40 protein-coding genes (1 of these 40 only partly in view) are annotated in these 46,975 nt (G+C 64.7%); 11 read left to right on the top strand and 29 right to left on the bottom strand.

All coding sequences use genetic code 11. The features are described 5' to 3' along the window. Positions 1-175 precede the first annotated feature (175 nt). The 6 genes from AC1DSF_RS12280 to AC1DSF_RS12255 form a co-directional block, all read right to left on the bottom strand. Positions 176-2,095: an ABC transporter permease gene (locus tag AC1DSF_RS12280; protein WP_478182904.1), complete on the bottom strand. Its 1,920-nt coding sequence runs from the start codon at positions 2,093-2,095 to the stop codon at positions 176-178. 198 nt (positions 2,096-2,293) lie between these two features. Continuing rightward, positions 2,294-3,502, bottom strand: a complete 1,209-nt coding sequence (locus AC1DSF_RS12275; RefSeq protein ID WP_478128422.1) for an ABC transporter substrate-binding protein — start codon at positions 3,500-3,502, stop codon at positions 2,294-2,296. A 69-nt stretch (positions 3,503-3,571) separates the two neighbouring features. After that, positions 3,572-4,156 (bottom strand): amino acid synthesis family protein, encoded by a 585-nt coding sequence (locus tag AC1DSF_RS12270; protein ID WP_478182903.1) that lies wholly within the window; start codon positions 4,154-4,156, stop codon positions 3,572-3,574. A 127-nt stretch (positions 4,157-4,283) separates the two neighbouring features. After that, positions 4,284-4,925, bottom strand: a complete 642-nt coding sequence (locus tag AC1DSF_RS12265; protein WP_478128424.1) for an amino acid synthesis family protein — start codon at positions 4,923-4,925, stop codon at positions 4,284-4,286. A gap of 21 nt (positions 4,926-4,946) precedes the next feature. Continuing rightward, complete coding sequence (locus tag AC1DSF_RS12260; protein ID WP_478182902.1) at positions 4,947-5,870, bottom strand: UPF0280 family protein; 924 nt, start codon at positions 5,868-5,870, stop codon at positions 4,947-4,949. 117 nt (positions 5,871-5,987) lie between these two features. Beyond that, a complete protein-coding gene (locus tag AC1DSF_RS12255) occupies positions 5,988-7,616 on the bottom strand; it encodes a 6-hydroxynicotinate reductase (RefSeq protein ID WP_478182901.1) in 1,629 nt (542 codons plus the stop codon). Between the two features lie 229 nt (positions 7,617-7,845). Here AC1DSF_RS12255 and AC1DSF_RS12250 point away from each other — a divergent pair, with 229 nt between their 5' ends. From AC1DSF_RS12250 to AC1DSF_RS12240, 3 genes are read left to right on the top strand one after another with little or no spacing between them, the layout of a single operon-like run. Next, positions 7,846-8,619 carry a ferredoxin--NADP reductase gene (locus tag AC1DSF_RS12250; RefSeq protein ID WP_478128427.1) on the top strand — a complete coding sequence of 258 codons (774 nt, stop codon included), beginning with the start codon at positions 7,846-7,848 and terminating at the stop codon, positions 8,617-8,619. Between the two features lie 34 nt (positions 8,620-8,653). Continuing rightward, positions 8,654-9,412, top strand: coding sequence for a TetR/AcrR family transcriptional regulator (locus tag AC1DSF_RS12245; RefSeq protein WP_478144859.1), 759 nt, complete (start codon positions 8,654-8,656; stop codon positions 9,410-9,412). Beyond that, positions 9,358-10,545 carry an amidohydrolase family protein gene (locus AC1DSF_RS12240; RefSeq protein ID WP_478182900.1) on the top strand — a complete coding sequence of 396 codons (1,188 nt, stop codon included), beginning with the start codon at positions 9,358-9,360 and terminating at the stop codon, positions 10,543-10,545. The genes AC1DSF_RS12245 and AC1DSF_RS12240 overlap by 55 nt, the downstream gene beginning before the upstream one ends. A 216-nt stretch (positions 10,546-10,761) precedes the next feature. On the opposite strand, the gene AC1DSF_RS12235 is transcribed toward AC1DSF_RS12240, so the two are convergent. The 5 genes from AC1DSF_RS12235 to AC1DSF_RS12215 all read right to left on the bottom strand — a co-directional run bounded on the left by AC1DSF_RS12235 (position 10,762) and on the right by AC1DSF_RS12215 (position 17,356). Continuing rightward, complete coding sequence (locus AC1DSF_RS12235) at positions 10,762-11,145, bottom strand: GtrA family protein (RefSeq protein ID WP_478182899.1); 384 nt, start codon at positions 11,143-11,145, stop codon at positions 10,762-10,764. Continuing rightward, positions 11,142-12,104 (bottom strand): glycosyltransferase family 2 protein, encoded by a 963-nt coding sequence (locus AC1DSF_RS12230; RefSeq protein WP_478128431.1) that lies wholly within the window; start codon positions 12,102-12,104, stop codon positions 11,142-11,144. The genes AC1DSF_RS12235 and AC1DSF_RS12230 overlap by 4 nt, the downstream gene beginning before the upstream one ends. Beyond that, the gene (locus AC1DSF_RS12225) at positions 12,088-13,860 is read right to left on the bottom strand and encodes an ArnT family glycosyltransferase (protein ID WP_478182898.1); all 1,773 of its coding nucleotides are present in this window, start codon (positions 13,858-13,860) and stop codon (positions 12,088-12,090) included. Before AC1DSF_RS12225 ends, AC1DSF_RS12230 begins: the two co-directional genes overlap by 17 nt. A gap of 52 nt (positions 13,861-13,912) precedes the next feature. Then, complete coding sequence (metH, locus tag AC1DSF_RS12220) at positions 13,913-16,663, bottom strand: methionine synthase (protein ID WP_478182897.1); 2,751 nt, start codon at positions 16,661-16,663, stop codon at positions 13,913-13,915. A gap of 255 nt (positions 16,664-16,918) precedes the next feature. Next, positions 16,919-17,356 (bottom strand): PACE efflux transporter, encoded by a 438-nt coding sequence (locus AC1DSF_RS12215; RefSeq protein WP_478182896.1) that lies wholly within the window; start codon positions 17,354-17,356, stop codon positions 16,919-16,921. 122 nt (positions 17,357-17,478) lie between these two features. Here AC1DSF_RS12215 and AC1DSF_RS12210 point away from each other — a divergent pair, with 122 nt between their 5' ends. Beyond that, the gene (locus tag AC1DSF_RS12210; RefSeq protein WP_478182895.1) at positions 17,479-18,357 is read left to right on the top strand and encodes a LysR family transcriptional regulator; all 879 of its coding nucleotides are present in this window, start codon (positions 17,479-17,481) and stop codon (positions 18,355-18,357) included. Between the two features lie 33 nt (positions 18,358-18,390). On the opposite strand, the gene AC1DSF_RS12205 is transcribed toward AC1DSF_RS12210, so the two are convergent. The 13 genes from AC1DSF_RS12205 to AC1DSF_RS12145 form a co-directional block, all read right to left on the bottom strand. Beyond that, positions 18,391-19,146, bottom strand: coding sequence for an SH3 domain-containing protein (locus AC1DSF_RS12205; protein WP_478128436.1), 756 nt, complete (start codon positions 19,144-19,146; stop codon positions 18,391-18,393). Positions 19,147-19,320: 174 nt separating this feature from the next. Next, entirely contained in the window at positions 19,321-20,364 is a 1,044-nt protein-coding gene (locus tag AC1DSF_RS12200; RefSeq protein WP_478182908.1) for a homocysteine S-methyltransferase family protein, read from the bottom strand. Positions 20,365-20,422: 58 nt separating this feature from the next. Continuing rightward, on the bottom strand, positions 20,423-21,550 hold the full coding sequence (locus AC1DSF_RS12195; protein ID WP_478128437.1) for a histidinol-phosphate transaminase: 1,128 nt from the start codon (positions 21,548-21,550) through the stop codon (positions 20,423-20,425). Positions 21,551-21,560: 10 nt separating this feature from the next. Then, positions 21,561-22,379, bottom strand: a complete 819-nt coding sequence (hutG, locus tag AC1DSF_RS12190; protein WP_478128438.1) for an N-formylglutamate deformylase — start codon at positions 22,377-22,379, stop codon at positions 21,561-21,563. Positions 22,380-22,384: 5 nt separating this feature from the next. Further along, complete coding sequence (locus AC1DSF_RS12185) at positions 22,385-23,767, bottom strand: formimidoylglutamate deiminase (protein ID WP_478182894.1); 1,383 nt, start codon at positions 23,765-23,767, stop codon at positions 22,385-22,387. Between the two features lie 10 nt (positions 23,768-23,777). Beyond that, positions 23,778-25,022 (bottom strand): imidazolonepropionase, encoded by a 1,245-nt coding sequence (hutI, locus tag AC1DSF_RS12180; protein WP_478182893.1) that lies wholly within the window; start codon positions 25,020-25,022, stop codon positions 23,778-23,780. Next, positions 25,019-25,615, bottom strand: a complete 597-nt coding sequence (locus AC1DSF_RS12175; protein ID WP_478182892.1) for a HutD/Ves family protein — start codon at positions 25,613-25,615, stop codon at positions 25,019-25,021. The genes hutI and AC1DSF_RS12175 overlap by 4 nt, the downstream gene beginning before the upstream one ends. A gap of 20 nt (positions 25,616-25,635) precedes the next feature. After that, on the bottom strand, positions 25,636-27,354 hold the full coding sequence (gene hutU, locus AC1DSF_RS12170) for a urocanate hydratase (RefSeq protein ID WP_478182891.1): 1,719 nt from the start codon (positions 27,352-27,354) through the stop codon (positions 25,636-25,638). Between the two features lie 146 nt (positions 27,355-27,500). After that, positions 27,501-29,051 (bottom strand): histidine ammonia-lyase, encoded by a 1,551-nt coding sequence (gene hutH / locus AC1DSF_RS12165; protein WP_478182890.1) that lies wholly within the window; start codon positions 29,049-29,051, stop codon positions 27,501-27,503. Between the two features lie 58 nt (positions 29,052-29,109). Then, positions 29,110-29,880, bottom strand: coding sequence for a histidine utilization repressor (hutC, locus tag AC1DSF_RS12160; protein ID WP_478128444.1), 771 nt, complete (start codon positions 29,878-29,880; stop codon positions 29,110-29,112). Positions 29,881-29,986: 106 nt separating this feature from the next. Next, positions 29,987-30,766 (bottom strand): ABC transporter ATP-binding protein, encoded by a 780-nt coding sequence (locus tag AC1DSF_RS12155; protein WP_478128445.1) that lies wholly within the window; start codon positions 30,764-30,766, stop codon positions 29,987-29,989. Then, positions 30,766-31,608, bottom strand: a complete 843-nt coding sequence (locus AC1DSF_RS12150; RefSeq protein WP_478128499.1) for an ABC transporter permease — start codon at positions 31,606-31,608, stop codon at positions 30,766-30,768. The genes AC1DSF_RS12155 and AC1DSF_RS12150 overlap by 1 nt, the downstream gene beginning before the upstream one ends. Positions 31,609-31,636: 28 nt before the next feature. Further along, positions 31,637-32,602 carry an ABC transporter substrate-binding protein gene (locus AC1DSF_RS12145; protein ID WP_478182889.1) on the bottom strand — a complete coding sequence of 322 codons (966 nt, stop codon included), beginning with the start codon at positions 32,600-32,602 and terminating at the stop codon, positions 31,637-31,639. A gap of 333 nt (positions 32,603-32,935) precedes the next feature. Between AC1DSF_RS12145 and recQ the strand changes: the two genes are divergently transcribed. Beyond that, complete coding sequence (gene recQ, locus AC1DSF_RS12140; RefSeq protein ID WP_478182888.1) at positions 32,936-34,822, top strand: DNA helicase RecQ; 1,887 nt, start codon at positions 32,936-32,938, stop codon at positions 34,820-34,822. Here recQ and AC1DSF_RS12135 read toward each other — a convergent pair. Next, positions 34,819-36,390, bottom strand: a complete 1,572-nt coding sequence (locus AC1DSF_RS12135; protein WP_478182887.1) for a S41 family peptidase — start codon at positions 36,388-36,390, stop codon at positions 34,819-34,821. The genes recQ and AC1DSF_RS12135 overlap by 4 nt on opposite strands. 48 nt (positions 36,391-36,438) lie before the next feature. Continuing rightward, positions 36,439-38,760: an ATP-binding protein gene (locus AC1DSF_RS12130; RefSeq protein WP_478182886.1), complete on the bottom strand. Its 2,322-nt coding sequence runs from the start codon at positions 38,758-38,760 to the stop codon at positions 36,439-36,441. Between the two features lie 120 nt (positions 38,761-38,880). Here AC1DSF_RS12130 and AC1DSF_RS12125 point away from each other — a divergent pair, with 120 nt between their 5' ends. The 3 genes from AC1DSF_RS12125 to AC1DSF_RS12115 all read left to right on the top strand — a co-directional run bounded on the left by AC1DSF_RS12125 (position 38,881) and on the right by AC1DSF_RS12115 (position 42,334). After that, positions 38,881-40,080: a threonine ammonia-lyase gene (locus AC1DSF_RS12125; RefSeq protein ID WP_478182885.1), complete on the top strand. Its 1,200-nt coding sequence runs from the start codon at positions 38,881-38,883 to the stop codon at positions 40,078-40,080. An 80-nt stretch (positions 40,081-40,160) separates the two neighbouring features. Then, positions 40,161-40,316: a hypothetical protein gene (locus AC1DSF_RS12120; RefSeq protein WP_478128451.1), complete on the top strand. Its 156-nt coding sequence runs from the start codon at positions 40,161-40,163 to the stop codon at positions 40,314-40,316. 170 nt (positions 40,317-40,486) lie between these two features. Then, on the top strand, positions 40,487-42,334 hold the full coding sequence (locus tag AC1DSF_RS12115) for a phosphoenolpyruvate carboxykinase (GTP) (RefSeq protein WP_478182884.1): 1,848 nt from the start codon (positions 40,487-40,489) through the stop codon (positions 42,332-42,334). 68 nt (positions 42,335-42,402) lie between these two features. Here AC1DSF_RS12115 and AC1DSF_RS12110 read toward each other — a convergent pair whose 3' ends face one another. Next, entirely contained in the window at positions 42,403-42,909 is a 507-nt protein-coding gene (locus AC1DSF_RS12110) for a hypothetical protein (protein WP_478182883.1), read from the bottom strand. A gap of 105 nt (positions 42,910-43,014) precedes the next feature. Here AC1DSF_RS12110 and AC1DSF_RS12105 point away from each other — a divergent pair, with 105 nt between their 5' ends. Beyond that, a complete protein-coding gene (locus tag AC1DSF_RS12105; RefSeq protein ID WP_478128454.1) occupies positions 43,015-43,995 on the top strand; it encodes a LysR family transcriptional regulator in 981 nt (326 codons plus the stop codon). Positions 43,996-44,003: 8 nt separating this feature from the next. Here AC1DSF_RS12105 and AC1DSF_RS12100 read toward each other — a convergent pair whose 3' ends face one another. After that, positions 44,004-44,174 (bottom strand): hypothetical protein, encoded by a 171-nt coding sequence (locus AC1DSF_RS12100; protein ID WP_478128455.1) that lies wholly within the window; start codon positions 44,172-44,174, stop codon positions 44,004-44,006. A gap of 125 nt (positions 44,175-44,299) precedes the next feature. Here AC1DSF_RS12100 and AC1DSF_RS12095 point away from each other — a divergent pair, with 125 nt between their 5' ends. Next, positions 44,300-45,124 carry a metallophosphoesterase gene (locus AC1DSF_RS12095; RefSeq protein WP_478128456.1) on the top strand — a complete coding sequence of 275 codons (825 nt, stop codon included), beginning with the start codon at positions 44,300-44,302 and terminating at the stop codon, positions 45,122-45,124. Between the two features lie 7 nt (positions 45,125-45,131). Here the strand turns inward: AC1DSF_RS12095 and AC1DSF_RS12090 are convergent, their stop codons facing one another. Next, positions 45,132-46,667 carry an alkaline phosphatase D family protein gene (locus AC1DSF_RS12090; protein WP_478128457.1) on the bottom strand — a complete coding sequence of 512 codons (1,536 nt, stop codon included), beginning with the start codon at positions 46,665-46,667 and terminating at the stop codon, positions 45,132-45,134. A gap of 55 nt (positions 46,668-46,722) precedes the next feature. Here AC1DSF_RS12090 and AC1DSF_RS12085 point away from each other — a divergent pair, with 55 nt between their 5' ends. Beyond that, positions 46,723-46,975 carry the 5' end (the start) of a nucleoside recognition domain-containing protein gene (locus tag AC1DSF_RS12085; protein WP_478128500.1) on the top strand. It continues 977 nt past the right edge of the window, so only the first 253 of its 1,230 coding nucleotides appear in the window; its start codon is at positions 46,723-46,725; the stop codon falls past the right edge of the window.

Here is a 46,975-nt window from a genome sequence, read left to right as displayed (position 1 = left end):
CGCGCGGACCCCGCCTGAAGCGAGCACCGCAGGTTGCCCGAAGCGAAGCGCAGGGACGCGCACAGTGGGGTCGCCTTTCTTTTGCTTACTTTTCTTTGGCGACCCAAAGAAAAGTAAGTCGCCCGCCGGGGCGAGTCCCGGCCAACAGCCCCCAAAAAAGAACACCCAATCACGATCACGCCTCAGCCTCCCGCTCCAACCCCTTCCCCCCAAAAGGCCTCCGCTTCCGCTCAAACACCTGCTTGGCAAACCCAGCAATCCCCTGAGGAAACAACAACACCAACAGCAAAATAATCCCGCCAAGCATGGCCCGCCAGTAATCCGTATTCCGCGCCACCGTGTCATGCAGCCAAGTAAAAGTAACAGCCCCCACCACAGGCCCAGCCAACGTCTGAATCCCCCCCAACAGCACCATCACCAACCCATCCACAGACTTCCCGACACTCAGCGACTCCGGAGAAATACTCCCTTTGGAAAACGCATAAAGCGCCCCAGCCAACCCCGCCGCCCCTCCAGCAATCACAAACGCCGCCCACTGCATCCGCTTCACATCGATCCCGATCGCGTCAGCCCGCAAAGCCGAATCGCGCCCCGCCCGCAGCGCATACCCAAAAGGAGAAAACAACACGCGCCGCAGCCACAGCACGCCCAGCCCCACCAGCAGCAGCGTCACCCAGTAATAGGCGTTCTTGTTGGCCAACCAGGCCGAAGGCCAAACGCCAGTGAGCCCATTGCTCCCGCCGGTAAAGCTGTCCCACTGATAAGTGATCGCCCAAGTGATCTGCGCAAATGCCAGCGTGAGCATCGCCAGATAGACGCCTGACAAGCGCACCGCAAACCACCCATAGACGAACGCCCCCACTGCAGCAACGAGCGGCGCGAGGATCAATGCCAGTTCCATTGGCATTCCGCTGCTGCGAACCAGCAAGGCCGCGCCGTAGGCACCCAGCCCGAAATACGCCGCATGGCCGAACGAATGCATGCCCGCCGGCCCCATGATGAAGTGCAGGCTGGTGGCGAACAGCGCCGCGATCAACAGATCGATCATCAGCACCGTCGTGTAAGGCGAATCAGCCGTGAAGAACGGAACCGCCGCCAGCACGAGGCCGAACACGGCAGCCGCCGTGAGATAGGCCTTCCCAGGCCGCCGCAAAGGCTCCTCCTGCATGCCGACATAACGGCTCGGCGCTTGAGGCTTGCCGAACAAGCCCCATGGCCGCCACACCAGCACGACAGCCATCACCAGAAAGTCGACGACCAGCGTGAGCTTGGAGAACGAGATGCTGAGCCCGAAAACATCGACGACGCCAAGCCAGATGCAGATCGCCTTGATCTCCGCAATCAGCAGCGCAGCCGCATAGGCCCCGGGAATCGAGCCCATGCCACCGACCACCACCACCACGAACGCCGCACCGATGGTGTTCAGGTCCATCTCCAGGGTCGCGGGTTCACGCGGCAACTGCAGCGCGCCGCCGAGGCCCGCCAGCAGCGCCCCAAGCGCAAACACCGCCGTAAAGAGCCACGCCTGGTTCACGCCGAGCGCGCTGACCATCTCGCGATCCTGGGTCGCGGCGCGCACCAGCGTGCCGAAGCGCGTGCGCGTGAGCAGCATCCAGACAAGCCCGAGCACGACCGGGCCGACGACGATCAGGAAAAGGTCATAAGTGGGAAATTGCCGCCCAAGAATCTCGATCGACCCCGAGAGCCCCGGCGCGCGGGGTCCCAGCAACTCGTCGGGCCCCCACAGGTACAGCACCGCGTCCTTGATCACCAGCACCAGCGCAAAGGTCGCCAGCAGCTGAAAGAGTTCAGGCGCCTTGTAGATGCGCCGCAGCAGCACCACTTCGATCAACGCGCCCAGCACCCCCACCGCCAACGCCGCAAGAACCAGCGCCGGCCAGAACCCCACGCCCGTGCCCAGCCGGTCGACGAGCGTGTAGGCGATATAGATGCCCACCATGAAAAACGAGCCATGCGCGAAATTCACGATCCGCGTGACGCCAAAAATCAGCGACAGCCCCGCCGCCACCAGAAACAGCGACGACGCGCTAGCCAGCCCATTCAGCAACTGAACAATGAATCCCGAAAAGCTCATTCAACATCCCGTTAAACGCTCAACTACAGATGCCCAAGTACTCCGCCAGCGACCCCCAAAAGCGCCCACGGACTCTTCGCCAGAGGGCCGCCGCGCCCGGCCGCCCGAAGCGGCCGGCTCGCCCCCGGCAGGGGGTAGGCGAAGCGACACGAAGTGCGCGCAGCCTGGGGGCGAGCAACAGTGAATCTGGGCGAGCAACTAATCAGTTCTTGACTTCTTGATCTCAGCAGCCGAAGGCTGGTACTTCGGATCACCGCCGTCCAGATACACGTAATCCACCATCACGCCCTTGCCGCCTTCGTTCTTGGTGCGGCCCACGAAGGCGCCCATCGTCGACTGGTTGTCTTCCGCGCGGTAGGTGATCTTTCCGAACGGCGTATCGACCGGCAGGCCCTTGAAGGCCGCGACCAGCTTCTCGGTGTCGGTGCTCTTGGCCTTGGCGATGCCCGCGGCCGCCGACTTGATCATGCTGTAGCCGACCACCGAGCCGAGGCGCGGATAGTCCTTGTACTTGGCCTGGTAAGCCTGTTCGAAGGCCTTGTGTGCCGGCGTGGTGATGCCGTACCAGGGGTAACCGGTGACGATCCAGCCGTTGGGCGCCTCGTCCTTCAGCGCATCCATGTACTCGGGCTCGCCGGTCAGCACGCTCACCACTTCGCGGCCCTTGAACAGGCCGCGCGTATTGCCTTCGCGCACGAACTTCGACAGGTCGGCCGCAAACAGCACGTTGAAGATCGCGTCCGGCTTGGCGTCGGCGAGCGCCTGCACAACGCTGCCGGCGTCGACCTTGCCCAGTGGCGTGGCCTGCTCGGCGACGAACTCCACGTCAGGCTGTGCAGCCTTCAGCAACTGCTTGAAGGCGGCCACCGCGGACTGGCCGTACTCGTAGTTGGGGTACACCACCGCCCAGCGCTTCTTCTTGAGCTTGGCGGCTTCGGGCACCAGCATCGCGGCCTGCATGTAGGTGCCGGGGCGCAGTCGCACGGTGTATTGATTGCCGCCTTGCCAGGTGAGCTTGTCGGTGAGCGGTTCGCCAGCCAGGAAGAAGACCTTTTTCTGCTTGGCGAAGTCGGCCACTGCCAGGCCGGTGTTCGACAGGAAGGTGCCGGCGATCAGGTCGACCTTGTCGCGCGACACCAGTTCTTCGGCAACACGCACGGCATCGCCGGGATTGGCGTTGTCATCGCGGCTGATGAGCTCGATCTTCTTGCCGTTGACGCCGCCCGCCGCGTTGATCTCGTCGACCGCCAGCTCCATTCCCTTCTTGTAGGGCTCGAGGAAGGCGGGCTGTGCCTTGTAGCTGTTGATCTCGCCGATCTTGATCACGTCCTGCGCATGCGCGGGAACGAGCGTGGTGATCAGCGAGGCCAGCGCCGCTGCAGTGAAGGCAAAGCGCAGTTGATTCATCGAGAGCTCCTTGAGAACGAAAAGAAAAGGGACGAAGTGGCGAGAGAGATACGAGAGTGACGAAGCGATTCAACGGAGACCGTCTTCACCCTTGATTTCAGAAACCTGCAATCCGCCAATGCGCGGCAGCGGTCGCCCGCTGTCGGTCACCGCGACGGCGACGACGATCTCGTTGGCGCGCGGTGCATCCGACACACGCGCTTCGATGGCATCGAAGTGGCTTCGGACGAAGGCGGCATCCTTGTGCCCGAGCGGCACATCGATGGCAGTGCCCAGCGTGCCGCGCTTCTTGGCCGAAGGCACGAGCGCAGCGCCCTTCTCCACCGCCACGCGCAGCGGCGCTCCGAGCTTCGGATGGAGGATGGCCGCGGCGTGCTCCAGTTCGCCGGCTTCGCCGACGATCGCTGCCTTGCCGTAGCTCTGTGCCTGACCAGGCTCGATGCCCAGCGCCGCAACCGCCTTCCGGCCCAGCAGCGCACCGAGTTCTTCTCCGATCGCGATCAGTTCATCGAGCGACTCGCTGTACCGACCGGCATACGGGTTGTCGATAACAGCAATGGCCACGGCACGACGAGTCGGCGGCTCGACAGCCTTGCCCATTTCCTTGCGCGTCTCGTCAACCTGAATAACGAGTTTGCGAATACTTGCGGTCATATCCTGTCCTTCGTAATTTCTGTCTTCATTCAAGAAACACCGCGGAACCGGCTCCGCCGGGCCGCTGGTGTTGCCCCCCTTTCAGGGGGGTTGGCGCAGCGACACGAAGTGCGCGAAGACTGGGGGGTCATCTCAACCCATCCCACTTGCTGATGTCTTCGGCCCGGAGGCCGCCTACGCGTTCATGAACGCGATAACCCGTGCTCATCGCGAGGATGAACACGATCTCGTCGGCAGCCGGCGCACCAGGCACGCGCACTTCGATGGCATCGAACTGACCGCGCACGTAGCTGGCGTTGATGTTGGTGAGCGGCACGTCCAGCGCCGCGCCTGGCGGCCCGACTTTCTTGGTCGACGGCACGATCGAAAGCGCATTGCCGGGCTGGCCTGATTTCTCCTCGGCCTTGCCTTGGCGATATGCATCGCGGTCGCCCTTCCATCCGAGCAGCTCTCGCATGGCGTAGCCGCCCGGCACGTGCCAGAGCGCGCCGTGCTCCAGTTCGCCGGCAGCGCCAACGATGGCGCCTTTGCCATAGGTGGCGATGCGCTCCACCGGCACGTCCATTGCCGCGCGCAGTCGATGCGCCATCTCGAGACCTACTGGGTCGAGCAGCTTCATCATCGGAAGGATGTCCGGCTCGTAGCGGCCGGCAAAAGGATTGGTCAGCACCGCGGCTATCGCGCCACGCACCAGCGGGGTCGCGGCGCGCGGCCCGAACTCGTGATGGATGTGCTCGACCTGGGTGAAGACACGACGTATATCGATCATGAACAGAAGTCCTGCTTTTCGTTAAGCAAATACTGAACCAACTGCATCGGCCGCGACGCTTGCATCGATTTGCGATGCAGTGAGCGGAGCCTGCGAGCTTAAAGGTTGAATCACCCGCCACTGCCCCTGGCAAACGAGCACGACCGAACTCACCAGGCCTGCCCGCTGCAGCGCCTCGGCGCGCGCCTCGCCGGCGGCGAGTGCGCGGCGCACCTGCGCGGGCGGCAAGGTCTCGACTTCGGTCGTGACCGGGATGTCGCCGAGGTCGCTGTCGTCCTTGCACGCGCTCGCCGGGTTGCGATGAATGCCTGGGTCTTCGACGTTGACGGCGTTTGCGATCACCGTCGCCGCCGCGTCGGCCTGGGCGGCTGTGGCAGCGAGCACTGTCACGCTGTCGGCAATCCCGAGCGAGAAGCTTCGTCCGCGCCAACCGCTGGTGGCGACACCGCGCACCGGCATGTCGGCGGTGACTTCGAACTGGCCATCGGTTGCGAGCGGGCCCGCATCGCGCAGATCGAAGCGGGCGAGATCTGCGAAGAGCCCCACGCGCACGGAATGGCCATCTGCGAGATGCAACGCGATGTCGCCGCCGTTGTTGATCCAGGCGCGCTCGATGCCCGACCGTTGATAGCAGCCGATGAGTTCCTGCGCCACCGAACCCGCCACCGCAGCCATCGGCGTAATGAAGGCTTCGCGGAACGGCGCACACGCCTGCCACATGCGCCGCGCAATCACGCCACGCAGATCGCAATCCGCGCCTACGGGTTGACGCAGCAAGGGCAGCTCGCCCACCAACTCGTCGAGCACACCGCCAAAGCGCCGCCACGCGAGCTCATGCGCCACGGCAACCTCGACCGGATCGCCATGCGCCTCCGCCACGATGTCGATCGGCCCGTGATGGAGGTGCCAGCGCCCCCCATCGAGCAATGCGCGTTCGGCAGTCATGCCCAAACCTTTCCTGCGGCAAAAAGGCCGCCGCCGCCGGGCCGCCCCAAGGCGAGCCGCGCCTCCCCCTCGGGGGGTGGCGAAGCACACGCAGTGGCAAGCCGGGGGGCCAACATGCTACCCGAGCATGGGTGGCTGGCCGAGGGGCCAGGGGTTGGCGGCATCCATGGGCAGCCAGCGGCGCGACAGAGGCGCACCGTCGTCCTGCCAGGCCCCACGGGCGAGCGCCTGCTGCAGCGTGAACACATGCTCCATGTGACCGCCCAGCGCGGCGTAGTCCTCGCGTCGCATGCTGAATTCGATGGGCGCAACGATGGCCGGCGTGGGAACAGTTCCGAAGCTGTTGTCGGGCATGCGAAGCACATCGGCCATCACCGTGATGCCACCGCCGGGCCACACGTAGGCCGGCGCGCCACCGCACGTCACGTTGACCAGCGCGCGCTTGATGGCGCGGGTCAGCAGGACCGGGTTCTCAGTCACGCCCGCGCGCAAACTGCCGCCCGCGCCGCCGAGGAAGAGCACGCTGCACAGCGAAGGCTCGCAGTTCTCGCCGATGCGCTCGACGATGCGCCGCACCTCGGCAGGCATCTGCTGCTCGACAGGCCGCAGATCGTCGTCCAGCACATACCACTGCGCATGCTCACCCGTGGTCGATGTCATCAGCAGACGCAACCCGGGACGCGCCACGCCCTCTTCCCAACCTTCGATGATCGACAGCGGATCGTCGATGTCGGTGCCGCCCCACCCATTGCCGGGATTGGCAACCTGGAAATAGCGCCCCGGCGTTGATTTGCGTCCGCGCATCTGGATGCCCGAAGCCGGCATGTCCAGGCAGCGGCCGGCCTGGTGTTCGGTCAGCACGCCGGTGATGTGATCGTCGACGACCACCACTTCATCCGCGTGCCCGAAAAGCTGACGCGCAAAGATGCCGATGGCCGCCGAGCCACAGCCGACGCGCATCCGCTGTTCTTCGACGCCGTTGACGATGGGCGCCTTGCCCGCCTGAATCACCATGCTGGCGCCGCCGTCGATCACGCATTCGACCGCCTTCTTGTTGCCGAGCAACTGCATCAGCTCCATCGTCATGCGGCCTTCCTTCTTGCTGCCACCCGTGAGGTGGTGCACGCCTCCGAGCGACAGCATCTGCGAGCCGTATTCCGCGGTGGTGACGTGGCCGATGACTTCGCCGCGATACCGCACATTGGCCTGCTCCGCGCCGAGAAAGCGATCGGTGTCGATCTTCACCTTGAAGCTGCAGTAGCTGAAGATGCCTTCGGTCACCACCGTGACCATGTCCACGCCCTGCGCCTTCGACGCGACGATGAAGGGCGCGGGCTTGTAGTCAGGGTAGGTGGTCGACGAGCCGACGCCAGTCACGAAAACCTCGTCGGCAAGGAGGAGATCGCCGCTCCAGTCGGGGTCGTTCTTTTCAACGGCTTCGGGCGCGTCCGCCGCGGCGGCGTCCCGGGCGAACGGCACGAGCGCAGGCGATTCGCTGGCAAGCTCGCGCCTGAGCAGCACCACCGGATCGACCCGCACCAGAATGCCGTCCTTGTTGGCATAGCGGTCGCACGCGCCCGTGCGGCCATCGGAGATCTGGCAGAGCACGGGGCACGCGTTGCACTCCACCTTGCTGGTGCTCATGCGCTCGTTGCGCAGCGGCGATCGGCCCAGGGGCTCTGGCGCCATGGGCAATACAGGCACGTCCATGCCGGGCAATCCGTCTGTCTTGGTGTGTTCAGTCATCGCAGGCAATCGGTTCGTAGGTCTCGCAAGGTGTGCAACATCTGTGCCGGGAGCCCGCTTGTGCCGGACGTCCCGTTTGTGTAGCATTCCCTACACTTTCATGTGGCAATCACTACATTGGCGAGAATCAATGTAGCAAACAGGTCCGAAGCTTGCAATGGTGTTTTCGTGGGCGCCCGTGATCGACAATAGGGCATCCCTTTTTCGTTCATAACCATTCCTGACCCTTATGAGTGCATTCAGCGAAGAACGTGTGTTGAGCGTCCACCACTGGACCGACCGCCTGTTCACCTTCACCACCACGCGCGATCCGGCCCTGCGTTTTTCCAATGGCCATTTCACGATGATCGGGCTGAAGGTCAACAACAAGCCTCTGCTGCGCGCCTACAGCATCGTGAGCCCGAACTACGAGGAACATCTGGAGTTCCTCAGCATCAAGGTGGAGGAAGGCCCTCTCACCTCGAAGCTCCAGCACATCCAGGTGGGCGACACCATCATCGTCGGCCGCAAGCCCACCGGCACATTGCTGATCGACTACACCCTGCCCGGCAAGCGGCTGTATCTGTTCGGCACCGGCACCGGCCTGGCACCCTTCATGAGCATCATCCGGGACCCGGACACCTACGAGAAGTTCGAGCAGGTCATCCTGGTGCACGGCGTGCGGCAAATTGACGAACTCGCCTATCACGACCTCGTGACCGATCACCTTCCCAAGCATGAAATCCTGGGCGAGATGATCGAGAAGCAGTTGCTCTACTACCCGACCGTGACGCGCGAGGAATTCCGCAACATGGGTCGCATCACGGACCTGATCGAGACCAACAAGCTGACCGACGATCTCGGCCTGCCGCCGCTCAATGCAGCGGAAGACCGCGTCATGCTGTGCGGCAGCCCCGGGCTGCTCGTCGACTTGAAGCACATCCTCGAAGGCCGCGGGTTCAAGGAAGGCAATACATCCACGCCCGGTGACTTCGTGGTCGAGCGCGCCTTCGCTGAAAAGTGATGCCGGACCGCCTGGAAAACGCCGCAAGACGCCGATGACCGAACGCAAGCCGGCCGCAGGAAAGCCTCAGCGCCGCACCGGCGTGCGCGAGGCGGCGGCGCAGGCCACGCGCGAGAGCATCCTGCGCGCCGCCACCAAGGTGTTCGCCAAATACGGCTACGAAGGCGGCAGTGTCGAGAAGATCTCGAAAGCGGCCAAGTCGTACGACCGGATGATCTACTACTACTTCGGCAGCAAGGAAGGCCTGTTCATCGCGGTGCTCGAAGGCATCTATCGGCGCATGGACGATGCCGAGGCAGCGCTCGATCTCGACGCGACGCGGCCGGTGGAATCGCTCACGGCGGTGATCCGCTTCGTGCTCGGCTACTACCGCCGCAATCCTGATTTCGTGACGCTGCTCAACACCGAGAACCTGCACAAGGGGCGGCACATCGCGAAGTCGCTGCGAGCGCGCGAGTATTCGTCGCGCGCCATTTCGATCATTCAGGAGATCGTCGAAAGCGGTGTCGAACAGGGCTTGTTCCGCGACGATGTGGCCGCACGCGATCTGTACCTTCTGATTGCATCGACGGGTTATTTCTACACGTCGAACCGGCACACGCTGACCGCGTTCCTCGGCGAGCCGCTGGAGAGCGCGGAAGCGGTCACGCACTGGGAGAACTTCGTCATCGAAACGGTGCTGCGCGCCGTCGACGTCGGCGCTCCAGATGAAGAATCCACATCTCACGAGGTAAAGACATGGCAGAAGTCGCAACCGCCGCAAAGTCGGGCAAGGTCGTCATCCGGAACATAGGTCTGCTGCTTTCGGGCGACATCGACCAGCCCATCCTCGACGCCGACACCATCATCGTGAACGATGGCCTGATCGTCGCGTTCGGCAAGGAAAAGGACTGCGATCTCGAAGGCGCGCACATCACGATCGACGCGAAGAAAACCTGCGTCGCGCCGGGCCTCATCGACAGCCACGTGCATCCGGTCTTCGGCGACTGGACCCCGCGCCAGGGCCAGATCGGCTGGATCGACTCGACCATGAACGGCGGCGTGACCACCATGATTTCCGCCGGCGAAGTGCATCTCCCCGGCCGCCCCAAGGACATCGTCGGCGTGAAGGCGCTGGCCATCACCGCTCAGCGTGCTTTCGACAACTTTCGCCCCGGCGGCGTGAAGGTGCTCGCGGGTGCGCCGGTGATCGAAAAAGGAATGGTCGAGAGCGACTTCAAGGAGATGGCCGAAGCCGGCGTCGGGCTGCTCGGCGAAGTCGGCCTGGGTTCGGTCAAGGCCGGCTACGAGGCGAAGGAGATGGTCGCCTGGGCACGCAAGTACGGCATCCAGAGCACGATCCACACGGGCGGCCCGTCCATCCCGGGCTCGGGCCTGATCGACAAGGACGTGGTGCTCGAAGCCGATGCCGACGTCATCGGGCACATCAACGGCGGGCACACGGCGCTGCCCGAGGCGCACGTCTGCGAGCTGTGCGAGAAGTCGTCGCGCGCGATCGAGATCGTGCACAACGGCAACGAGCGCATCGCCATCGCCGCGGCAAAGGCGGCGCTCGATCTCAAGTGTCCGCACCGCATCATCCTCGGCACTGACGGGCCGGCCGGGTCAGGGGTCCAGCCGCTGGGCATCCTGCGCATGATCTCGCTGTTGTCATCGCTCGCGAACATCCCGGCCGAACTGGTGTTCTGCTTTGCGACGGGGAACACGGCGCGCATTCGCAAGCTCAACTGCGGTTTGATCGAAGTCGGCCGCGCCGCAGATTTCGTCTTCATGGACCGCGCGCAGCACACCGCCGGCAAGACGCTGCTCGAAAGCGTTCAGCTCGGCGACATACCGGGCGTGGGCATGGTGATGATCGACGGCATCGTGCGCTGCGGGCGCAGCCGTAACACGCCACCAGCCACCGAGGTTCCGGTGGTCATTTAGCTCGCCCCCAGGCTCGCGCACTTCGTGTCGCTTCGCCTACCCCCTGCCGGGGGCAACACCGGCGGCCCGGCAAAGCCGGTTCCGCGGTGTTCCTGTTGCTCGCCCCCAGGCTCGCGCACTTCGTGTCGCTTCGCCTACCCCCTGCCGGGGGCAACACCGGCGGCCCGGCAAAGCCGGTTCCGCGGTGTTTCTGGAAGGGGTCCGGCTTGGCCGGGTTTACTTGAAGACCAGATGACGGGCGGACAGGAAATTCACTGCGAGGCCCGCGCAGCTTCCCATCGCGACGCCGAGCGCGGGTGCGAGCGGCCCGCCGATCCAATGGAGCGTCAACGCGTAAGCCGCGTAGTTGACCAACGCACCGCCGACCATGGTCAGCAGGTAGTGCGTGTATTCGCGAAGGACCGATGCGCCTGAGCGCCGTTCCTTGAAGGTGAAATGCCGGTTGAGCAGCCAGGTCACCGTGGCCGCGGCGATGAAGGAGACCACCCGCGCGCCATACCAGCCGGCGTACGGCGCCAGCAGGTACAGCACTCCGACGTCGACGCCGAAGCCAATCACGCCGACCAGTGCGAACGACAGGAATTCCTTGCCGGCCTTCATGGGGCCGAGCGATGCCGCACGCCCGGAATCGCGAGGTAGCGCAGCCGCTTGGCCTCCTGCCGGCCGATGGTCACGGTGTGCAGCACGACGCCGCACACAAAGGACAACATGGCGACCAGCATGGTGCCGGTCACCAGGACGGCTGTCGGCAAACGAGGAACCAGCCCCGTCTCGAAATACGTGACGACCAGCGGCTCCGCCAGCACGATCGACAACAGGGCCAGCACAGCCGCGAACGCGCTGAAGAACAGCAGCGGCCGTTCGCTCACGAAGAGCTTGCAGATCGTTTTCAGGATTCGCCAGCCGTCACGGTAGGTCGAGAGCTTGCTCTCCGATCCCTCCGGCCGCGAGCGATAGAGAACGGGCACTTCCGCAAAGGGCATGCGCAGCTCCAGCGCGTGGACGGTGAGTTCGGTCTCGATCTCGAAGCCCTTCGACACCGCCGGAAACGACTTGGCATAGCGTCGGGAAAACACGCGATAACCCGACAGCATGTCGGTCAGGTGCCCGCCGAAGAGGGCCGCAACAGCACCGGTCAGCAAGCGATTGCCAAAGCGGTGGCCGCGCCGGTAGGTCTGCACGTCCGCGCCGTCATCGACGCGCGAACCGACCACCATGTCCAGATTGCCATCCACCAGCATGCCGATGAGCCGCCGTACCTCGCCGACGTCATAGGTGGCGTCGCCATCGGCCATCACGTAGACATCCGCCTCGACGTCCGCGAACATGCGCCGCGCCACGTTGCCTTTGCCCCGAAGCGCGACATGCGTCACCCACGCACCATGGGCGGCGGCCACCTCGGCCGTGTCGTCGGTGGAGTTGTTGTCGAAGACGTGGATCTCGGCTTCCGGCAATGCCGCACGGAATTCCTCGATGACTTGCGCGATCGCCAATGCCTCGTTGAAGCAGGGGATCACGGCGGCGATGCGCAGGGCGCGTGGTTCAGGGTTTGCGGTCATTCTTGTCGTCGAGGATCCGGTAGGCCTTGGCATTGTCCTTTTCGTACATCACCGCGAAATGATCATGGAAACCCGGCTGCGCTTCCAGGACCGGCACGGTCGCGGCAGACACGGCCATGGCCTCGAATCCCAGGTCGGCAAGTTTGCGGGCGTACTCCGCCGGAGGAAGCGCGATGAAGTCGGCATAGCGCCAAGGCCCGAGCGCGTCGCCCCATACCGGACTCGGTCCGTAGTATGTCGCCTCGCTGAGGGCGACCTGGTAGACGCGGCCGGTCGCGTGTTCCCGCAGATATTTCATGACTTCATAGCCGGGCACGCGAGAGCGCAGGAAGGCTTCGCGTTGCAGGGGTGTGGCCGCCACCGTCGCGGCCTTGATGCGCGTCAGGTGAAGGATCACGCCGACACCCGCCGCCAGCAGGATCACCGCAAACCACCGGCCCGCGCGATCGAGTCCGCCACTGCGGTCGAGAGCGGGCATGGCTCGGCGCAGGCGCGCGGAGATAGCACTGAAGATGGCTTGCCACCCCACGGCAGCCGTCAGCGCGAGCAACGGAAAGGACGCCGTCAGGTAGCGCGGGTAACGTGAAGTCAGGCTCCAGACAAAGAGCGAATACGCGCAGAAAACCAGCGCCGCACGCAAGGCCGGAGAGCGCTTCCAGTAGGCACTGAACGGAACCGCCAGAACGGCCCAGATGAAGCCATTCGGCAATGACGAATGGTCGCGCACATCCTGCAGTTGAAGCTTGTAGTCCTGGGCATTCCAGTTGGTAAAGCCGAAGATGCGCGCGCCGATGGGATTGAACGGGTCGCCCGTCTGGATGGCATTGCGCGCATACCAGTACACGCACGGGGCCAGAAAGCACAGCAGCGCCAGCGCGATGACGCGCGGGCGGCGCTCATGCCAGAGCACGAAAATCCCGAGCAGCGGCATCACCGTCAGCGCCTGGTACTTGGAGCCGACGGCGACGCCTAGGAAGAATGCCGACAGCGCGAGCCAGCGCGCAGGCCGCGGCGCCGGCGTCTCGCGCCACCACCACAGGCATGCGCAGGCGGCGAGCACGAAAAGCGCCACGCTCATGTCGATGAGCGCGCTGGTGTAATCGCCGATCCCCAGCCAGATCGCCGCGCCGACGCAGGCAACCACGCGGTTGATGTGCATCACGCCGAGGCGATAGACGATCAGCACCGAAACCCAGCCCGCGAGCGCACTCAGGAAGTGCGGGAACACGTCGCCCCGGACGAGCAGCGCGCCCGCAAACAGCAAGTTGAAGTTGTACGGAAACCAGGGATAGCGCAGCCACTCGTAGATGCCCAGCGACCCGCTCTCAGCGACTTCTCGCGCATAGGGGAGGTGGTACATCAGCTCGTCGAAGACCGCGGGCGGCGCAAGGGGCGCCACCAGCGTCGGCACGGCGACCACTGCCACGACGATCAAGCCGAGCTTTTCCAGCCAGGAAAGCTGCGGCGAGACCTCGCGTGCTTTCACCTGGCGCAGCCAGCCGGGCACCTGAGGGATCGCAGTGACCACACCGACAACCACCGCCGCGACCACCACGCCCGCCGTGAGCTGGTGCGCAATGGCAAATGCCTGAAAGATGCAAATGAAGATGCCGATCCCGGCCGCGACGGCGATCGCCGCCTCGAGCCAGACATCCCGCCGCGGCGGCGCACCCAGGCGCACCAGGAGCGCTCTTCCGAATCCCCAGCAGGCAGCGACAAAGACCGCCAGAGCCGCATAGTGCGCGGCCGCAAACATCAGCTTTTGAATAGGTCCTCCCAGTGCCGGTCTTTCATGCCGGCTGGCCGTGTCAAAGGTTCGGCGCCAACAGCCGCTCGAGATGTGCTTCGCTTTCCTTGCGTCGCGCTGCCTGGTCCTGCAGTTGGTCGTGCCCGATCTTGCCGACATTGAAGTAAGTCGAATCGGGATGGCTCAGGTAGAAGCCGCTGACGCTGGCGGCCGGCATCATGGCAAGGCTGTCCGTGAGCGTCATGCCGACTTCCGCGCAATTCAGGAGATCGAACATCGGCCGCTTGACGCTGTGGTCGGGGCAAGCCGGATAGCCAGGCGCGGGCCGGATGCCGCGGTATTTCTCCGCGATCATGTCTTCGTTGGACAGTCCCTCATCGGGCGCGTAGCCCCAGAGGTCGGTGCGCACGCGATGGTGCAGCGCCTCGGCGAAAGCTTCGGCCAGCCGGTCGGCCAGTGCCTTGAGCATGATGGCCGAGTAGTCGTCGAGATCGTCGATGAAATACTTTTCCTTCTTCTCCACGCCAAGGCCGGCCGTCACCGCGAACATGCCCACGTAGTCGGCAAGCCCGCTCTCGCGCGGTGCGACGAAGTCCGCAAGGCACCGGCTGGGACGAGTCACTCCGTCGATCACGTGCTTTTCCGTCTGCTGGCGCATCCCGTACCAGGTGAGCGCCGCCTCGGTGCGGGACTCGTCGGTGTAGAGCACGATGTCATCGTCGTTCACCGTATTGGCCGGCCAGAAGCCGATCACGCCGCTCGCCGTGAGCCAGCGGCCTTCGATGAGTCGCTTGAGCATGCGCTGGCCATCGGCATACACGCGCACGGCTTCGGTGCCGACGATTTCGTCCTTCAGGATCGCGGGGAAAGGACCCGCCAGGTCCCAGGTCTGGAAGAACGGTCCCCAGTCGATGTACTTGGCAAGCTCCGTGAGATCGAAGTTGCGGAACACGCGCCGGCCGATGAACTTCGGCACCGGCGGCACATAGCCCGACCAGTCGATCGGCGTCTTGTTGGCGCGTGCCTTCGCAAGCGGCCATAGCGGCACCTGCTTCTTGTTGGCGTGCAGTTGCCGCACCTTGTCGTAGTCGGCATTGATCTCGTCGATGTAGTTCGCCGCCTGCTCGGACAGCAGCGACTGGGCCACGCTCACGCTGCGCGACGCGTCAGGCACATAGACGACCGGGCCTTCATAGTGCGGTGCGATCTTGACCGCCGTGTGCACGCGGCTGGTGGTCGCACCGCCGATCAGCAGCGGGATCTTGCGGATGCGGAAATGCTCGTCCTTCTGCATCTCGCCGGCAACGTACTGCATCTCTTCAAGGCTCGGCGTGATGAGGCCCGACAGCCCGACGATGTCGGCGCCTTCGACCTTTGCGCGCGCGAGGATCTCGTGGCACGGGACCATCACGCCCATGTTCACCACCTCGAAGTTGTTGCACTGGAGCACGACCGTGACGATGTTCTTGCCGATGTCGTGCACGTCGCCCTTCACCGTGGCGATAACGATCTTGCCCTTCGTCCGCACATCGCGGCCGGCCGCCTCGTCCTGGCGCTTTTCTTCCTCGATGTAGGGGATGAGGTGGGCGACGGCCGACTTCATCACGCGCGCGGACTTCACCACCTGCGGCAGGAACATCTTGCCCTGTCCGAACAGGTCGCCGACGATGTTCATGCCGTCCATCAGCGGGCCTTCGATCACGTGCAGTGGGCGGCCGCCCTTGGCAAGGATCTGCTGGTAGGCCTCTTCGGTATCTTCGACGATGAAGTCGGTGATGCCGTGCACCATGGCGTGCGACAGCCTCTGGTTGACATGCACGGGGTGCTCCGGCGTGCCGCGCCATTCGAGCTTCTTGCTCTCGTCCTTGGCGCCGCTCTTTGCGGTCTCCGCGACTTCGACGAGGCGCTCGCCGGCATCGGACCGGCGGTTGAGCACGACGTCCTCGACACGGTCGCGGAGTTCGGGCTCCAGGTCGTCGTAGACGCCCACCATGCCGGCATTGACGATGCCCATGTCCATGCCCGCCTTGATCGCGTGGTACAGGAACACGGTGTGGATGGCTTCGCGCACCGGGTCGTTGCCGCGGAAGCTGAAGCTCACGTTGGAGACGCCGCCCGACACCTTCGCGCCGGGCAGGTTTTCCTTGATCCAGCGCGTGGCGTTGATGAAATCGACAGCGTAGTTGTTGTGCTCCTCGATGCCCGTGGCGATCGCGAAGATGTTCGGGTCGAAGATGATGTCCTCGGCCGGGAAGTCGATCTCGTCGACCAGGATGCGATATGCACGTTCGCAGATTTCGATCTTGCGCTGGTAGGTGTCGGCCTGGCCCTTCTCGTCGAAGGCCATGACGACCGCGGCCGCGCCGTATCGCCGCAGCAGGCGCGCATGGTGGCGGAACTGATCCTCACCCTCTTTCATGCTGATCGAGTTCACGATGCCCTTGCCCTGGATGCAGCGCAGGCCGGCCTCGATGACTTCCCACTTCGAACTGTCGACCATGATCGGCACGCGCGCGATGTCCGGCTCGCTGGCGATCAGGTTCAGGAAGCGCACCATGGCGGCCTTGCTGTCGAGCATGGCCTCGTCCATATTGATGTCGATGACCTGGGCGCCGTTCTCGACCTGCTGGCGCGCGACCGCCAGGGCGTCTTCGAACTGGCCGTTCAGGATCATTCGCGCGAATGCCTTGGAGCCGGTGACGTTGGTGCGCTCGCCGATGTTGACGAACAAGGCACCCTCGCCGATCTGCACCGGCTCGAGGCCGGACAGTTTCATCGGAGGGACGAGGACTGGAGAAGAATCGGAGGACATGGGCTCACCTGCTTAACTTCGGATCAGGCGAGCGTCGTTGTGACATTGCTCACCCCCAGGCTTCGCGCACTTCGTGTCGCTTCGCCTACCCTCTTCCGGGGGCGATGCCGGCAGCCTGGCAAAGCCAGTTCTGCGGCATCTCTGGTCGGCGCGGCGCACGGAGCAAGAGGAGAGATAGCCCAAGCCTGGCGCGGCCGTCTGTAAAGACTCTATGGAAGGCGGCTGCGCTGCAACGCTCCTTGGGAGCGGCGGATTTTACGCCGGCTGAGCGGAAGTGGCCGCCGATGCGGGCAGGCCGAAGATGGCGTCGAACGCCCAGTTGAAGACGAAGGTGTAGATGAGGAAGAAGACGACGAGGCCCAAGTCCATCACCAGCGCATCCCACAGGCTGACGTCCAGCCACCACGCGAACACCGGCACAAGAAAGGCGATCAATCCGCCCTCGAATCCCAGCGCGTGGGCGATTCGCCGCTTCACGCTGCGGCCCCGGACGATCTGTGCCGATTCCCATCGCTCGAAGAGCGCGTTGAAGCTCAGGTTCCACAGCACGGCGATTGCCGAGGCGATGACGGCGAGCACCCCCGAGTGACCAAGCCCCTGCCCCGACATCACGGCCAGCCCGGCGCTTGCCGCGACGATGGCGATGCCCTCGTAGAGCGTGATGTAGACGACGCGACGCTTGAACCCTTGCATGAAATCGATCCCGTTGGTTGCTGTGGTACCGGAATGGGTATTGGAATAGGGAGGACTTTATGTGCCTTCAACTGACATATAAAGTCATCTTCCTTCAGTTCTATTGATAGATCGGGCGCACCGTGAGCTTTTCCAGCGACAACGTAGGGGTGTTTCTCGCCGTGCTCGATCACGGCTCGTTTTCGGCCGCTGCCCGCGCACTGGGGCGCGTCCCCTCGGCAGTGAGCATGGGCATATCGAACCTGGAAGCCGAGCTCGATCTCCAGCTTTTCGACCGCAGCGGCCGCGAACCCCAGCCCACGGACGCTGCGCGTTCGCTCGAACCGCAAGCGCGTTTGCTCGCGTCGCAACTCAAGCAGCTCCAGGTGCAGGCCCTGGCGTTGACGCAGGGCCTGGAGAGCCGCCTGACGCTGGCGATCGCGCCGGAGCTGCTGGCGGCGCCGTGGAGCGCGCCCCTTGCAGTCCTGGCGAATGAGTTCCCGCTGCTCGAAGTGGAAGTGCTTGCCGCCCCGCAGGAGGATGCGCTCAGCCTCCTGCACAGCGGGCGAGCGCAGCTCGCGCTGGTCTTCGAGCGGCCAAGCCTCGACGGCCGCGAAGGCTTTCAGGAAGTGGCGAGCGACACGATGGTGGCCGTCATGGCGCCCGACCATCCGGTACTGATCGGCGCCGGCGGGCGGCTGAGCGCAGAGCACTTGACGACAACCCGCCAGATTGTGGTCGCCGGCCGCGATCTCGCGACCAAGGATCCACGCTTTGTCTTCGCCCGGCATGTCTGGCGGACCGACAACGCATTGGCCGCGCTGAGCCTGATCACCGCCGGGCTCGGATGGGGTTGGCTGCCGCGCAACTTTGCCCGGCCGCACGTGGCGGCCGGCGCATTGGTGGAGATCCCCTTCGTCAATCTATCGAATGGGCTGGACTTGTGGGTGGACGTCGTCTGGTCGCGTGAGCGGCCCTTGGGGCTTGGCGCCCAGCGTTTCGTCGAGCTGATGAAGCGTTGAGCCGCAAGGCCCATTCACCCCATTAACCCCCATTCACCGGTCGCCATGGCCGTGGCCGTGACCTTGGTTGCCACCATTGCCGTTGTGATTGCGGTCTCCCCCGCGGCCCTGCCCGTGGCCGCCCTGCCCATTCCCATGCGGCTGCCCCGGCGGACGGCCACCATGTGGCTGGAATCCGTTGCCGGGCGGCGGCCCCGGGGGCCTGTAGCCCGGACTATGCGGTGGGCGGACCCCTGCCGCCGGCAATGGTCGGACGGCAGGCGGGGGCGGACGGATTCCGTGGGGCGGTCGATATCCAGGGTGAGCCCCGCCCGGCCATGGATTGGGGTGCCATCCCGGCACCGGCGGCGGCGGCGGGCGCCAACCGGGCACTGGCGGCGGTGGCGGCCGGCCGCCCCACCAGCGCGGCTGGTTGTACCAGGGGCGGTCGCGGTAGTAGTTGTTCCAGTAGCTGCCGATCGCAAAGGTCACGATCGGCACGCCGATCACTGCGCCATAACCGGCGAGCGGCACACGTTGCTCCTGATAGGCATAGTCGAGGCTGCCCGCGTAGGCCCATCCCCGAAGTCCGTCTGGCAACACCACGTCGCACCAGCCGTAGCCGCTGGTGCAGCCCATCACCTGGACCGACTGGCCGGGCGCCAGGGTGGCGACCAGCGGATACGAGCTCGAAGGTCCCGCGCGGAGATTGACGGCCCCCCGCGTAAAGGCGTCTTGCGCGGCTGCAGCCAGCGGAAGCGCCAAGGCAATGGTGCCGATGCCGACCCATCGCCAAGTCGTTTTCTGCATGTAGGGAGTTCCTTTTCTTCTGCCAGACAGGTTAGTTGCGCCGCCAAGACGATGTCAATCGGCCATCGCGACGTCCAGTCAACACACAACGGCAAATCGCGCGCTGCCGTGCACCGCGTCCACGTTTGGAGAGCTTCTTCACCTCGGCTTCACAAGCGGCCAGGTGCGATGCACTCAAGCCGCTTCGCGATAGCCGGCGCGATGCAGCGCGCGGCCTGCAATGGGTGCAACCGCTTGCCCGATGGCCGCGATGTGCTCGGGCGTCGTGCCGCAGCAGCCGCCGACGATGTTCACCAGCCCCTCGGCCGCGAATTCGTGAAGCAGGCGCGAGGTGACGTCGGGTGTTTCGTCGAAGCCAGTCTCGCTCATCGGATTGGGCAATCCCGCATTGGGATAGCAGCTGATGAAGGTGTCGTCCGCCACGCGGGCCAGCTCCTGGATGTAGGGCCGCATCAGCGCTGCGCCCAGCGCGCAGTTCAGGCCGATGGCCAGCGGCCGCGCATGGCGCACGCTGTGCCAGAAGGCAGTGACCGTCTGGCCGCTGAGGATGCGGCCTGAAGCGTCGGTCACCGTGCCGCTGATGATCAGTGGAAGCCGCTCGCCGCTGGCCTCGAAGTACTCGTCAATCGCGAACAGCGCGGCCTTCGCGTTGAGCGTGTCGAAGATCGTCTCGACCAGCAGCACGTCGGCACCGCCCTGCACCAGCGCCTCGACCTGCTCGTAATAGGACTGGCGCAGCTCTTCGAAGCTCACGTTGCGCGCGCCGGGATCGTTCACGTCGGGACTGATGCTGGCGGTCTTGGGCGTCGGGCCGAGGGCGCCGGCGACGAAGCGTGGCTTGTCCGGCGTGCTGAACTTGTCGCAGGCAGCGCGCGCGAGCTTGGCGGACTCGAAGTTCATCTCGCGCGCGAGATCGGCCATCTTGTAGTCCTCCTGCGCGATGCGGGTCGCGCCGAAGGTGTTGGTCTCGATCAGGTCGGCGCCGGCCGCCAGATAGCCTTCGTGGATGTCGCGGATCACGTCGGGGCGCGTCAGCGAGAGCAGTTCGTTGTTGCCCTTCACGTCGCGCGGAAAGTCCTTGAAGCGTTCGCCCCGGTACTGTTCTTCCGTCAGCTTGAAGCGCTGGATCATCGTGCCCATTGCACCATCGAGGATGGCGATGCGTTGGCTCAGGATCTCCGGCAGTTGCTGCGCGCGGGTGTAGGCGATGGGCTTCATGGGGCCGATTGTAGGAAGCGTCATTCCTCCCTCTCCGGCGGCGGGTCTTGGCGGCTGTCTATCCGTCGACGATCTCGCCGAGCGCCTGGAGAAAGTGCGCGTTGTCGACGTCCGAGCCGATCGAAACGCGAATGTAGTTTTCGAAGCCGGCGTCCTTCCATGGCTTGACGATGACGCCGCGTTGCAGCAGCCCCTCGTTCACAGGGCCGTTCGGCCGCGCCAGGTCAATGAACAGGAAGTTGGCTGCGGACGGCGCAATGCGCAGTCCAGGCACGTTCATCGCATGCAGTTGCTGCACCAGCAACTCGCGCTGCCTCACGGTTTCTTCGACGGCTTTCGCCATGAAAGATTCGTCGCTCCATGCGGCCAGCGCGGCGGCCTGTGCCGCCTCGTTGACATTGAACGGCGTGCGCACGCGGTCGAGCCACTGGATGAGCGAAGCATCGGATGCGATGCCATAGCCCACGCGCAGCCCCGCAAGCCCCCAGGCCTTGGAGAAGGTGCGCAGCACGATCCACGGACGTTGTTGCGCCCGCAGCGCGGCCAGCGCGTCGGGAAAGCCGTCAGCGAGCCGTGCGTACTCATAGTAGGCCTCGTCGATCACCAGCAGCGTACCGGCAGGCGTGGCGGACAGCAGTTGCGCGAAGGCACGCCCGTCGAACATGCAGCCGACCGGGTTCGACGGGTTGGCGATCATCGCGATCTTCGGTCCGCGCGTGAGAGCTTCGCACCATGCGTCCAGGTCGTATTCAAGCGATGGCGTGAGCGCCAGCAGTTCGACCTGCGCACCCATCATGCGCGGATAGATCTCGTGCAGGCCGAACGCGGGACGCTGCGTGAGGACGCGATCGCCGGGCGACAGAAAGGCCTGGCAGAGCATCTGCAAGATCGATTCGGAACCATTGCCGATCACGATCTCTTCGGCACGCGCGCCCGTGCCCTCGGCGATGGCCGTGCGCAATGCCGTGCAGTTTGCATCGGGGTACGTGCCCACCCGCAGCGCCAGGTCGGCGAGTGCGCGCGCAACCGCCGGGCTCGCGCCAAACGGGTTCTCGTTGCTGGCAAGGCGTGCGATGCGATCGACGCCGTAACGCGAGCGCACGGCCTCGGACGACAAGCCGGCGTTGTAAGGTGGCAGCGTGGGCACCTCGGGGCGCACGAGCTCGCGGATGACGGATGCGTTCATAGTGATTACCTCAACCTTGACGCGACGCGGCGAAGTCGAGCATGGCGGCCAGCATGCGCTGCAGGTGCGGCTTCACGAGCGCGGCGCGTTCCGGCAAATAGTCGAACGGAAGTGATTCCTGCATATAGCTGCACTGGGTCATTTCGAGCTGCACGGCATGCACGCCTTGCGACGGTCGCCCGTGATGCCGCGTGATGTAGCCGCCGGTGAAGCGGCCATTGAGCACGCTGGTAAAGCCGGGTGCCTGCTTGGCGATGCCCAGCAGCGCTTCGGCCACGGCGCGATCGCAGCTTGCGCCCTGCGCGGTGCCCAGATTGAGATCGGGCAGCTTGCCCTCGAAGAAGCGCGGAAGCACCGATCGGATCGAGTGCGCGTCCCACAGCATGGCAATGCCGTGCTCCGCCTTGATGCGCATGAGTTCGTCGGCGAGCTGTCGGTGGTAGGGCTGCCAGATGGCATCGCGCCGTTCGGCGATCTCCGCGGCATCAGGAACATCGCCCGCCGGATAAAGCGCGGTGTCGTCGAAGGTGTCCACGGGGCACAGGCCGGTGACGCTCTGCCCGGGATAGAGGCTGGCGCCATCCGGGGGACGGTTGAGGTCGACGACGTAGCGCGAGTGCGTTGCCACGAGCACCGAGGCGCCGAGTTCGTCGGCGAAGTCATAGAGGCGCTCCAGATGCCAGTCGGTGTCGGGCACATGGCGTGCCTCATCGCTCAGGCGCGCAGCGATGGACGGCGGCACGTGCGTGCCCACGTGCGGCATGGAAATCAACAGCGGGCGCGTGCCGCGGCGGAAGCGGAAAGGAGGCTCGGTCGTCGTGAAAGGCATTTCGTTCAATCCTTGGCGAGAAGTTGGCTGCGCGCTGCCACGAACGCGGCTGCGGCTTCGTCGTGAGCAACATGGCGGCCGGCGCTTGTCCGGGTCTTGCCGGCAACTTGGACACTGCCGATCGCAGAGGTGCGATGGCTCGCGAACACGTGCGCGGAGAGCATGTCCTGCGCGGAAAGCCCTTGCAGTGCGATGTGCGACGGGTCGAGCACGATGAAGTCAGCCTGCTGACCCGCAGCGAGTCCGCCGACGGCGCGGGCCGATGCCTGCGCCCCGCCCTGTACGGCCGCAAGCGTCAGGGCGGTTGCGACGTCGCGGTGCGCCGCGTCGGCACCTACATTGCGTTGCCGCGTGGCGAGCCGTTGCCCGTACTCCAGCATCAACAGTTCCTCCGCCGCATTGACGCAGGCATGGCTGTCGGAGCCCACGCCCCAGCGGCCGCCGCCCGCGCGCCATGCCTCGAAATCGAAGATGCCGTCGCCCAGGTTGGCCTCGGTGGTGGGGCACAGGCCCGCCACAGCCCCGCTGGCGGCAGCGCGGCGGTATTCATCCGCATCCATATGCGTTGCATGCACCAGGCACCAGCGCGCATCGACCTTCGCGTGGTCGAGCAGCCATGCCACCGGGCGTTGGCCGCTCCATGCAATGCTCGCGTCGACTTCGCCCGTCTGTTCGGCAATGTGAATGTGGATGGGCGCCGTGGCATCGATCGCATCCAGCCCCTCGAGCACATTTCGCAAGCTGTCCGGCGGCACCGCTCGCAGCGAATGCGGCGCAACGCCGAGCCGTGCACCCTGAACCTCGCACAGTGGGCGCAGCCGCTCCAACAGCCTCAGCATTGAATCCGTCGAGCGAATGAAGCGCCGCTGTTCCTCGCTCGGCGGCAGAGCGCCGAAGCCACTGGTCTGATACAGCACGGGCAGCAGCGTCATGCCGATGCCCGCACGTGCTGCCGCCCTGAGCAGCGCCAATGCCAGGGTCGCATCGTCAGCGTACGGTTTGCCATCCAGATGGTGATGCAGGTAGTGGAACTCGCACACCGACGTGTAGCCGGCTTCGAGCATCTCGATGTAGAGCCAGGTGGCGATCGCCTCGACCTGGTCCGGCGAGATCCTTGCCGCGAAGCGGTACATCAGCGTCCGCCAACTCCAGAAGCTGTCCGGCGCCGCGCCGCGAAACTCGGTCAGCCCACCGAAGGCGCGCTGGAATGCGTGCGAATGAAGATTGGGCATGCCGGGCAGCACCGGTCCGGCAGCGCGCGGCAAATTGGCGGCTGGCGCGTGATCGCGCGTGACGGCGGACAGCACGCCATCGGCATTCCATTCGAGCAGAACGTTGCGCGCCCAACCGCTCGGCAGCAACGCATCGGATGCAAAGAGGGATGGCATCCTTGGCCCTTCAGCGTGAATGTCCGGACGCAATTCGCCCTTGGCGCACGATGGTGCGAGCGGGCTGCTGGCCGAACCAGTAAGCCAGTTCGGCGCTCTCGCGAAGCCGCCACGAAACGAAGTTGGCCGGTCGGCCAACGGCCAACGCACCATGCGTGTCTTGCAGGCCCAGCGCGCGCGCCGCATGCCGGGTCACGCCTGCGATCGCCTCGGGTACGGTCAGGCGAAAAAGCGTGCAGGCCATGTTCACCATCAGCAGCAGACTGAGCGCAGGCGATGTGCCCGGGTTGTGATCGGTGGACACCGCCATCGGCACGCCCGCTGCGCGCAGCGCATCGATCGGCGGCAGATGCGTATCGCGCAAGGTGTAGAAGGCGCCGGGGAGCAGCACGGCCACGGTGCCCGCCTCTCGCATCGCCGCGATGCCTTCGGCGGAGAGATGTTCGATGTGATCGCAGGAGAGCGCGCCATAGCGGGCTGCCAACGCGGCGCCGCCCATGTCGGACAGTTGCTCCGCATGCAGCTTGACCGGCAGCCCCAGCGCCTTGGCCGCCTTGAACACGCGCTCGGTCTCCACCAGCGAAAAGGCGATGCGCTCGCAGAACACATCCACCGCATCGACAAGCCCTTCCGCAGCCAACGCAGGCAGCATCTCATTGCAGACGAGTTCGACGTAATCGGCGCTGCGCCCTTCGTACTCCGGCGGTAGTGCGTGCGCGCCGAGAAAGGTGGTGCGCACGGTGACGCCGTATGCCTCGCCGAGGCGCCGCGCGACCCGCAGTTGCTTGCGCTCGTGTTCGGTCGCGAGGCCATAGCCGGACTTGATCTCGATCGCGCAGACACCATCGGCGAGCAGTTGCTCAAGACGCGGCGCCGCTTGGGCATAGAGCGTGTCTTCGTCCGCGTCACGCGTGGCGCGAACGGAGGAGACGATGCCGCCGCCGGCCTTCGCGACTTCTTCATAGGTGGCGCCGGCCAGACGCATCGCGAACTCGTTCGCGCGCTGTCCGCCGTAGACGAGATGCGTATGGCAGTCGATGAGTCCGGGCGTGACCAGCGCGTCGTGCCCATCAAAGCGCGGCAAGCCAACGTATGCGTGCGGCAAATCGCTCGGGCGGCCGATCCAGGCGATGTTTCCAGCGGCTACCACGATGGCCGCTTCACCATCGATCGAGCTGTCATCAGCGAGCGCGCCCGGCGCGATGCGGAGGCGGTGCCAGACGCCATCGGCCGAAGGGAGTTCGAGGTGGTTCACGGTGTTTGTTCGCTTGAGCTTGTGTTTGTCGGCCCGATGCGCACCGCGACCAGCGCGGCGTCAGCGTCGCCTGAGGCCGCTCGCCATTCATGCGCATCACCGTCCCACCAGAACCCGGTGCCGGCCGCGCAATCGATTTCGTTCAATCGCCAGTTCCCGCGCAGCACCAGCAGCAGCCCTCGCTCCGCAAGCGCGATGCCGCCGCTCTCGTGCAGCACGCGGACGTCCGCCCGCAGCTTGCCGCGACGCGTCATCGCGTTGAAGTCGGTGGAGCTTCCGCCGAGCAATTCGCAATCCAGCACCGCGTCTCCGGAAAAAGCGAATGGCGCGTGCGGCACGTCGAGCCGATGGTCGATGCGGCCGTCCGCCGAGCGAAGGCGCACTCCAGCACCGTCCAGCAGCATGATCACGCGGTCCACATCGGCGAACGCCGAGAACGGCCCGGTCTTGTCGATGGTTGCGATGCTCACTCGCCAGTCGAAACCTTCGATTCCGGCGCCCGGCGGCGAGCACACGATCTCTCGCGTCACCCCGCCGCCGTTCTTCCACGGCATTGCGGGCAGCGAGCCCATGTCGAATCTGTGCAGTGCCACGTTGCGACCGACTGCTGCGCCTACTTGATCATCGGCAGGTTCAGCCCCTGCTTCTTCGCTGTCGCGACGGCGATGTCGTAGCCCGCATCGGCATGGCGCATCACGCCGGTGGCCGGGTCGTTGAAGAGCACGCGTTCGATACGCTTGGCAGCCGCGTCGGTCCCGTCGCAGACGATGACCACGCCCGAGTGCTGCGAATAGCCCATGCCGACACCGCCGCCGTGATGCAGGCTGACCCAGGTCGCGCCGCCGGCGGTGTTCAGCAGCGCGTTGAGCAGCGGCCAGTCGGACACGGCATCGGTGCCGTCCTTCATCGATTCCGTTTCGCGGTTGGGGCTGGCAACGGAGCCGGTGTCGAGGTGGTCACGGCCGATCACGACAGGGCCCTTGAGCTCGCCGCTCTTCACCATCTCGTTGAACGCCAAACCCGCCTTGTGGCGCTCGCCCAGGCCGAGCCAGCAGATGCGCGCCGGCAAGCCCTGGAAGGCAATGCGGTCGCGCGCCATGTCCAGCCAGCGATGCGTGTGCTTGTTGTCGGGGAACAGCTCCTTGATCTTGGCGTCGGTCTTGTAGATGTCCTCGGGGTCGCCCGAGAGCGCCACCCAGCGGAACGGGCCCTTGCCTTCGCAGAACAGCGGCCGGATGTACGCCGGCACGAAGCCAGGAAAGTCGAAAGCGTTCTTCACGCCTTCATCGAAGGCGACCTGGCGGATGTTGTTGCCGTAGTCGACCGTCGGAATGCCCATCGCCTGGAAGTCGAGCATCGCCTGCACGTGCACCGCGCAGGATTTGGCGGCGGCTTTGCGCAAGGTCGGATGCTGCGTCGGATCGGCCTTGGCAGCCTCCCATTGCGCGAGTGTCCAACCCATCGGCAGGTAGCCGCTGGCGAGGTCGTGCGCGGACGTCTGGTCAGTCACGAGGTCGGGCTTGATTCCGCCTGCCTTGGCGCGCTTCACCAGCTCCGGGAGCACATCGGCTGCATTGCCTAGCAGGCCGATCGACACGGCTTCGCCGGCTTCGGTGTGCTGCTTGATGAGCGCCAGGGCGTCGTCGATGTCCTTTGCCTGCTTGTCGAGATAGCGCGTGCGCAGGCGGAAGTCGATGCTCGATTGCTGGCACTCGATGTTGAGAGAGACCGCACCCGCAAGCGTCGCGGCCAGAGGCTGCGCGCCGCCCATGCCGCCGAGGCCGGCCGTGAGAATCCACTTGCCGGTGAGGTCGTTGTCGTAATGCTGGCGGCCCGCTTCGACAAAGGTCTCGAAGGTGCCTTGCACGATGCCCTGGCTGCCGATGTAGATCCAGCTGCCGGCAGTCATCTGGCCGTACATCATCAGGCCCTTGCGATCGAGCTCGCTGAAGTGCTCCCACGTCGCCCACTTCGGCACCAGGTTCGAATTGGCGAGCAGCACCCGCGGTGCGTTCTCGTGCGTCTTGAAGACGCCCACCGGCTTGCCCGACTGGATGAGCAGCGTCTCGTCGTCGTTCAGTTCCTTGAGCGACGCGAGGATCTGGTCGAAGCAGGCCCAGTCGCGCGCCGCGCGGCCGATGCCGCCATACACCACGAGGTCCTGCGGGCGCTCCGCCACCTCCGGGTCGAGGTTGTTCTGCAGCATGCGAAACGGCGCCTCGGTGAGCCAGCTCTTGCAGCTGAGCGTGCTGCCGCGCGGCGCGCGAATCACGCGGCTCGCATCGTGGCGCGGATCGGTCTTGGCAGCGAGGAATTTGTCGGGTGCATTCATGGCGAAGTGTCCTTTCGGTGTCGGAACGGAATCGTTAAATCTGGCAGTTCAGAAACCCCGCAGAACCGGCTTTGCCGGGCGGCTGGGGTTGCCCCCGGAGAGGGGGTGCCCGAGCCACACGAAGTGGGCGAGGCTGGGGGTGAGCTTCATTGCTGGCTTGGCAGGATGGACTGCACTGCCTTGGGCCACTGGCCCTGTCGCGCCCAGATACGCATCGCTTCGATGGAAGGGGCGAGGAAACGGTCCTGGTCGATGAAGGCGACGCGCTCGCGGATGGCGGCGAACTCGGCTTCGAGGAGCGGTGAGCTCTTAGAGCCACGCTTGAGTTCGATGCCTTGGGCGGCGGCCATGGCCTCGATGCCCACCACGACCGCCGTGTTCTCGACCATCTCTGCAAGGCGCCGCCCCGCGAACGTGGCCATCGAGACGTGGTCTTCCTGATTGGCCGAAGTCGGCAGGCTGTCGACGCTGGCCGGATGCGCGAGTGACTTGTTCTCCGACGCGAGCGCAGCGGCGGTGACCTGCGCAATCATGAAGCCGGAGTTGACGCCGCCATCGCGCACCAGGAACGGCGGCAGGCCCGACAGGCCGCTGTCGAGCAGCAGCGCCATGCGGCGCTCCGAGATCGCGCCGATTTCGCTCACCGCGAGCGCGATGATGTCGGCCGCGAAAGCGACAGGCTCCGCGTGAAAGTTGCCTCCGGAGATCACGTCTCCGTTGTCAAAGACCAGCGGGTTGTCGGATGCCGCATTGGCTTCGATGCGCAGCACGCGCGCAGCATGCGCCAGGTTATCGAGGCACGCACCCATGACCTGCGGCACGCAGCGAATCGAATACGGATCCTGCACGCGACCGCAGTCGGCGTGCGAAGGCACGATCTCGCTGCCATCGAGCAGGGCGCGCATTGCGCCAGCCACTGCGATCTGTCCGGGCTGGCCGCGTGCCGCGTGAATGCGCGCATCGAACGGCTTGATCGATCCTTGAATGGCCTCGAGCGAAAGCGCGCCAGCCATCATTCCCGCGGCGAAGACGTCCTCCGCACCGAAGAGGCCGGCCAATGCGAGCGCGGTCGAGACCTGCGTGCCGTTGAGCAGCGCGAGCCCTTCCTTGGGTCCAAGCACGAAGGGTGCAATGCCGATGCGGCCGAGCGCATCGGCGCCGCCGATCACATCGCCTTCAGGCGTCGTGACTTCCCCCTCGCCGATGAGCACGCAGGCGAGGTGCGCGAGCGGCGCGAGGTCGCCCGATGCGCCAACCGAGCCCTTCGAGGGAATGCGCGGCAGCAGGCCCGCATTGCACAGGCCGAGCAGCGCATTCACGATTTCAGGCCGCACGCCCGAATGGCCGCGCGCCAGGCTCACGGCTTTGGTTGCGAGCACAAGCCGAACCACGCCCGCGGGCAGCGGATCGCCCGTGCCGGCACTGTGCGAAAGCACCAGATTGCGCTGCAACTCCGCGAGCCGCTCGGTGGGGATGATGGTTTGCGCCAGCTTTCCGAAACCGGTGTTGATGCCGTAGACCACGTCCCCGGATTCGACAATCTTGCGCACCGTGGCTTGTGCGGCCACCAATCCCGCGCGGGCCGACGAATGCAGCGCCAGTCGTTCGCCACCGGCGTACACGCGGCGCAGCGTGGCGAGATCGACCTCGCCGGGCGTGAGCATGAGCGGCGCTGGGGTGAGAGAAGCGTTGTCCATGAAGGATCCTGTCTATACAAGTAGGGGCGTCAAAAGATGTGAGACGAACGGACGCGACCTAGCCGATGCTCGGATTGCCGTCGGCGCGAAAGCGGCTGCCGAGACGGTAGCGTGAAGCCGGGTGCAGACAGCGGACCAAGGTCACGGGCGTCGTGCGTGTCCACGTACGCCGTGTGAGCAAGAGGCATGGATCGGTGCCTGCCATGGCCAGCCGCTCGGCTTGCTCCGGCGTCGGCAGCACGGCATCGACGACATGCTCGATCTGGTCGAACGGCACGTTGCGCACCAGGAATTCGCTCGGCGGGATCGCGCCGAAATCCTGCTCGAGAAAGTTGGGAACCACGCGCGGATTGACGTAGCGATCCTCGAGCTGGACCGGAATGTCGTTTTCGAGATGCAGGCACACGGTGTGGAAGACCGATTCGCCGGGGCGCAGGTCGAGCCACACTGCGGCGTCCGGCGACGCCGCGATGCGCTCCGCCACCAGGAACTCGCAGCGGTAGTCGTGGCCGCGCGCGCGGATCTCGCTGGCAATGTTGGCGATCTGCAGCAGCGTCGACTGCGGCTTGTTCTCGGCGACGAAACTGCCCACGCCGGCAACACGCACGATGCGGCCCTGCTCCACCAATTCGCGCAGCGCCCGATTGACCGTCATGCGCGCCACGCCAAACTGCGCGACGAGTTCGCTTTCAGATGGCAGGCGGTGCCCCGCAGCCCAGGAGCCGTCCTGAATCTTGTGCGTGATGAACGCCTTGACCTGCTCGTAGAGTGCCATTGCAGGCAGCGCCGGGCCGGGCGAACCAGATTTGCGAAGCGCGGCAGCCGTCATAGCGCCTCCGCGAAACACCGCGGAACCGGCTTCGCCGGGCCGCTGGTGTTGCCCCCTGCAAGGGGGTGGGAGAAGCGACACGAAGTGCGCGAAGCCTGGGGGTGGTTCATGATGCGGCTGCAGCCATGGATTCCGCGCGAATCTCTTCGGTGAGGCGCGCCTTGATCTCCATGAACTCGGGCGAGGTCTTGACGGTGTAGTGGCGAGGATGCGGAAAGTCGACGGCGATCTCGGTCTTGATGCGGCCGGGCCGCGCGCTGAACACCGCCACGCGGTTGGCCATGAAAATCGCCTCATCGATGTCGTGCGTGACGAAGAGCACTGTCTTGCGCGCCGACTCCCAGATGCCGAGCAGCAGTTCCTGCATGAGCACACGGGTCTGGTTGTCCAGCGCGCCGAAAGGCTCGTCGAGCAGCAGCATCTTCGGATCGTTGGCGAGCGCACGCGCGATGGCGGTGCGTTGCTGCATGCCGCCCGACAGTTGCTTCGGAAAGTGGTTCTCGAAGCCGCGCAGGCCGACCTTGGCGATGAAGAAGTCGCTGCGCTCCTTTTGATCGGCCTCGCTCATGCCACGTTCGCGCAGGCCGAAGCGGATGTTCTGCGCAATCGTCAGCCACGGAAAGAGCGTGTAACTCTGGAACACCACGCCGCGATCGGCGCCCGGTCCTTCGATGGTCTGTCCGTCCAGCAGCACTCGGCCTTCGGTCGGATAGTCGAGGCCCGCGACGATGCGCAGCAGCGTCGATTTGCCGCAGCCCGACGGGCCGAGAATGGTGACGAAATCGTTCTCGCGCACTTCGAAGTCGATCGGCAGCAGCGCCTGCGTCTTCTGGCCGCGCGTGCCGGTGAAGGTGCGCGAGACACCGCGAATGGAAAGCTGGTTCATCACAGGGTGCTCCATGCGAAGAGGCGACGGTTCAGCGCCTTGAAGGCCAGGTCGGAAATCAACCCGATCACGCCGATGACGATGATCCCGAAGATGATCTGCCCCGTGTTCAGCAGTGCCTGGCTGTCCGTGATCATGTGGCCGATGCCTGAAGACGAACCGATCAGCTCGGCGACGATCACGTAGGTCCAGGCCCAGCCCAGCACGAGGCGCAGCGTCTCTGCAATGCCCGGCGCCGCGCCCGGGATGAGCACCCGCAGCACGATGCCGCGGCTGTTGGCGCCCAGCGTGTAGGCCGCCTCGACCAGATCGCGTCGTGCGCTGCCCACCGTGACGGCCACCATCAGCGTGACCTGGAACACCGAGCCGATGAAGATCACCAGCAGCTTCTGCGCTTCGCCGATGCCCGCCCAGAGAATCAGCAGCGGAATGAACGCAGAGGCCGGCAGGTAGCGGCAAAAGGACACGAAGGGCTCGAAGAACGCTTCGACACTCTTCCAGGTGCCCATCGCGATGCCGAGCGGCACCGCGACGATCGAAGCCAGCACGAAGCCGCCGAGCACGCGCCAGACCGTCATCGCGATGTCGTGGCTGAAGTCGTATTGGGTGAAGAGCTGCACGCCCTCCTTGAGCATCGTGATGGGGCTCGCGAGGAAGGTCGGCGAGACGAATCCGCCGAGCGTAAAGAAGCTCCAGACCACCACGAAGACCACGAAGAAGCCCAGCCCAAGGAGCCATCGGGCGCGCGCGCTGACGGGTTCGAGCGGGGCTAGCGCGCGGCGCCGGCGAGGCGCCACCGACGCGACCGCTCCTGCGGGCATCACCGGCTTGGATGAGTTCATGACAGGCGTCGCGTCCATGGTGTCGCTCTTACTTGATGAAGCTGGTGTCGACGATGGCGTTCAGGTCGTCAGGCGCCTTGCGGATCACGCCGGACTCCAGCAGGATCACCTGCGCATCTTTCATGAAGGGCACGATGTCGTTCGCAAAGAATTTCTGGTTGGCCGCCTTGTCGGACCAGCGCAGGTAGGCAGATGATTTCGCGAACTGTTCGCCCGACTGCTTGACCGCGGCGCCCATGATCTCGTTCGATTTGGCCGGATCGTTCTTGATCATCTCCAGCGCTTCGAAGTACGAATTGGTCAGCGCCTGCGCAGCCTTGGCGTTGGACTTGAGCCAGGTCGGCGTGCAGCCGACCGTGTCCATCACCATGGGGTAGTCGAGCGTCGTCGCCAGGATCTTGCCGGCGGCCGGATTGGAGCGCACGGTCGAGAGATACGGCTCGTAGGTCATCGCGGCGTCGTTCTGACCGGAGACGAAGGCCTGCGCGGCAGGTTGCGGCTCCAGCGAGACCAGCTTCACATCCTTCATGGTCATGCCGTTCTTGTTGAGCATCCAGGCCAGACCGAAGTAAGGCGAGGTGCCCGGCGCGCTGACGCCGACTGCCTTGCCCTTCAGGTCCGCGAAGGTCTTGACGTCATTGCGCACGGCGATGCCGTCGGCGCCGTAGGACTTGTCCATTTGGAAGATCTGCACGATCGGCACGCCGTTGGCGTTCCATGCCACATGCGTCTCGACCGTGGTGGCGGCGCACTGCACGGCGCCCGAAGCCACCGCCAGGTGGCGGTCCTTCTGCGGAATCATGCGCAGTTCGACGTCCAGCCCGTTCTTCTTGAAGATGCCTGCCTTGTCTGCCAGCGTGAGCGGCGCGAAGCCGGTCCAGCCGGACATGCCGAGCACGATCTTGGTTTCCTCCGCGCTGGCATTTGCCGCCATGCCTGCGATGCACCCCATTGCCGCGACCAGCGAGGCGATTTTTCCGACCGACTTGACCATCAAGGTTCTCCTGTTGCGTTTCAAAAAAGTTCGGCTCGCTGGAACGCCATAGGTGCCGATCCCAGCAGGAGGCCGAGTTTCTTTCGCTGCGATGCACCTGTATATACAGGTTAACCCGAGACTGCGACCCAGATCAAGAGCCGTCTGCCCCTTTGCAGTGCAACAGATACATTTCGGCGCACCAAAAGCTGTCTAGACAGGTCACAAAGCAACGAACAAGATGGTGGTTTGCAAAGCCTGTGCCAGCCTGCGGAAGGCCATGGGAGACAATGGCGCTCACGCGCACGGGAGGTGCGCGTGCTCGTTCCAGCACCCACCAGAATCAAAGCCGCCTTGTCCGCTTCACCCTCCGAATCCCCTGCAACCGCCACCGCGCCGGAACTGATCCTTCACGAGGTCTTCGGCTACGCGCAGTTTCGCGGACCTCAGCAGGAGATCGTGCATCACGTCACCGACGGCGGCGACGCCCTCGTGCTGATGCCAACGGGCGGCGGAAAGTCGCTCTGCTACCAGATCCCGGCTATTGCGCGCCAACGCTGCGGCCATGGCGTTGCGGTCGTGGTGTCGCCGCTCATCGCGCTCATGCACGATCAGGTCGGTGCGCTGCACGAAGCAGGGGTCGATGCGGCGTTTCTCAATTCCACCTTGGATTGGGAGCAGACCCAGGACGTCGAGCGCCGCATGCTGCGGGGCGAAATCACTCTGCTCTACGCTGCGCCCGAGCGCGTGACGACGCCGCGCTTCCTGTCCCAGCTCGATTCGCTGCATGAGCGCGGCAAGCTCTCGCTGTTCGCCATCGACGAGGCGCATTGCGTCAGCCAGTGGGGCCATGACTTCCGGCCCGAATACCGCGCGCTGACTGTGCTGCATGAACGCTATGCCGGCGTGCCGCGCATCGCGCTCACTGCGACGGCCGATGCACTGACACGGGCGGACATTGTCGAGCGCCTTCAACTCGAAGAAGCGCGCCAGTTCGTATCGAGCTTCGACCGGCCAAACATCCGCTACACGATCGTCGAGAAGAAGGACGCGACCACCCAGTTGCTGCGCTTCATCGAGCGCGAGCATGAGGGCGATGCGGGCGTCGTCTATTGCCAGTCCCGCAAGCGCGTCGAGGATGTGGCCCAGACTCTGAGCGATGCAGGCATCAACGCGCTGCCCTATCACGCGGGTCTGGATGCGGCAGTCCGCCAGAAGCACCAGGACCGCTTTCTGCGCGACGAAGGCATCGTGATGGTCGCGACCATCGCCTTCGGCATGGGCATCGACAAGCCGGACGTGCGCTTCGTCGCACATCTTGACATGCCGAAGAACATCGAGGGCTACTACCAGGAGACCGGCCGCGCAGGGCGCGACGGCGAACCGGCCGACGCCTGGATGGCCTACGGCTTGCAGGATGTGGTGAACCAGCGCCGCATGATCGACGAAAGCCCCGCGGGCGAAGACTTCAAGCAGGTGATGCGGGGCAAGCTCGATGCGTTGCTGTCGCTCGCAGAGGCCAGCGACTGCCGGCGTGTGCGTCTCTTGGGCTACTTCGGCGAGAAGAGCATCGCCTGCCTGAATTGCGACAACTGCATCGCGCCACCGCAGGTGTGGGACGGCACGGATGCGGCTCGCAAGCTGCTCTCCACCATCTACCGTGTGCAACAGCAAAGCGGCATCAGCTTCGGCGCCGGTCACATCATGGACATCCTGCGCGGCAAGGCGACGGAGAAGGTCAAGCAGTTCGGGCACGAACGCGTGAGCACTTTCGGCATCGGGAACGAGTTCTCGGAGCCGCAATTGCGCGGCGTGCTGCGGCAATTGATCGCGACCGGCGCGCTCTCGGTCGATGCGCAGGCCTACAACACCTTGCAACTCACCGACGGCTCACGCGCTGTCCTCAAGGGCGAGATCAAAGTCATGCTCCGCGAGTCTGTGTCGCAGCCCGCGGAGCGGAAATCGCGGCGCGAGAAGACGGTTCGCGGCGCCCCATCGCCAGCCGCTGCCACGCTCGATACGCAGGCCCAGACCCGCTTCGCCGCCCTCAAGGCCTGGCGCGGCGAAGTGGCGCGCGAGCACAACCTGCCGGCCTATGTGATCTTTCACGACGCGACGCTCGCAGCCATTGCAGAACGCGCCCCCGCCACGCACGAGGACCTCCAGGGCATCAGCGGGATCGGCAGCAAGAAGCTCGAAGCCTACGGCGCGGATGTGCTCCGCGTCTGCGCGGCGTTCTAGCCGGGGTTCGCAGCGCTCGGCCTCACGATCCGGTTTTCTCGCGATGGCGAGCGGATCAGATAAGGCGTGCCGCCCACCTCCGCCTTGTTGCGCGCAGCATCGATCTTGCTGGCGACCACTGCAGGGCAAGCTCCATTGCTGCGAAAGCTCAAGGCCGCAGCAAGACGGGCTTCCGCCGGATCTCCGAGTGCGTGGTCGAAGTCGTCCGCCACTGCGCAAGTCGGCGCAAAGCCATCGCCATAGTCGCCGAAGCCCTTCTGGTTGACGCCCTGGAACTGAATGGCGAAGTAGGTGGTGCCGCAGTTGTCCTGCGGAAAGAAGCCGTAGGGCTTGCCGCAGGTCGTGCCGCCAATCAGATTGACGGTGACGCCGACGCCCCGCAGGCTGTTGACCACCGACTCGCTTGCAGAGCAGGTGTCCGGCCCCGTCAGCACGGTGACGCGCGACAGGCCGAGCTTCGGCAGCGGCTGCCCCGCCGTGGTCGAGAAGCCCCGCGTGGTCGAATGAAACGGCAACGTAGCCTGTGCGGGCGTGAGCGCGAAGGGGTTCTTGCTGTTGAACTGAAGGCGCTCGAATACGGTGCCGGCCGTCGCCGTGACGGGCCCAACCATGTAGGCGAGTTCGCTCGCGACGTCGAGCAGGCCCCCGCCGTTGTAGCGCATGTCGATCACGAGATCGGCGATGCCCGCGCCCTTCAATTGGTTGACGGCAGCGATCAGCTCCGCTTCGGCCGTCGCCATGTGGTCATTGAAGAGCATGTAGCCGACCGGGCCGCTGGCGGTCGCGATCGTGCTCACATGCTGCACGGGCGTGCGGGTGACTCGCGTTGAAGTCAGCGTCACGGTGTGGTCGCTGCCATCCGCCGCGCGCAGCGTGAAGCTGTGCGCCTCGCCTTCGTGCATGGGACTGAGGCCGGCATTGAGTCCGGCAACGTCCGCGCCATTGGCGACGTCGATGCCGTCGATGGCAACGACCTTCGCGCCGCGGGCGATCGCGGACTGGTCCGCCGGCGAGCCCGGTTCCGTGAAGGCAACGCGAAGGTCGCGGGGCGGCGCGGCGCTCAAGAACGCCAGTTCGAGTCCGTAGCCGATCTCGATGCCGTTCTGCGACGACGCGAGAAAGTCCGCGGTGTCTTCGGTGAAGTGAAAGCGGTCCTTGGCGTGGCCGCTCGCCGTCAGCTTCGGCGTCTTGAGCGCGCCGAAATACGCGATCGGCGTTGCGTAGTCGTCCGCCGCGAGGGTCGTGGGCACTTCGTCAAACCACAGGTAGGTCTCATCGATCCAGGCGCGGACCCAGCTTTTCTCGGTGGCGGCAGTCCCGGGGCGATCGGGAAAGGCGGCGCCAGTGTCGGGGTCGACGCCCATTCGCGGCGCGGCGCACTGTCCGGCGACGCTGGATGACGCCACGACTGGCTGGCTCGGCGTCGCAACGGGCGCCGAGGCTATCGGCAACGCGACTCCGCCCCCGCTGCTCCCGCCGCCCCCGCACGCGGTGACCATGGCCACGACAGCCAACACGGCGATGGGTGTGGCGCAGCGCACTGCAGCCAACGTACGGACACTCTTCATCGTTCGCCCTCCCGCGCGGCGAATCCCGCTGCAGTCTTTCTGTTTGGTTTACTGAACGAAGCCCATGCCGCGCGATTCACGCACTTCGGGCTTGATTCGATGCTCAGCGTCGAGCTGGTCGAGAAACTCGGCCGCTGAAAATTCGACCGCAAGGATATCCGTCTGACGTTTCACTGCCGCGAAATCGCCCGGGCAGAGTTGCTGAAGCTTCGCAAGGCGCGTCCTGATTTCGCTCGTCATGAGCATGGCGTCTCCAGCGAGCGCTTCGGTGATGAACATCTGCTCGCGCTGTTCGCTGGTCAGCGGCATGAACTTGATCTTGAAGGTGAAGCGCCGCAAGGCCGCCTGATCGAGTCGCTCCAGCAGGTTGGTGGTGCACACGAAGATGCCATCGAAGCGCTCCATGCCCTGCAGCATTTCGTTCACTTCGGTCACTTCGTAAGTGCGCTGGGCGCCCCGGCGGTCCTGCAGGAAGCTGTCGGCCTCGTCGAGCAGCAGGATGGCCTTTTCGGCTTCGGCTTCCTTGAACATCGCGGCCATGTTCTGCTCGGTCTCGCCGACGTACTTGCTCATCAAATCGCTGGCCTGCTTGATGATGAGCGGCCGGCCAATCGCTTTCGCAAGGTGTTCCGCCAAGGCGGTCTTGCCGGTGCCGGGCGCTCCGTAGAAGCAGAGCGTTCCGTGTCCACGCACCTTGAGCGCTTCGACGATGCGCGGGATCTCGAAACGGGTCTCGACGTTCAACATGTCGAGGTCATAGGTCGTGACGCTGCGTCGCGCACCCAGCCCGTCGAGCGTACCGAGCGCGAGGTCGGCGTTCTTCAACTGGCGCTCGATGAGGCGCTCGATCGAGTCGCCTTCGGTCATCGCCAGCTCGGCAAAACGCACGGCCGTCCGGATCTGCGCAGGCGTCAGGCCCTTGCGCGCCGCGAGCTTTGCCGTGAAGGTGTCTGACACCGAAACACCCTCTAGCGTCTTGCGCACCAATTGCTCGCGCGCGCCCGGCGGCGGTGACTTGAGTTCGAGGTGATAGGCAAAGCGGCGCCGAAAAGCCGGATCGATCTGTTCGATGCGATTGGTGACCCATAGCGTGGGCACGGCATTCGATTCGAGAATCTGATTCACCCACGCCTTGCCGCTGACGCTTCCGCTGGTCGGCGAAGGAATCTGCTCGGCGCGCGCCATGAGTTGCGCGGCCTCGGTGCTGATGGGCGGAAACACGTCTTCCACTTCGTCGAACAGCAACGCAGCCTGCTCGCTGCCCTTCAGGAACACTTGCGCGATCTGCAGCGAACGGTAGCGATCACGGCCCGACAGCGAATTGCCGTCGCGATCTGCGTATTCGACTTCGAAAAGCTCGAGCCCCGCTGCTCGCGCCACCACCTTGGCGAGTTCGGTCTTGCCGGTTCCGGGCGGGCCATAGAGCAGAACATTGACGCCCGGCTCCTTGCGCGCGACCGCGGCGCGCAGCAGCGTGACCAGCATCTGTGCATCGTCGTCGACGAAAGAGAAATCCTGGACAGTCAACGCGCTCTTGGCGGACGGCCGCGTGAACACCGCCATCAACTCGTTGCGATCGCGGTATTCGCGCATCAGCACGGGCGGGAGCTTTTCGCTGACCTTCATCAGGTCGGCGAGGTCGGTGATGTTGTGTTCCGAGATCAGGTTTTCGACCAGGCCGATGCGTTCGAGCCGGGAGCCTGCGCGCAGTGCTTCGCCGACATCGCTCGCGTTGACGCCGGCCACTTCGGCGATGGCCGCATAGGCTTCGGGCGCGTTGTTGACCTTGAACTCGACGAGCAACGATCGTAGGTCGCGCTGGTAACGCGCCAAGGTGCCGTACAGCAGCAGCGCGCGCTCGGCCTTGTTGAGTTGCAGCAGTCCGGCAAGTGCGTCGATGTTCTTCTCGACCAGCGTCGATTGCTTGCGCAATGCGTGTGTGAGCCAGTCGCGCGTCACCGACAGCACCGCCAGCAAGTCCTTGGGCTGGTCCTTGGCGTATTCGTCGAGGTAGAAGAACAGCGTGCCCTCCTCATAGGGACCACGCCAGACGCCGTGCCGCTCCAGCAGCGTCCGGCCATCGAAGTTCTCGACGTCTTTCCAGACCTCGTTGCCGGCGCAGCGGCGGCTCAGGAACTCCCGCAGCCGCAACAGCACCGGCGTCGGCCAGACCAGATGCCGACCGGTGAGCGACAGGAGACCATTGAGGTCGCGGCGAACGTTGAACCGCGGGCCCTGCTTGGCCGCCAGCGTCAGCACGAAATGCGAACACATGAGTTCAAGCACCGGCGCTTCCTTGAGTCCGGGCGATGGCAATGCATGGCCGCGGGAAGCCGCAGCCACTACATCGACGCCAGAACGCTTGACCATTCACCAACCTCCTACCGGGAGAAACCAATCTGGGAGCGACCATAGCGCAGAGTTTTGGCTTCGGGAAGCCTGCAAGCGGGTAAAAACCCGGATGTTGCGAATCCGTCCACAATGCTCGCAATGGTGGAAATCAAAGACATCGAACGTGCGGCAGCACGCCTGAGAGGACAAATACTCGAAACACCGTGCGTGGAATCACGCACGCTCTCTGAAATCGTCGGGGCGCAAGTTTTCCTGAAATTCGAAAACCTCCAGTTCTCGGCGTCCTTCAAGGAACGCGGCGCATGTAACAAGCTCGTCGACCTTTCAGAGGTCGGCACGCGTGGCGTGATCGCGATGTCGGCCGGAAACCACGCCCAAGGCGTGGCTTACCACGCGCAGCGCCTCGGCTTGCGGGCATTGATCGTCATGCCACGGTTCACGCCCGGCGTGAAGATCGAGCGGACTCGCGGTTTCGGTGCCGAGATCGTGCTCCACGGCGACACCCTCGACAGCGCACGCGCGCACGCCCTGGAGTTGGCCGAACGGGAAGGCCTGGCTTTCGTTCACCCGTATGACGACAACGCGATCATTGCGGGACAAGGCACGGTCGCGCTCGAAATGCTCGATGCGGTTCCGGATCTCGACACGCTGGTGGTGTCCGTCGGCGGCGGCGGATTGATTGCCGGCATGGCGGTTGCCGCACGCGCACGCAGACCGGACATCGAAATCGTCGGCGTGCAGACCACGCGCTTTCCAGCCATGGTCAATGCCGTGAAGGGCACCGCGCACCCGCAGGGCACCAACACCATCGCCGAAGGCATCGCGGTCGGAACGCCGGGAGCATTGACGCAAGAGATCATCGGCCGGCTGGTCGACGACCTGGTGCTGGTCGACGAGGGCGACATCGAGCAAGCGGTGCTGATGCTTCTCGAAATCGAGAAGACGCTGGTCGAAGGGGCTGGTGCCGCGGGTCTCGCGGCACTGATCAGGCATCCGGCCCGCTTCAAGGGCAAGCGGGTCGGGCTGGTGCTCTCGGGCGGGAACATCGATCCGCTGCTGCTGGCAGCGATCATCGAACGCGGGATGGTGCGGGCCGGACGGCTGGCGCGCGTGCGCGTCAGTGCGCGCGACATACCGGGCTCCCTGGCCCATATCACGGCCACTGTGGCGCAAGCGGGCGCCAACATCGACGAAGTGCACCATCAACGCGCGTTCACCATGCTTGCGGCCCAGAACGTAGACATCGAACTGGTGCTCCAGACGCGCGGGCGGGAACATCTTTCGAGCGTTCTCATTGCGCTGAGAGCTGCCGGATTCGAAGCTATCGAGCAGCACTGAGGCTCTGGCAACCCCCTAGACTGCGACCCGCCGGGCCGCCTCTAAAATGACTCTCAGTCCTGAGAACCCGAGGAATCCTGATGACCAACCCAACAACTCCCATTGAACCCGGCCATGCGGCCGCCGTCGAAAAAGACGCGGTCGAGTCGATCGTTCATCTGATGCCCCTCGTCCTGCCGATCGTCGGCGGAGTGCTGATGCTCCTTTTGGCATCCATCGCCATCTACATGGCTTGATTCGCCTCTAGCCGAATCAGGGGTCGGCATCGTCCGGCCCCATCTTGCGGTCCGTGCTGGCTGACACCCGGCCCCACTCTTCAGAGACTGAAACGTTTTTTCAAATGGATCTCGCCGTCCTCGGCGCCGAGTCCCCTTCGAAAAGACGATTTTCAACTTAGGAGATTTCGATGAACGCACCGCTGAAGGGACTCGCCATTCAGGCCCCCTCTTATGTCAAGCACGCCAGGCTGATCGCCTGGGTGGCAGAAATGGCCGCGTTGTGCAAGCCGGCCGCCGTCCACTGGTGCGACGGCAGCGCCGAGGAATATGACCGTCTCTGCCAACTCATGGTCGATGCCGGCACTTTCAAGAAGCTGAATCCCGCCAAGCGGCCGAACTCCTTTCTGGCAACTTCCGACCCGAGCGACGTCGCGCGAGTGGAAGACCGCACCTTCATCTGCTCCGCGAAAAAGGAAGACGCCGGCCCCACCAACAACTGGATGGCCCCTGACGAGATGCGCGCAACGCTCCAGCCGCTGTTCGACGGCTGCATGAAGGGCCGCACCATGTACGTCGTGCCCTTCAGCATGGGCCCCTTGGGCTCGCCCATCGCGCACATCGGCATCGAGTTGTCCGACAGCCCGTATGTGGCAGTCAACATGAAGATCATGACCCGCATGGGCAAGGCCGTGTACGACGTGCTGGGCGCCGAAGGCGACTTCGTGCCTTGCGTGCACACGGTCGGCGCGCCGCTCGAAGCCGGGCAAAAGGACGTCTCCTGGCCCTGCAACAAGACGAAGTACATCGTCCACTACCCTGAGACGCGCGAAATCTGGAGCTACGGCTCGGGCTACGGCGGCAACGCGTTGCTGGGCAAGAAGTGCTTTGCGCTGCGCATCGCATCGAACATGGGCCGCGACGAAGGCTGGCTCGCCGAGCACATGCTGATCCTGGGCGTCACGAGCCCCGAAGGCAAGAAGCGCCATGTGGCGGCCGCATTCCCCAGCGCCTGCGGCAAGACCAACTTTGCGATGCTCATCCCGCCAGCGGGCTTCGGAGGCTGGAAGGTCACCACCATCGGCGACGACATCGCCTGGATCAAGCCCGGCGCCGACGGCAAGCTCTATGCCATCAACCCCGAAGCGGGCTACTTCGGCGTGGCGCCGGGCACGAACATGCAGACCAATCCGAATTGCATGGCGAGCCTGGACCATGACGTGATCTTCACCAACGTCGCCTTGACCGACGACGGCGACGTCTGGTGGGAAGGCATGAGCGAGCCCCCCGCCCACGCGATCGATTGGCAAGGCAAGGACTGGACCCCGGCCATCGCCAAGGAAACGGGTGCAAAGGCGGCGCATCCGAATGCGCGCTTCACGGTGTCCGCCATCAACAACCCGGCGCTCGACGAAGCCTGGGACGATCCGAAGGGCGTGGCAATCGACGCCTTCATCTTCGGCGGCCGCCGTTCGACGACCGTTCCGCTCGTGACCGAAGCCCGCAACTGGGTGGAAGGCGTCTACATGGCAGCGACCATGGGCTCCGAAACGACCGCCGCAGCTGCCGGCCAGCAAGGCGTCGTCCGGCGCGATCCGTTCGCGATGCTGCCGTTTGCCGGCTACAACATGAGCGACTATTTCCAGCATTGGCTCGATCTCGGCAAGAAGCTCGAAGCTTCCGGCGCACGTCTGCCAAAGATCTACACCACGAACTGGTTCCGCAAGGGCGCTGACGGCAAGTTCGTGTGGCCAGGCTACGGCGAGAACATGCGGGTGCTGAAGTGGATGATCGATCGCATCGACCAAAAGGCCGAAGGCACCGAGCACGTCTTTGGCGTGAGCCCGCGCTATGAAGACCTCAACTGGACGGGCCTGGACTTCAGCGCCGAACAGTTCAACACCGTCACCAGTATCGACAAGGCGGCGTGGCAAGCTGAATTGAAGCTCCACGCAGAGCTTTTCCAGCAACTGGACCATCATCTTCCGAAGGAGTTGCCGGCAACGAAGGCCGCCATCGAGCAGCGTCTCGCTGCCTGAGCCTTCGCGTTCGGCCAAAGAAAAAGCCGCCTTTCGGCGGCTTTTTGCATGAGCGCGGTTCGACCAGATCAGTAGTAGCCGACGCTGCGCAGTGCATTCCGGAACGACGGCACGGCGTCCTCGGATCCGACTGCCGCGGTCGCGGTGCTGAATTGCGGCCGTTCCTGGCGCAAGGCAGCCACTTCGAGGTCGAGGAGGATACGGGTGTCGTACTTTGCATACGCCATGAATTCTTCATCGGCGCGTGCCGCTGCACGATGGCGCGCCACCTTGCGGGCGGCTGCAATCCCACGGACCGCCAGCGAACGGGCCGTGCCGGCGAAGAGGGCCATGCCCACGAAGGCCACACCCCAGAGCACCACCCAGGCGACGAGCAGGCCACCCTCTTCAGTGGTCGACATGAGCTTGTCGGCAACCACCAGCAGTGATGAAACGATGGCGGCCAGGAGCAAAGCGGCCAAGCCGCGCGAACTGTCGAAGCCGAGACGCGAGCGGCGAACGCGCTCGATCACAGCCTCTGCGCGAAGCACGCCGGGGTGGGTTGCAGGAGTATCTACGTGTACGAAGTGGGTCATGAGGTGCTCCAAAGGTGAACAAAATCGGAGGCGATGCGCTGATATTAGGGGTTACCCTAGTGTTTATCTAATTTATCTTTCTGATGTCTATCATTCAGCCTAATGATGGACATCAACTTCCGCACACTCGACCTCAACCTCCTTCGCGTGTTCGACGAAGTCATGGCGGAGCGCAATCTCACGCGCGCGGCGCGAAACCTCTCCATCACGCAGCCGGCGGTGAGCAACGCGCTCAGGCGATTGCGCGAGGTGCTCGGGGACGATCTCGTGCGACGCTCAGGCCCCGGCGTCGAGCCGACGCCGCGCGCCTTGGCGCTTTGGCCCACGGTGCGCGATGCGCTGCGGCAGCTTCAGCACACTCTTGCCCCTGGCGAGTTCGACGCAAGCGGCGCAAGCACGACTTTTCTTCTGGCGATGGCGGATGCGACGGCAGCCGAACTCATGCCAGGCCTGATCAAGATCGTTGAGACCGAAGCGCGCGCCGTTTCGCTGCGCGTGCTGCCTCTCACCACGCGCGATCCGCGCCGCATGCTCGAAAGCGAAGAGGTCGACGTTGCGATTGGCTACTTTCCGGCCGTGGTCGCCAGCTTGTCTGCGCGTGGTCAGTCGGGGGACGGCACGCCCTTCGAAACCCAACGGCTCTACGTGGGCGAATACGTTTGCGTGATGCGGCGCGATCACCCGCTGGCCGCTGCGCCCCTGACGCTCGACAGCTACTGCGCCGCCCGTCATCTGCTCGTCAGTTTTTCCGGACGCCCGCACGGCTTCATCGACCAGACGCTGGGTGCGCTCGGGCGCGAGCGGCGCATCGTGGTCACAGTCAACCAGTTTTTCACCGCGGGCCGCGTGGTCGCGAATTCTGATCTGCTGACCGTCATGCCGCGTCATTTCGTTCGTGTCACGGGAATCGACGACCAGCTCGTCTTGCGCGATCTGCCATTCGATCAGCCGCACGTGCATGTGGATGCGCTCTGGCATCGGCGCGCGCAGCATGCGCACGCGCACGAATGGCTACGGCAGGCGCTGCTGCGGTCGGCGAGCGCCGCGTTCGAAGGGTCGCCGCTGGGCAGGAGAGCAGGAAGGTAGGAGGCTGATCAGCGGATGACGCTGAGCCAGGCGCTGGCCGCAGCGCGCAGTTCCTGGGCATGATGCGCATCGAGGCCAGCGCGAACGTCGGCCGATTCCATCAGCGCGGTGGCCGGATTGGAGGTCACGGCATTGGAAGAGAAAAAGAAACTTGCCACTTGGGCGATCAAGCTGAACATGATGGTGCGCCGCTTTTGCGCGCGCTTGAAGTAACGATGGATTGAAGATTAAGGGTTTTCCCCAATGCTTCAAGTTGAACTTTATGCATGCAGCGCATGACCTCCTCATCTAGACTGCATTCATCATGAAGCTCCAGTTGCTCTCCGACCTGCACATCGAGGTGCATCCGCAACTTGAGATTGCGCCGGCCCCCGGTGCCGATCTGCTGGTACTTGCCGGCGACATTGGCTCTTACCAGTCAGGTTCGAGGCTGCTGGAACCGGACTTCGGACTGGGCCGCTTTTCGCCTCGCCACGGATGGCCGGTCCCGGTCCTGTACGTGCCGGGCAACCACGAATACGACAACGCCGACTTCGACGAGATCCACACGCGCTTGCGTGAGACTTGCGACGGACTCGATATTCAGTGGCTCGAGCGCGAAATCCTCGTCATTGACGAAGTCCGCTTTGTCGGCACCACGCTGTGGGCTGATTTCGATGCACTCGTGGAGCCGACGGACAGCATGGCCGAGGCTTTCAAGAAACGCGGCAAGGCGATGCGCGCAGCCAATTTCTATCTCGAGAAGGCAGGCACGCTCCGCGCTGGTGAACTCTTTCTTGCAGAACCTCTGAGAGAGCACTCACTGACGTGCCAGGCGTGGCTGCGAAATGCTTTGGCCGAGAACTTCGACGGCACCACGGTCGCGGTCACGCATTTCGCGCCGACGCTGGCGAGCGCCGATCCGCGTTATGGGCTGACGCCCGGCACGGCCGGCTTCTGCAACAGCCTGGACGAACTGCTGCCCTATGCCGAGCTCTGGCTGCACGGGCATCTGCATTGCCAGTTCGACTATGTGAAGGACGGCTGCCGCGTCGTCGCCAACCCGCTGGGCTATATGTCGAAGGGCGAGCAGGAGAACTTTCGGCCCGATCTCCTGATCGAGGTGCCGCGGCCTCGCGGGGGCGGCTGACGCGTCTTCAAGACGGCTGAACGCCCGCAGCATCCGCTTCTACCTCGAAGCGGGCCGTAGTCTCGAAAACCGAATCGGCCCGCACGGGATGTGGCGTCGCCCGAAACTCGCATTGCATGCGATCGGGCGTAACGTCGAACAGCGCGTGGCCGCGTTGATCGCCCCGCGCGTACGCGACGTCGGGATTGTCGCGGCGCATGCGCGCCATGGCGCCGACGCTGGCGCCCCGGGACGTTACCGAACCGCCGACGAATTCGCTGGCAACGACCGGCGATGCCCGGTTGTTGGAATGGACCCGGAGGTCCGCGGCCGCATGCCGATGCACGTCGCCACCCATCACGACCAAGTTGCGCACGCCCGCGTCGCTCGCGCCTTGAAGAAGACGGCGGCGCGCTTCGGGGTAGCCGTCCCAGCCATCCGTCCAGACCTTGCGGCCTTCGGCTGTATTGATGCCGGTGGCGCTCATCTGGGTCGACTGACCGAGCAGATTCCACTTGCGCGTCGAAGACGCCAAACCTTCGCTCAACCAACGCTCCTGCTTGGAGCCCAGCACGGTGCGCGCCGGATCGCCCAGTTCGGCGCATTCGATCAACGTGCGACCCACATCACGCTTCGGATCGGGACACGCGTGGTGGCTGCGGAACTGGCGGCAGTCCAGTGTCCATAGGCCCGCCAAGCGACCCCACGCATAGTGGTCATGAATGCGGACCGCGGCGCCCTGGGGCGGCAGCTCAAGCGGCATGTGTTCGAAATAGGCCTGGTAGGCAGCCGCGCGACGCCGCAGGAAGCGCGCTGGGGTGCTGTAGGCCGGATCGCGATCGTCTGCATAGTCGTTGACCACCTCGTGATCATCCCAAGTCACGATCCACGGATGCGCCGCATGCGCGGCTTGCAGATCGGCATCGCCCTTGTAGAGCGCATGGCGATCGCGGTATTCGTCCAGCGAGTGCGGCGTGCGCGTACCGTGCTTGCGGATGTCGTAGCTGGCGCCGCTGCCTTCGTAGATGTAGTCGCCCACGAACAGCACGAAGTCCAGCTCGCGTCCGGCGATCTCACGGTGCGCAATGAAGCGCCCCTGCTCGTAGTGCTGGCACGAAGCGAGCGCAAAGCGCATTCGGCGGACATCGGCATCTGCGGCAGGCGCCGTGCGCGTGTGGCCGATCGGGCTCACCGCGTTGCCGCAAGTGAACCGATACCAATAGTCGCGCTGCGGCTGCAAGCCCGGAACGACCGCATGAACACTCAGCGCGCGCGACAAGCCCGTTGTCACTTCACCGCGCGTCACCGGCCGCCGCAAGCTCTCGTCGGCAAAGATTTCGTACTGCACTGTGTGCGTGCGGACGGCGCCTGCATCTTCCGGCGCTGGCACGAGACGCGTCCAGATCACCACGCTGTGCGGCCGCGGCTGTCCGCTGGCGACACCGAGCGTGAATGGATTCGATGTCCAACGCGGCGTCTTCGGCCCCGCGCGCACTGGTGTGGCCCACTTCCCCAACGCGAGCCAGAGCGCAGCGCGGTTGAGGTCCCTCCGAGTGATGTTCATCGCCGCAATTGTCGCGGCCCCTATGATCGGCCCGCATCGGCAGCAAGGGGTACGCGTGCTCAACGGCTTGTGGCTTGGATTCTTCTTGACGGCAGCAGTGGCTGCGCTAGGTCGCTGGCTGATCGGCGGCGACGCCGGCGTGTTCGCAGCAATCGTCGAGAGCCTGTTCGCGATGGCGCGGCTGTCCGTCGAGGTGATGGTGCTTCTCTTCGGCACACTGACCTTGTGGCTCGGTTTCCTGCGCATTGCTGAAGCGGCTGGCATCGTGAATTTGCTCGCGCGGATGCTCGGGCCGCTCTTCCGGAGGC

The organism is Variovorax sp. 01N429 (assembly GCF_056399425.1).
This window is presented reverse-complemented; position numbering and strand designations above follow the sequence as displayed.

What these genes read in the sequence shown, in the direction of transcription:
- AC1DSF_RS12280 (WP_478182904.1), bottom strand. Translation starts at nt 2,095, where the DNA reads ATGAGCTTTTCGGGATTCATTGTTCAGTTGCTGAATGGGCTGGCTAGC.
- AC1DSF_RS12225 (WP_478182898.1), bottom strand. Translation starts at nt 13,860, where the DNA reads ATGTTTGCGGCCGCGCACTATGCGGCTCTGGCGGTCTTTGTCGCTGCC.
- AC1DSF_RS12260 (WP_478182902.1), bottom strand. Translation starts at nt 5,870, where the DNA reads ATGACTGCCGAACGCGCATTGCTCGATGGGGGGCGCTGGCACCTCCAT.
- AC1DSF_RS12205 (WP_478128436.1), bottom strand. Translation starts at nt 19,146, where the DNA reads ATGCAGAAAACGACTTGGCGATGGGTCGGCATCGGCACCATTGCCTTG.
- AC1DSF_RS12270 (WP_478182903.1), bottom strand. Translation starts at nt 4,156, where the DNA reads ATGACCGCAAGTATTCGCAAACTCGTTATTCAGGTTGACGAGACGCGC.
- AC1DSF_RS12185 (WP_478182894.1), bottom strand. Translation starts at nt 23,767, where the DNA reads ATGCCATCCCTCTTTGCATCCGATGCGTTGCTGCCGAGCGGTTGGGCG.
- AC1DSF_RS12195 (WP_478128437.1), bottom strand. Translation starts at nt 21,550, where the DNA reads ATGAACGCATCCGTCATCCGCGAGCTCGTGCGCCCCGAGGTGCCCACG.
- hutC (WP_478128444.1), bottom strand. Translation starts at nt 29,880, where the DNA reads ATGACGGCTGCCGCGCTTCGCAAATCTGGTTCGCCCGGCCCGGCGCTG.
- AC1DSF_RS12275 (WP_478128422.1), bottom strand. Translation starts at nt 3,502, where the DNA reads ATGAATCAACTGCGCTTTGCCTTCACTGCAGCGGCGCTGGCCTCGCTG.
- AC1DSF_RS12240 (WP_478182900.1), top strand. Translation starts at nt 9,358, where the DNA reads ATGGCAGAAGTCGCAACCGCCGCAAAGTCGGGCAAGGTCGTCATCCGG.
- AC1DSF_RS12115 (WP_478182884.1), top strand. Translation starts at nt 40,487, where the DNA reads ATGAACGCACCGCTGAAGGGACTCGCCATTCAGGCCCCCTCTTATGTC.
- AC1DSF_RS12155 (WP_478128445.1), bottom strand. Translation starts at nt 30,766, where the DNA reads ATGAACCAGCTTTCCATTCGCGGTGTCTCGCGCACCTTCACCGGCACG.
- AC1DSF_RS12145 (WP_478182889.1), bottom strand. Translation starts at nt 32,602, where the DNA reads ATGGTCAAGTCGGTCGGAAAAATCGCCTCGCTGGTCGCGGCAATGGGG.
- AC1DSF_RS12150 (WP_478128499.1), bottom strand. Translation starts at nt 31,608, where the DNA reads ATGAACTCATCCAAGCCGGTGATGCCCGCAGGAGCGGTCGCGTCGGTG.
- AC1DSF_RS12110 (WP_478182883.1), bottom strand. Translation starts at nt 42,909, where the DNA reads ATGACCCACTTCGTACACGTAGATACTCCTGCAACCCACCCCGGCGTG.
- AC1DSF_RS12100 (WP_478128455.1), bottom strand. Translation starts at nt 44,174, where the DNA reads ATGTTCAGCTTGATCGCCCAAGTGGCAAGTTTCTTTTTCTCTTCCAAT.
- AC1DSF_RS12215 (WP_478182896.1), bottom strand. Translation starts at nt 17,356, where the DNA reads ATGCAAGGGTTCAAGCGTCGCGTCGTCTACATCACGCTCTACGAGGGC.
- AC1DSF_RS12125 (WP_478182885.1), top strand. Translation starts at nt 38,881, where the DNA reads ATGGTGGAAATCAAAGACATCGAACGTGCGGCAGCACGCCTGAGAGGA.
- AC1DSF_RS12250 (WP_478128427.1), top strand. Translation starts at nt 7,846, where the DNA reads ATGAGTGCATTCAGCGAAGAACGTGTGTTGAGCGTCCACCACTGGACC.
- AC1DSF_RS12090 (WP_478128457.1), bottom strand. Translation starts at nt 46,667, where the DNA reads ATGAACATCACTCGGAGGGACCTCAACCGCGCTGCGCTCTGGCTCGCG.
- AC1DSF_RS12265 (WP_478128424.1), bottom strand. Translation starts at nt 4,925, where the DNA reads ATGATCGATATACGTCGTGTCTTCACCCAGGTCGAGCACATCCATCAC.
- AC1DSF_RS12130 (WP_478182886.1), bottom strand. Translation starts at nt 38,760, where the DNA reads ATGGTCAAGCGTTCTGGCGTCGATGTAGTGGCTGCGGCTTCCCGCGGC.
- hutH (WP_478182890.1), bottom strand. Translation starts at nt 29,051, where the DNA reads ATGGACAACGCTTCTCTCACCCCAGCGCCGCTCATGCTCACGCCCGGC.
- AC1DSF_RS12255 (WP_478182901.1), bottom strand. Translation starts at nt 7,616, where the DNA reads ATGACTGAACACACCAAGACAGACGGATTGCCCGGCATGGACGTGCCT.
- AC1DSF_RS12120 (WP_478128451.1), top strand. Translation starts at nt 40,161, where the DNA reads ATGACCAACCCAACAACTCCCATTGAACCCGGCCATGCGGCCGCCGTC.
- AC1DSF_RS12105 (WP_478128454.1), top strand. Translation starts at nt 43,015, where the DNA reads ATGGACATCAACTTCCGCACACTCGACCTCAACCTCCTTCGCGTGTTC.
- hutG (WP_478128438.1), bottom strand. Translation starts at nt 22,379, where the DNA reads ATGCCTTTCACGACGACCGAGCCTCCTTTCCGCTTCCGCCGCGGCACG.
- AC1DSF_RS12200 (WP_478182908.1), bottom strand. Translation starts at nt 20,364, where the DNA reads ATGAAGCCCATCGCCTACACCCGCGCGCAGCAACTGCCGGAGATCCTG.
- AC1DSF_RS12135 (WP_478182887.1), bottom strand. Translation starts at nt 36,390, where the DNA reads ATGAAGAGTGTCCGTACGTTGGCTGCAGTGCGCTGCGCCACACCCATC.
- AC1DSF_RS12230 (WP_478128431.1), bottom strand. Translation starts at nt 12,104, where the DNA reads ATGACCGCAAACCCTGAACCACGCGCCCTGCGCATCGCCGCCGTGATC.
- AC1DSF_RS12235 (WP_478182899.1), bottom strand. Translation starts at nt 11,145, where the DNA reads ATGAAGGCCGGCAAGGAATTCCTGTCGTTCGCACTGGTCGGCGTGATT.
- AC1DSF_RS12095 (WP_478128456.1), top strand. Translation starts at nt 44,300, where the DNA reads ATGAAGCTCCAGTTGCTCTCCGACCTGCACATCGAGGTGCATCCGCAA.
- AC1DSF_RS12245 (WP_478144859.1), top strand. Translation starts at nt 8,654, where the DNA reads ATGACCGAACGCAAGCCGGCCGCAGGAAAGCCTCAGCGCCGCACCGGC.
- metH (WP_478182897.1), bottom strand. Translation starts at nt 16,663, where the DNA reads ATGTCCTCCGATTCTTCTCCAGTCCTCGTCCCTCCGATGAAACTGTCC.
- hutU (WP_478182891.1), bottom strand. Translation starts at nt 27,354, where the DNA reads ATGAATGCACCCGACAAATTCCTCGCTGCCAAGACCGATCCGCGCCAC.